We start from the raw sequence: 56836 nt of genomic DNA on the forward strand, positions 1-56836 counted from the left end.
GACCAGCACGCCGACGGCGCGGGAGAGGCAGAGCGCGACGTACAGGACGTCACCGGCGGCGGCGCCCTTGGCCGCCCCCGCGGTGAGGAACTCGGCCTCCCAGGCGGCCCCGGTGAGCGCCGTCCGCAGCGCCTCCGGGTAGACCGCCATGGTGGCCCGGAGCCTGGTGAGTTCGCCGCTCGGGTCGGCGAGGACCTGTCCGAGGGCGAGCTCCCCGGCGTAGCAGGGGGACCAGAAGCCGAGCGGGTGCCCGGCCTGGATGCCGACCTCGTAGCGGCCCTCCCGGCAGTCCGCCCAGACCCGCTCGACCCGGTCCAGGTCGCGCAGGATCCAGTCGACGGCGGTGCCGTCCACGGTGAGCCAGGCGCCGCCGTCGACCCACGGGCCCCAGTCACCGGGCCCGGCCACCTCGACGTCCGGTCCGGCCAGGGTGCGCAGGGCGGCGAGGTCGAGGCGGCCCCGGTAGTAGACGCCCAGGTCCCAGTCGGAGTCGGGCCGGTGCTCGCCACGGGCCCGGCTGCCGCCGAGCGCCACGCCGACCACGCCGGGGACCCGTACCAGCCGCTCGGCCATGTCCGCGATGATCGTCCGCATGCGGCCGAGTCTGGCACGGGCGGACGGCCGCCCGCCCGGAATTTCCGCCGCCCGCCGCCGCCCGCCGATGCCCCAACCGGCCGGGCCGCCAGGCCGGTTGGCGGCTCGACCGGAGACCCGGCCGTACGGGAGTCGCTGACACCCGGGCCCTGGCTGTTCTGCCCCGCCCCTGGCTGTTCTGCCCCGCGCCGTCGCCGACGGCGCGGGGCAGCGTCCTTCCGTCCAGCTCTGCCCTGTCAAGCGCCGGTTCGTCCAAGAGCGCGCCCGTGGCTGCCCGGCCGTTCGTTGTCGCCGGGGCGGGTGGCTCCGCAGACTGTGCGCACCGTCACGCACCGCATCGCCGGCGAAACCCACCCCGCCCTCGATTCATCCGTAAGCATGATGGATACTGCCCTTGTGAACGTGTTCACGTTCACAAGCGGACAAGCTTGCGTGGTTAGGCAGCGGTCTACGGCTATAGAGAAGTTTGTCCTGAATGTGCCCTGAAATGGGGCAGGTTGGAGAGAGGGCGACGTGGAACTGGCAATCGCTCACGAGACCATCGCGCGATGGCAATTCGGCATCACCACCGTCTACCACTTCCTCTTCGTTCCGCTCACCATCAGCCTGGCCGCGATCGTGGCCGGGCTGGAGACCGCCTGGGTGCGGACGAACAAGGAGAAGTACTTCCACGCCACCAAGTTCTGGGGGAAGCTCTTCCTGATCAACATCGCGATGGGCGTGGTCACCGGCATCGTCCAGGAATTCCAGTTCGGCATGAACTGGTCCGACTACTCCCGCTTCGTCGGTGACGTCTTCGGTGCCCCGCTCGCGATGGAGGCGCTGATCGCCTTCTTCTTCGAGTCCACCTTCATCGGCCTGTGGATCTTCGGCTGGGACAAGCTGCCGAAGAAGTTGCACTGCGCCTGCATATGGATGGTCGCCCTCGGCACCGTGCTCTCCGCCTACTTCATCCTGGCGGCCAACTCCTGGATGCAGCACCCGGTCGGCTACTCGATCGACCCGGCCACCGGCAAGGCCCAGCTCACCGACATCGCCAAGGTGCTGTTCCAGAACACCACCCTCACCGTCGTGGCGCACACCCTGACCGCCGCCTTCCTCACCGGCGCGGCCTTCATGGTCGGCATCGCCTCCTTCCACCTCTGGAAGGCCAAGCGCAGGCCGGAGAGCGCCGATCCCAAGAAGACCGCCGTGATGCGCACCTCGCTGCGGCTCGGCCTGGTGCTCGCCGTGATCTTCGGCGCCGGCACCGCGCTCAGCGGCGACTCGCTCGCCAAGGTGATGTTCGAGCAGCAGCCGATGAAGATGGCCGCCGCCGAGGCCCTGTGGGACACCCAGTCGCCGGCGCCGTTCTCGATCTTCGCGGTCGGCGACGTCAGCAAGGGCCACAACTCGGTCGAGCTGGAGATCCCCGGGATACTCTCCTTCCTCGCCCACAGCGACTTCAACTCCTCCGTCCCCGGCATCAACGACACCGCGGCCGCCGAGGCCGCCAAGTTCGGCGGGGACCCCAAGGACTACATCCCGAGCATCTTCGTCACCTACTGGGGCTTCCGCCTCATGATCGGCTTCGGGATGACCTCCTTCGTGGCAGGCCTGATCGGGCTCTGGACCACCCGGCGCAAGAAGTTCCTGCACCCCGAGTTCCGCACCGGCGAGACCGAGGTGCCCCGGCTGATGCTCACCCCCCGGCGGGAGATGGGCCCGTTCCTCACCAAGTGGAGCTGGCGGATCGGCATCCTGACCATGGGCTTCCCGCTGATCGCCAACAGCTTCGGCTGGATCTTCACCGAGATGGGCCGTCAACCCTGGGCCGTCTTCGGTCTGATGACCACCGCCAGCGCGGTCTCCCCCAACGTGAGTGTCGGCACCCAGATCGGCGCGCTGACCACCTTCACCCTGCTGTACGCGGTCCTCGCCGTCGTCGAGGTCCGGCTGCTGGTCAAGTACGCCAAGGCCGGTCCGGTGGTGACGGAGCAGCCGCCCGCCAAGGACCCGTCACTGCGCGGACCGTCCTCGGAGGACGACGCCGACAAGCCTCTCGCCTTCGCCTACTGAGGACCACAGGGGATCTGACATGCAACTCCACGACGTCTGGTTCGTACTGATCGCGGTCCTGTGGATCGGCTACTTCTTCCTGGAGGGCTTCGACTTCGGAATCGGCATCCTGACCAAGCCGCTCGCCCGCAACACCGCCGAGCGGCGGGTGCTGATCAACACCATCGGCCCGGTCTGGGACGGCAACGAGGTCTGGCTGCTGACCGCCGGCGGCGCCACCTTCGCGGCCTTCCCGGACTGGTACGCGACCCTGTTCAGCGGCTTCTACATCCCGCTGCTGATCATCCTGGTCTGCCTGATCGTGCGCGGCGTGGCCTTCGAGTACCGGGCCAAGCGCGACGGCGCGCGCTGGCAGCGCAACTGGGAGGAGGCCATCTTCTGGACCTCGCTGCTCCCGGCCTTCCTGTGGGGCGTGGCCTTCGCCAACATCGTGCGCGGCGTCGACATCGACGCGCAGAAGAACTACGTCGGCACCTTCTGGGACCTGCTCAACCCGTACGCGCTCCTCGGCGGCCTGGTGACGCTCGGCCTGTTCACCTTCCACGGCGCGGTGTTCGCGGCGCTCAAGACGGTCGGCGGGATCCGTGACCGGGCCCGGGCGACCGCCCTGCGGGTGGGCGTGGTGTCCGCGGTGCTGGTGCTGGCCTTCCTGCTCTGGACGCAGGCCGACAACGGCAACGGCCGCAGCCTGGCCGCCCTGGTCATCGCCGTGCTGGCCCTGGTCGGCGCGCTGGCGGCCAACCAGCTCGGCCGCGAGGGCTGGGCGTTCATCCTCTCCGGGGCGACCATCGTCGCCGCCGTCGCGATGCTCTTCCTGGCGCTCTTCCCGAACGTCATGCCGTCCACCCTCAACGAGGGCTGGAGCCTGACGGTGAGCAACGCGGCCTCCTCGCCGTACACGCTGAAGCTGATGACCATCGTGGCCGCGGTGTTCACCCCGCTCGTGCTGCTCTACCAGGGCTGGACGTACTGGGTGTTCCGCAAGCGCATCGGTGTCCAGCACATCCCCGGGCACGACCCGGCCGGCGCGCTCGACCAGGCCTGACGCCGTGAAGCCGGTCGACCCCCGACTCCTCGGGTACGCCCGCACCACCCGTGCCTTCCTCGCCGGATCGGTCCTGCTCGGCGGGGCGGGCGCGGCCCTGGTGGTCGCCCAGGCGAGTCTGATCGCCGAGATCGTCGTCCGCGCCTTCCAGCGCCAGGCGACCCTCGGCGAGCTGACCACGCCACTGCTGCTGCTCGCCCTGACGGCCGTCGGGCGCGGGCTGGTCGGCTGGCTCACCGAACTCACCGCGCACCGCTCCGTCGCCCGGGTGAAGTCCACCCTGCGGCGCCGGCTGCTCGACCACGCCACCGCGCTCGGCCCGGCCTACCTGGCGGGCCGGCGCACCGGCGAACTCACCACCCTCGCCACCCGCGGCGTCGACGCCCTCGACGACTACTTCGCCCGCTACCTGCCGCAGTTGGCGCTCGCCGTGGTCGTCCCGGTGATCGTGCTGCTGCGGATCGTCGGCGCCGACTTCACCTCGGCCGCGATCATCGCCGGGACGCTCCCGCTGATCCCGCTGTTCATGGTGCTGATCGGGATGGCCACCCAGTCCCGGATGGACCGGCAGTGGGACACCCTGTCCCGGCTCTCGCACCACTTCCTGGACGTGGTCGCCGGGCTGCCCACCCTCAAGGTGTTCAACCGGGCCCGCGCCCAGGCCGCCACCATCGCCCGGATCACCGCCGACTACCGCCGGGCCACCCTGCGCACCCTGCGGATCGCCTTCATCTCCTCCTTCGCGCTGGAGCTGCTCTCCACCCTGTCGGTCGCGCTGGTCGCGGTCACCGTCGGCTTCCGGCTGGTCGACGGCACGCTCGACCTGGAGACCGGGCTGCTGATCCTGGTCCTCGCCCCCGAGGTGTACTTCCCGATCCGCCAGGTCGGCGCGCTCTACCACTCCAGCGTGGAGGGGCTGACCGCCGCCGACGAGATCTTCCAGGTGCTGGAGACCCCGCTGCCCGCCGCCGGCACGGTGCCCGCGCCCGCCCTCGCCGGGGCGGCGGTCGCCGTCTCCGACCTGGTCGTGCGACACCCGGGGCGGACCGAACCCGCGCTGGACGGCGCCGCGCTGACCCTGCGCCCGGGTGCCACCACCGCCCTCACCGGCCCGAGCGGGGCCGGCAAGTCCACCCTGCTCGCCGTCCTGCTCGGGCTCACCGCCCCCGACGCCGGCACCGTCCGGATCACCGCCGCCGACGGGCGGGCGTACGACCTGGCCGAACTGGAGCCGGAGAGCTGGCGGCGGCAGATCGCCTGGGTGCCGCAGCACCCGCACCTGTTCGCCGGGACGGTCGCCGAGAACCTGCGGCTCTACCGCCCGCGGGCCACCGACGAGCAGCTGTGGACGGCGCTGCGGGCCGCGCACGCGCTCGACTTCGTCGACCGGCTGGACGCGCCGCTCGGCGAGGACGGTGCCGGGCTCTCGGCCGGCCAGCGGCAGCGGCTCGCGCTCGCTCGGGTCCTGCTCGCCGACGACCGGCCGCTGGTCCTGCTCGACGAGCCGACCGCGAGCCTGGACGGCGCCTCCGAGGCCGCCGTCGTGGCCGCCGTCCAGGCCCTCGCCGAGGACCCGGCGCGCACCGTGCTGATCGTCGCGCACCGGCCGGCGCTGCTGGCCGTCGCCGACCAGCGGGTCCGGCTGGCGGGCGCCGCCGCGCCGGCCGCCGCTCCCGTCGAGCGGCCCTCGCACAGCGGGCGGCCGACGCCCGCCCCCGCCGAGGCGCAGGACGAGTCCGCGGCCGCCGCCGCCACCCCCCGGCTGGCGCTGTCGGTCCTGCTCGGCGCGCTCGCCCTCGGCTGCGCCGTCGCGCTGATGGCCACCTCCGGCTACCTGATCTCCCGGGCCTCCGAGATGCCGCCGGTGCTCTACCTGATGATGGCCGTCACCTCGGTGCGGGCCTTCGGCATCGGCCGCAGCGTCTTCCGCTACGCCGAGCGGCTGGTCTCGCACGACGCCGTGCTGCGCACCCTCGGCACCCTGCGGGCCGCCGTCTACCGGCGGCTGACCGTGCTCGCCCCGGCCGGGCTGCCCGCCTTCCGGCGCGGCGACCTGCTCTCCCGGCTGGTCGCCGACGTCGACGCGATCCAGGACCACCACCTGCGCTGGCGGCTGCCGGCCGCCGTGGCGGGCGTGGTCTCGCTGGTCGCGACGGTCGCGCTGGGCGCCTTCCTGCCCGCCGCCGGGGTCGTGCTCGGGCTCGGGCTGCTGCTCGCGGGCGCGGTGGTGCCCGCGCTGGCCGCCCGCTGGTCGGCCGGCGCCGAACGGCGGCAGGCCCCGGCGCGCGGGCGGCTCGCCACCACCGTCGTGGACGCCTTCACCGGCACCGCCGAACTCACCGTGGCCGGCGCGCTGCCCGGCCGACTGGCCGCCATCCGCACCGCCGACGCCGCGCTCACCCGGCTGGCCGCCCGCTCGGCCGCCTCCACCGCGCTCGGCACCGGGTTGATCGCGCTGCTCACCGGGCTGACCGTGACCGCCGCGGCGGCCGTCGGCATCCAGGGGGTGCGCGGCGGGGCGCTGGCGCCGGTCTGCCTGGCGCTGGTCGTGCTCACGCCGCTGGCCGCCTTCGAGGCCGTCACGGGGATGCCGCTGGCCGTCCAGGCCCGCCAGCGCAGCCGGGCCGCGCAGGCCCGGCTCGACGAGGTGCTGGCTGCCGAAACCCTGGTGGCCGAGCCTTCGGATCCCGTGGCGCTGCCCGAGCGGCCGCTGCCGATCGCGGTGCGCGGACTGACCGTCCGGCACCCCGGGCAGGCCGTGGAGGCGCTGGCCGGGGTGGACCTCGACCTCGCCCCCGGCCGCCGGATCGCCGTGGTCGGCCCGTCCGGCTCCGGCAAGACCACCCTGGCCCAGGCGCTGCTGCGGTTCCTGGAGCCGGGCGCGGGCGACGTCACCTTCGCCGCAGACCGTCCACAGGCTGTGGACAGTCGCTCGCTCGCGGGTGAGGACGTCCGCCGGGTGATCGGGCTGTGCGCGCAGGACGCCCACGTCTTCGACAGCTCGCTGCGGGAGAACCTGCGCCTGGCCCGGCCGGGCGCCGCCGAGGACGAGCTGCGCGCCGCGCTCGCCGGGGCCCGGCTGCTGGACTGGACGCAGACCCTGCCGGACGGCCTGGACACCATGGTCGGCGAGCACGGCGCCCGGCTCTCCGGCGGCCAGCGGCAGCGGCTCGCGCTCGCCCGGGCGCTGCTCGCGGACTTCCCGGTGCTCGTCCTGGACGAGCCCGCCGAACACCTCGACCTGCCCACCGCCGACGCGCTCACCGCCGACCTGCTGGCCGCCACCGAGGGCCGCACCACGGTGCTGATCACCCACCGGCTGGCCGGACTGGACGACACCACGGTCGACGAGGTGCTGGTGCTGGACGGCGGCCGGGTCGCCGAGCGCGGTCGCTGGTCGGAGCTGGTCGCGGACGAGGACGGGCGGCTGCACGCCATGTGGCGGCGGGAGCGGGAGGCGGACGGGCTGCTGGAGCCGGACGGGTTGCTGGAGTCGGTGGGCGCGGGGCGGTAGCCGCTTGCTGCGCGCCGTCCGCCGTCCGCCGTCCGCCGTCCGCTGGTCGCTGGTCGCTGGTCGCGCCATCCTTCGGCTGAAAACCGTACAAACTAGGCTCTTCTTCATGGACCCCACGCCAGACCTCCCCTCCGCCCCCGAGCCGACACCCCACCGGGTGCCGGAGATCGCCTCGCTCGGGCTGGACACCCTGGTCACCGAGGTCGCGGAGCGCCTGCAGTCGGCCGCCGCGGTCACCGACCGGATGCAGCGGCTGCTGGAGGCGGTGGTCTCGATCGGCGCCGGGCTCGACCTGCACGCCACCCTGCACCGGATCGCCACCGGCGCCGCCGAACTGGTCGACGCCCGGTACGCGGCCCTCGGCGTGATCGCCCCCGGCGGCACCGGCCTGGCCGACTTCATCCACGTCGGCATCGACGACGAGACCGCCGCCGCGATCGGCGAGCTGCCCGCCGGGCGCGGCATCCTCGGCGCGCTCATCGACCGCCCCGAGCCGCTGCGGCTCGGCGACCTCGGCGCCGACCCGCGCTCCTCCGGATTCCCGCCGCACCACCCGGAGATGAAGACCTTCCTCGGCGAACCGATCCGGGTCCGCGACGAGGTCTTCGGCAACCTCTACCTCACCGAGAAGAAGGGCGGCGGCGCCTTCACCCCCGAGGACGAACAGGTGGTGCACGCGCTCGCCGCGGCGGCCGGCGTCGCGATCGAGAACTCCCGGCTGTACGAGGAGGGGCGGCGCCGGGAGCGCTGGATCGCCGGCGCCTCCGCCGTCACCACGGCACTGCTCTCCACCGACCAGGCCGAGACCGCGCTGACCGTCGCCGCCGAGCAGGTGCGGGAGCTGGCGGACGCCGCGCTCGGCATGATCCTGCTCCCGACCGAACCCTCGGAGGACGGCGGCGGGCAGATGCGGGTCGCCCACGCCTCCGGCGAGGCCGCCGAGTTCGTCCGGGGCGAACTGCTGCCCCAGGAGAGCTTCGCGGCCCGGCTGCTCTCGGGGGAGAGCGTCTACCTGGACGACATGTCCAGCGACCCGACCGTGATGATCCGCCTCGCCCGCGGCTTCGGCCCGTCCATGGCCGTCCCGATGGTCGCCGCCGGCCGGGTGCTCGGCGGGCTCTGCGTCTGGCGCCCGCGCGGCGCGCTGCCGTTCACCGACACCGAGAAGCAACTCGCCGAGACCTTCGCCTCACAGGCCGCGCTCGCCCTGCGGCTCGCCGAGGGCCAGCGCGACCAGCAGCGCCTGGCCGTCTTCCAGGACCGCGACCGGATCGCCCGCGACCTCCACGACCTGGTGATCCAGCGGCTGTTCGCCACCGGGATGATGCTGGAGAGCGCGGCCCGGCGGTCGGTGGTGCCCGAGGTGAAGGTCGGCATCGGCAAGGCGGTGGACGAACTGGACGCCACCATCCAGGAGGTCCGCACCACGATCTACGCCCTCCAGCACGACAACCACGGCGACGCGCCGGACACCCTGCGCACCCGGGTGCTGCGGGAGGCCAGTCAGGCCGCGGCGGCGCTCGGCTTCAAGCCGTCGGTGAGCTTCGTCGGCCCGGTGGAGAGCCTGGTCGGCGAGAACACCGGCCGTCAACTGCTCGCCGCACTACGGGAGATGCTCTCCAACACGGCCCGGCACGCGCGGGCCTCCCGGGTCGGCGTGGAGATCGACGCGACCGCCCACCTGGACGACGGCGGCCGGCCGGTCAGCGGCGACCCGGACTCGCTGGACCGGGGCGGGCGACCGGGCGTACTGCTGACGGTGACCGACGACGGCATCGGCATTCCGCCGGGCGGCCGGCGCAGCGGCCTGCTCAACCTGACCCGGCGGGCCGAGGCGCTCGGCGGCGACGCCTGGCACGAGGTCGGGCCGTACCGGAAGGGCACCATGGTCCGCTGGACGGCCCGGCTCTGAGCCCGGCCCCGATCGCCCTCTCGCAGCTGGCTGGTGAAAGTTAAACGAGGGAGAACTTCCCGACCAACAGCGCAAGTTGTGAACGTTCTGGGCTTTCGGCGGCTCAGTGTGCACACATAGCTTTGCTCCGGTCTCGGAGGGGTAACCGGACGGGGGAGCAGTGGACGCGTCTGGCCGCGGGAACACCGCAGCAGGGGTAAGGCGGGGCGGGTTCAGGACTGAGCGGGCCCCGGACGGGCGCTACCGCTGGCAGCTGAAGGCGCCGAACGGCCGAGTGGTGGCGATCACCCCGGCCATGTTCGAGACACCCGGCGAGGCCGAGCGCGGCTTCGACGGGTTACGCGTCGGGGCCGCCGAGCTCACCGCGCGGATCACCCACGTCCGCGACGGCATCGGCTGGATCTGGGTCATCCCGGGTTCGCGCAGCCTCCCTGAAGTGCGCTCCAGCCGCGCCTACGAGCGGTACGCGACCTGCCAGAACGCCTTCCGCCGCTTCGTCGTGCTGCTCGCCAAACAGCCCCCGCGGGAACTGCCCGAGAGGGCCGTGTCGTTGAGACGCACCGATGGCCGCTGAGCGGCGCGGCCCGCGGCTGCTGATCGTGCCCGCGGCCGACCGCTGCCTGGGCTGGGCCCTGCGCGCCGCCAACGGGCGGCCGCTCGGCGTCGGCGTGCGCACGTACCGGAGCGAGGACGAACTCGCCGAGGCGGTACGGGAACTGATCATCGAACGGGCCGCCCTGCGGTGTTCGACGGGGCAGTCCGAGGGCCGGCAGTGGGTCTGGTCCGCCTACCTGCCGGTGCGCAGCACCCGGCCGGGGGCGGCCGACGCCGTTCCGGTCGCGCGCAGCGCGCGCGGGTACCTGCGGCGCGACCAGTGCCAGGCGGGGATCGAGGGGTTTCTGGCCGGATTGCAGTGGGTGGGGCAGGAGTTGCGGCGCAACGGGCGGGACGTCCGCCGGCCGCTGTGAGGCGACCGGGGCGTTCGTGCTCTTCCGGTGAAGCGCAGGTTTCCGGCACCCCCCCGAGCCGCCTCCTGGAGAAGAACGTCGACCGGGTTCGGACACCGGGTTGTGCCCCTGTCACGTGCGCACTGACCAGTGCCTAAACCTCGTCGAACCGATGAGTCGACATTCCCGAGCCGGTCTCGACCACCCTTCCGGCGCGACCTGCCGGCCAGACAGGATCAGCACTGCCGGACCGGGCCGCAGCGGAGGCGGTCCCCCGGCCCCGGGCTCCCCATCAGGGCCCGGGTAACGCGATGCAGGTCTCTCCCACCGGAGGAACAAGAACATGCGTAAGACCGCTGCCAAGCTTCTCACCGCCGCCGCGCTGGCGACCTCCCTCGCCACCGTCGCCTCGGGCTCGGCCGTCGCCGACCCGGCCGCCGGTGTCACCCCGGCCGCCCAGGACATCGTGGGTGTCGGCTCGGACACCATCCAGGTTCTGCTGAACCAGTTCTCGGCCGACTACAACGCCTCCCTGGGTGCCGGTTCCACCGCGCCGCACCTGTACAGCTGGGACGCGACCGGCACCTCGCCGATCACCACCAAGACCGGTGCCACCTCGATCGCCCGCCCGAACGGCTCCGGCGCCGGCATCAAGGCCCTGGTCGCCAACACCAGCGCGACCGTGGACTTCGCCCGCTCCTCGCGCGGCCCGGCGGCGACCGACGCCCACGGCCTGGACTTCGTCGCGCTCGCCAAGGACGCCGTCACCTGGTCCGCCCCGAGCACCGGCAACGCCCCGGCGCAGCTGACCTCGGCGCAGCTGACCGCGATCTACAACTGCACCACCACCAACTGGACCCAGATCAACGCGAGCCTGCCGAACGCCACCATCAAGCCGTTCCTGCCGCAGGCCGACTCCGGCACGCGCTCCTTCTTCCTGGGCGCGATCGGCGTGACCACCCCCGGCGCCTGCGTCACCACCGGCCCGGAGGAGAACGAGGGCACCGACGCCAACCTGACCGACCCGAACGTCGTCTTCCCCTACTCCGTCGCCCACTACCTCGGCCAGACCGTCGGCGGCCACGGCACGGCGACCGACGCCCCCGGCAGCCTGACCCTGCGCAACATCGTGGTCAACGGCGCCACCCTGACCCCGATCACCAACAACGTGATCAACACCAAGTTCGCCAACTCCTCCTTCGGCCGCGTGGTCTACAACGTGGTCCGCGACACCGAGTGGACGGCGACCGACGCGCACGGCCAGGCGCTCCAGGCGATCTTCGGCTCCAACGGCTGGATCTGCACCGACCCGGTCGCCGCCGCCGACCTGGCGAGCTACGGCTTCCTGGCCACCCCGGCCTGCGGTGTCGCCACCCTCACCTGATTCACCCCGCACCATCCGGCGGCCACGGGCTTCGCGCCCGTGGCCGCCGGCCCACCGGCAGGGCGTCCCGAAGGGAACGGGCCGGCTGATGGATCAGCCGGCCCCCGACCACAACGCCCACCTGCTGCCGACCGCGGCCCGCGGTGTCGCCACCCGCACCTGAGACCACGGGGCACCCCGCGCCCCACCGTCGCCGCCGACCCGGCGGGACGCGGAATCTCGCGCTGCCCACCTGTGGCTCCGTACCGCACCCCTGAACCACGGATCCGGCTCCGGTCGGACCCGTCGGCCGGTCCTCGGACCGGTGCTCCACCCTCAGCGCGAAACCTTCCTCTCCCAAGGAGACCAGCATGTCCCGTACCACCGGTCGGTTCCTCGCCGGCGGCGTCGCGGTCGTCCTCGCCGTCACCGCCTTCAGCGGCGTGGCCGCGGCCGACGGCGCTCCCGCCCCCACCGGCAGCGCCGTGGTGACCGAGAACAACACCTTCCTCCAGGCCGCGGCGAACAACGGCGTGTTCATCGTCCCGCTGCCGAACGCCGGCGTTTCCTACAACACCACCGCGGGCCTGTCGACGAGCCTCCCGGTGACCGGCGGCAGCGTCAACCTGCGCGGCTACTACGGCAACGCGACGCTCGGTGGCAGCCTGCTGTTCGTCGACGTCTTCACCGGTAAGAGCGTGCTCTTCAAGCAGCTCGCGTTCAGCGCCGACGACTGGCGCCTCACCGGTGTGCCGGACGGCGCCACCGACCCGGTCCTGCTGTTCAAGCCGGCCGGCCTTCAGCGGACCGAGCAGAGCGGTACCACGCAGTCCCTGACCGCGTCCGCCCTCACCGTGGACGCCTCGGGCGCGCAGTTCCTCGACGGCAAGCTGAACACCGCCTTCTTCACGAACGGTCAGGCGGTCGGTTCCTTCACGCTGACCGTCAACGGCTGAGCATCGCCCACCGGTTGGTCCAGGCCCGTGCCGACAGGCACGGGCCTGTTTTCCCGTGGAGGCGTCAACTCTGCGACCGAGGTGCCGCGTTGTGGTCTCGTACACGCGCGCGACCGGACCCGGTCATCTGCGGCTGGCCGAATGGACGGGTACCGGAATCGTTGGCCGCTCGATGCCTGATCCCCTGCGCCGCGTCTCCCGGCGGCGCGCAATCGCACGGAGGTGCCCGCCATGAGAGTCCGACCGCCCGACCGGAGACCTTGGGGCAGGTGGCGCCGCCGACTGCCCGCTCTCGCGACGGTGTGGTCGTCGGTGGTCGCGATCGGCGTGCTGCCGATCGGCCTGGGGGCCCTGCCGCAGGCCGTGGCGGAGGGCTCCGCCGTCACGGTGCCGGGGCCCAAGGTGTGGCAGCCGAACGGCGGCGTGTACGGCCCCGAGGGGAGCGTGAGCGTCGCGCAGACCAAGAACCTGGTCAACCAGGTGGTCCACGTCAGTTGGAAGGGGTTCACCCCGACCTCGGACGCCAACGGCGATCCCTGGCTGAACGGGCCGGCACCGCGTAGCGAGCAGCCCTTCTACCAGGTGCGGGTGTACCAGTGCCGGGGCACCGACCCCAAGGTCACCGACTGCTACGACAGCACTCTGTACAACGCCGACGCGGCGGCGGGCTTCCAGCAGAAGACGCCCGCCCCGGGGACGACCTTCCCCGACTACCCGTCGAACATGGCCGTCTCGGTCACGGGCGCGGACGGTTCGGGCTTCGCGGACATCGAGCTCTACACGGCCGACCAGAGCCCCACCCTGGGCTGTGACGACAAGCACCCGTGTTCGCTGGTCGTCGAGCCCAACTACGGTGGCGACACCATCGCTTGGGCGGACAAGACCCGCAAGGGCGTCCTCGGCTGCGACAACCACAGCCTGGACCTGGACTTCGGCATGGCGTCCGACCTGAAGCTCAACGGCACCATCAACCGCTACACGAACATGAAGACGTCCGAGCAGTGCTCCTGGGAGCGCCGCGCGGTGGTGCCGTTGGAGTTCGCCCCCACGGCGGCGGCCTGTCCGGACCAGCACGCGGCCTTCCGGGTGGCCGGACTCGAACCGGCCAAGCGGGCGATGGCGCAGTGGCAGGCCGGGCTGTGCCAGGGCACCGAGCCGATGTCGCTCACGTACGGCTTCGCGAACGGCGACGCGCAGGCCCGCGCGGACTTCCTGTCGGGCAACGGCGACATGGCGCTGGCGTCCCGGCCGGACACCCAGGCGCCGCCACCGCGCCCGTACGTGTACGCGCCGATCGCGACCTCGGGAATCTCCGTGGTGTTCGTCGTGGACGACCCGAACACCGGTCGGCAGATCAGGAGCATGAAGCTCAACGCGCGGTTGCTGGCCAAGTTGCTCACGCAGTCCTACGCCTCGCCCGGCGCCGCGATCCCGTCGGTGAAGGGCAACCCGATCTGCATCTTCGACGACCCGGAGTTCCAGAAGCTGAACCCGCTGCCCTCGGACGGCACGGTCTCCTGGCCCACGGGCTGCCTCTCCAACAACACCACCCCGACGGTGTTCGGCGGGACGGCGGACATGACGTACCAGCTGACGTCGTGGATCGCCTCGGACCCCGACGCGGTGCGCTTCCTGGACGGCGAGTCCGACCCGTGGGGCATGCACGTGGACAGCTTCTACCTGCGCCCCGCCTTCTCCGGCTACCCGACCGACTCCCTCGTCCGGCAGGACTCCTCGGGGATCCCGGACGCGACGGAGGACGCCAAGCGCAACTGGAAGCAGTTCGAGTGGAACCCGATCTCGACCGGGCTGAACGACGTGGTGCGCAAGGTGCTGTGGAACCAGCCCAACTGCGTCAACGGGGACACGAAGTCGGACGGCTCGCACGACCTGTGCCCGCCGCTCAAGATCGGGAAGCGGACCCTGTTCGCGATCATGGACACCGGTGAGGCGAAGGCCTACTCGCTGCCCGAGGCCCAACTGCTCAACCCGGCCGGCGGGTTCGTCCCGCCGGACGGCCCGGGCTTCCAGGCGGCCGTCGCCGACATGACCGTCGACCAGGCCACCGGCGTACAGTCCCTGCCGTACGGCGCGTCCGACTCGGCCCTCTCGCGTGACCAGAAGGCCTACCCGCTGACCGCCGTGCAGTACGCGATGCTCCCGACCAAGGACGTCGCGGCCGGCAAGGTGGCCGCGATGACCACGTTCATGCGCGCGGTGACCACCACCGGCCAGGTCTACGGGTACGAGCCCGGCCACCTCGCCCCCGGCTTCCTCGCCCTGACCGCCGCCCAGCGGACCCAGACCGCGGACGCGATCGGCCACCTGGAGGCGCAGGACGCCAAGCTGCCCGGCAACCAGGCCGCGCCGCCGAACCCGCCCGCGACCGGCGGTGACGGTTCGACGTCGGCCTCCGGTACGGACGGTGGGCAGGGCGTCGCCTCGGTCGCCCAGGTCGGTGAGGGCGGGGCGTCCGGCGGGAGCGGGGCCGCGGCCTCCGGGGGGACCGGGGACCTGGCGTCCGGCGGGTCCGGCGGGTCCTCCACCGGTGGCCTGTCCGGCACCGGTGCGGGCGCCGCGACCGGCGGTGCGGGCACCGCGGCCGGCGGAGCGGGGGCGGCGGCGGGCGGCGCGGCGGCGGGTGCCGGTGCGGGTGCCAAGCCCGGTGCGGCGCCCAGCACGCCCGGCAAGTCGCTGTCCGCCGCGCCCGTCGCCGCCGGTACTCCGGCGTCCGACCGCTCCGGCGCCGCCCGGCTGCTGCTGCCCGTCGCGCTGATCGGCGGCCTGGTGCTGCTGGTCGGCGGTCCGGCGGCGCTCTTCCTGGGCGGGACGCCCGCCGGGGCGCGGGCGCTGGCGGAGGTGCGGAAGGGCTGGTCGCGGGTGCGCCGCCGTCCGTGACGGTCTGACGCGCCGACACAACGGAATCACCGAAGCACGACTCGGCGGGGCCGCCGTTTCGGCCCCGCCGAGTCGTTTTCGCATGGGTGGAGTCGCTTCGCATGGGTGAACTCGCTTGGAGTCAACGCGCGTTGCGTCTGGAACGGAATTGGCCAATGGTCCGACCGCGCGTGATCGAAGTCAAATGCCGCCCACACCAAAGGACTTGGGTGGGAAACGCCAGCACGGACACGTCATTCGCCGGTCCGGTCCGGCCCTTTGGAGTTCCCAACTCCGCTACGGAGTTGCCGCGTTGGGCCCTCGTACACACGCACGACCCGATCCGGCCACCTGTGGCTGGCCGAATGGGTACGCACCGGATCCGTCCCCCGCACCCGAGCACGGAGAGCAGACCATGACATCCGCCGCCGAGCCCGCGGCACCGTACGCCGGGGTGCCAGGCCAACCCGACCACGGGCCCGACCGGGACGTCCCGCGCGCCATCACCGCCCCCGCGACCCCGGGCGACCGGTTGTTCCGCGGGGTGCTGCGGGTTGCCGGGCTCTCGGTCTTCGCGATCATGGGGATGATCGCGTTCTTCCTGGTCCTGCGGGGCACGGACGCGCTGCGCGCGGTCGGCTGGTCCTTCCTGACCGAGCAGAAGTGGCAGACCGCCGCGCACAACTTCGGCATCGCGGCCGTCCTGCCGAACGGCCTGCTGATCGCCGTCATCGCCCTGGTGATCGCCGTCCCGGTCGCCCTCTTCACCGCGATCTTCATCTCCGAGTACGCGCCGGTCCGGTTGCGGGCGGCGCTGATCTCGCTGATCGACCTGATGGCGGCGATCCCCAGCATCATCTACGGCCTGTGGGGGCTGTTCTTCCTCCAGCCGCGCATCATCGGCTTCGTCCGCTGGCTGACCAACCACCTCGGCGACACGATCCCCTTCCTCAAGGTGCGCACCGGCGACATCGGCACCTCCTACACCTCCTCCACCTTCATCGCGGGCGTGGTCGTCGCGCTGATGATCATCCCGATCGTGACCTCGCTCAGCCGGGAGGTGTTCTCCCAGGCCCCGCAGGGCGAGCGGGAGGGCGCGTACGCGCTGGGCTCGACCCGTTGGGGGATGGTGCGCGCGGTGGTCCTGCCGTTCGGCAAGGGCGGCGTGATCGGCGCGATCATGCTGGGCTTCGGCCGGGCGATGGGGGAGACGATCGCGGTCGCGCTGATCATCTCGCCGAGCTTCAAGACCATCACGCACATCCTGGAGAACGGCGCCAACTCGATCTCGGCGCTCATCGCGCTGCGCTTCGGCGAGTCGGACGCGCTCTCGCTCTCCGCGCTGATGGCAGCCGGCCTGGTGCTGTTCGCGCTGACCCTGCTGGTCAACGTGGCGGCCGGCTTCGTGATCAACCGGTCCCGCTCCGGGGCCTCCACCGCGGACTGAGGCGGCGTACCGACATGACCCACCGCGTCGAAGGGACGACCCGATGACCACGCTCGACCTGCCACCGGTCGCCGCGTCCGAGCCCGGAGGTCCGACGCCCCCCGGCTCCGCCGAGATGCCCGCCGAGGCCGCGCCACCGCGCCCCCAGACCAAGGTGCGGCTCGGCGGTGTGACCCGCGAGGACGTGTTCACCGTGGCCGGCTCACTGGTCGGCTCGCTGGCGCTGAACTGGCTGCTGTACGAGCGGGTGCTGCCGTTCAGCGGCGCGTTCGGCTTCCTGGTCTGCTGGTACCTCCTGTTCCTGGCGGGCTACTTCGTGCTCGGCCGGCTCCAGTGGGGCAAGCTGATGGTGCGCGACCGGCTGGTGTCGGTGGCCTCCTGGAGCTCCGGGCTGCTGGTGGTCGCGCTGATCGTCGACCAGATCGGCTACGTGGCCAGCCGCGGCTACGAGGCGGCCCGGCACGTCAACTTCTTCACCGAGTCGATGGAGCAGACCGCCGCGCTCTCCCCGATCACCTCCGGCGGCGCGCTCAACGCGATCGTCGGCTCGCTCGAACAGCTGGGCCTGGCAACGCTGTTCGCGGTGCCACTGGGCATCGCGGCGGCGATCTTCATGTCCGAGGTCGGCGGCCGGCTGGCGCGCCCGGTGCGGACGCTGGTCGAGGCGATGACCGCGCTGCCCTCCATCGTGGCCGGCCTGTTCATCCTCGGCGTCTTCATCATCACCTTCGGCTTCGAGAAGAGCGGCTTCGCGGCCGCGCTGGCGCTGACCGTGATGATGATGCCGATCGTCACCAGGGCCGCCGAGGTGGTCATCCGGCTGGTGCCCGGCACCCTGCGGGAGGCCTCGTACGCGCTCGGCGGCAGCCAGTGGCGCACGGTGTGGAACGTGGTGCTTCCCACCGCCCGGCCCGGTCTGGTGACGGCGGTGGTGCTCGGCATGGCGCGCGGCGTCGGAGAGACCTCGCCGGTCCTGCTGACCTCGGGCTTCACCTCGCAGTTCAACGCCGACCCGTTCCACGAGCACCAGGTGTCGCTGCCGCTGTACATCTGGAACTACGTCAAGCAGCCCTACCCCGAGATGGTCGCCCGCGCCTTCGCGGCCGGACTGACCCTGATGGTCCTGGTGCTGATCCTCTTCGTCACCGCGCGCGTGCTCGGCGGCCGCAAGCCGGGCGAGCTGACCGGGCGTCAGAAGCGCCGGATCGACCGGGAGGCGCGGCGCGCCGAGGCCGCCGCACGAGCCGCCCGGCCGTCCGGCGCCGTCCGTCCGGCGATGGCGCGGACCGCGTCCGCCCAGGCGTCGGCCACCGCCGTCCCACTCCCCGGGAACAGCTGATGACCCACCCAACCACCCTCCGTCCCAGAGGAGTCCCCATGTCGTGGGAGGCTGCCGGCCGCCCCGTGGCCCGCGCGCTCGCCCTGCTGATGTCCCTGTTCCTGCTCGCGGCCGCGCCGATGCTGGGGCCGGGCTCCCGGGCCTTCGCGGCGAGCGTCGCGCTGAGCGCGGACGGCTCCAGCTGGGCCGGTCCGGCCATCGACCAGTGGCGCCAGGACGTCGGGCCGCAGGGCATCCAGATCAGCTTCAATCCGGTCGGCTCGGCGGCCGGCCGCAACTCCTGGACCCTCGGGCAGAACGACTTCACCGCCTCCGACGTGCCGTTCCGCACCACGCCCGACGCCGGCGTGAACGACGCGGGCCGCCGCAACGGCCAGGGCAGCGCGGAGCAGCCGACCTACGGCTTCTCGTACGTACCGATCACCGCCGGCGGCACCACCTTCATGTACAACCTGGTGGTCGGCGGCAAGCAGGTCCGCGACCTGCGGCTCTCGCCGCAGACCGTCGTCGACATCTTCACCAACAAGATCACCAACTGGAACGACCCGAAGATCACCGCCGACTACGGCAAGACGCTGCCCAACCTGCCGATCACCCCGGTGGTCCGCTCGGACGGCTCCGGCGCCACCGCGCAGTTCACCCGCTGGATGGAGCACACCCACAAGGACCAGTGGGACGCGTACTGCTCCTCCGTCAACGGAGTCTCCTGCGGTGACTACACCGAATTCTTCCCGCCGTCCGGCCGGATGGTCGCCCAGAACGGCTCGGACGTCGTCGCCGGCTACATCAAGGCCTCCTCCGGCCTCGGCACCATCGGCTACGACGAGTACGCCTTCGCCAAGCGCAGCAACTGGCCGGTCGTGAAGGTGCTCAACCAGGCCGGCTACTACTCGCTGCCGACCGCCTCCAACGTCGCCGTGGCGCTCACCGCGGCCAAGATCCGCGGCGTGGACGACAACACCCCGGCGAGCGACCCGAACTACCTGCAACAGAACCTCGACTCCGTCTACACCATGGACGACCCGCGCTCCTACCCGATCTCCAGCTACAGCTACGTGATCGTGCCGCGCTCCGGGGCCGCGCTGCCCCCGCCGCCCCGCTTCAACAACGACAAGGGCAGTGCCCTCAGCCGCTTCCTCGCCTACGTGCTGTGCGAGGGCCAGGGCGAGGCGGACGGCCTCGGCTACTCGCCGATCCCGCGCGGCCTGGTCAAGGGCGGCCTGCTGCAGACCAGGAGCATCCCCGGCAACGCCAGCCCGGTCGACCCGGACACCCTGTCCAACTGCGCCAACCCGACCTTCAACTCCGCCGGTGAGCTGACCGTCCTCAAGAACGCGCCGATGCCGAGCCCGTGCGACAAGCAGGGCGCTCCGCTGGACTGCACCGTGCAGGACGGCCAGGCGGTCAAGACCGGTTCGGGCGCCGGCGGTTCCAGCAGCGGCGGCAGTGGCGGCGGCGCGGCCGGCGGTACCGGTGGCACCGGCGGTACGGGTGGCACGGGCGGCGGCGGCAGCGGCGGTACGGGCCGGACCGGCAGCGGTACGAGCGGTGGTGCGGCCGGCGGTACGGGCGGTGCGGGCGGCTCCGGCTCCGGCACCGGCACCGGCGGTGCCGGGGACGCCGCCGCGGCGGCCGGTGGTGCGGCCGCCGCGGACCCGAACGCGGCCGACGCCGCGGCGGGCGACCCGGGTGCCGAGGACGTGGTCGACCCGCAGACCGGCCAGGTGGTCGCCCGCGGCCGTGGCAGCGGTTCCACCGAGGTCGCGGCGAACGTGGTCGAGGTGTCGGGCAAGCCCGAGGACTGGACGCTGAGCACGCTCACCGCCCTCGAACTGCTCGCCGTGGTACTCGTTCCGCCGCTGCTCGGCCGTCGGCTGCTGCGCCGGCGCAAGTCCTCGGACGGCGCCTCGTGACCGCCCCGGTGCTGGAGAAGCCGGCCGCCCCCGTGCGGCCGGCCGAGCCCCCGGCCCCCCGGGTCGGGACCCCCGCGGCCGGGCCCGCCGTCACCCCCGCGCGGCGCCGCTTCCTCCAGGGCGCCTGGGCGGTCAGCCTGCTGGCCGCGCTCGTGCTGGGCTTCGTCGGCTACCTGTTCACGCTCTCGCACGTCCAGGAGCGGCACTTCCAGTCCGCCGCGTACAAGACCTTCCGGGACCAGCTCGCCCGGGCCGTCGCCCCGACCGGTGCCGCCGCCGACGGCGACCCGGTGGCCCTGATCGACATCCCGGCGATCGGTCTGCACCAGGCCGTCGTGGTCGAGGGCACCACCGGCCGGGACCTCATGCGCGGGCCCGGCCACCGCCGGGACACCGCACTGCCCGGCCAGGGCGGCGTCGCGGTGGTGTTCGGCCGCGGCGCCACCTTCGGCGCGCCGTTCGCCGAGCTGCCCAAGCTCCGGGTCGGCGACAAGATCGAGGCCACCACCGGGCAGGGCAGGTTCACCTACACCGTCAACGTGTACGGCGACGGCGACCACCCGATCACCGACCCGGCCCGCGACCGCCTCGTCCTGGTCACCGGGGACTCCGACTGGATCCCCGGCTCGACCGTGATGGTCGGCGCCCGGCTGGAGGGCGACCCCGAGCAGAACCCCGGCGGCCGGCCCCGGACCGTCCCGTACGACAAGGCGCTGGCCGCCGACAAGGGCGCTCTGGCCACGTTGCAGCTGTGGTCGCTCGGCCTGCTGGGCGCGGTGCTCGGCGCGCTCCTGCTGGCCCGGTACTGGCGGACGTCGGCGGCCTACCTGAGCCTCGCGCCGGTGATCGGCGCGCTGCTCTGGGCGGTCTACGAGAACGCCGCCGCCCTGCTGCCCAACCTCTACTGAAGCGCGCCCGGAGGACCGTACCGATGACGGATGCACCGATGACCGACACACCCGCGACCGGCGTGGCGACGGCCGACGCCCCGGCGATCGACCCGGCCGCCGACACCCTCACCCTCCCGCCGCTGCCGCCCGGCGCGCACCCCGGCGGCGGGCCGCTGGCCGGGCTGGAGACCAGGGACGTCTCCGCCTGGTTCGGCACCCACAAGGTGCTGGAGCGGGTCTCGCTGGCGATGCCGGCCGGCGAGGTGACCGCGTTGATCGGCCCGTCCGGCTGCGGCAAGTCCACCTACCTGCGGATCCTCAACCGGATGCACGAGATGGTGCGCGGCGCCGCGCTCGCCGGCGAGGTGCTGCTGGAGGGCGACGACGTCTACCGGCCCGGGCGGCGTCCCGCCGAGGTGCGGCGCCGGATCGGCATGGTGTTCCAGCGGCCCAACCCGTTCCCCGCGATGTCCATCCAGGACAACGTCGCCAGCGGGCTCAAGCTGGCCGGGATCAAGGTCTCCAAGGACGAGCGCCAGGACCTGGTGGAGACCAGCCTGCGCCGGGCCGGGCTCTGGGACGAGGTCCACACCCGGCTGCACACCCCGGGCGGCGCTCTCTCCGGCGGGCAGCAGCAACGCCTGTGCATCGCACGGTCGTTGGCGGTCTCGCCGGACATCCTGCTGATGGACGAGCCGTGCTCCGCGCTCGACCCGACCTCCACCCGGCGGGTCGAGGAGACCATCGCCGAACTGCGTGGGCGGCTCACCATCGTGATCGTCACCCACAACATGCAGCAGGCCCAGCGCGTCTCGCAGACCTGCGCCTTCTTCCTGGCCACCCACGACACCCCGGGCCGGATCGTGGAGGCCGGGCCGACCGCGCAGATCTTCGGCAGCCCGCGCGACCAGCGGACCTCCGACTACGTGAACGGCCGCTTCGGCTAGGCCTGTTCGGGCCTCCCCGGCTGGGCTTTCAGGCCTTCTCGGGCGCCTGCCGCGGGAGCCGCAGCAGCTCCTCCAGCACCGCCGCGACGCCGTCCTGCTCGTTGCTCACGGTGTGCAGCGGCACCGCCGCCAGCACCTGCGGGTGCGCGTTGGCGACGGCGTACGCGGTGCCGGCCCAGTCCAGCATCTCCAGGTCGTTCGGCATGTCGCCGAAGGCGACCACCTCGCTCCGGTCGATCCCGTGCCCGGCGCACCAGCGGGCCAGCGTGCTGGCCTTGGTGACGCCGGGCGCGCTGATCTCCAGCAGCGGGATCGGCGCCGAGCGGGTGATCTCGGCCAGGTGCCCGGCCGCCTCCCGGGCCTCGCCCAGCAGCTTGTCCGGGTCGAGGTCCGGGTGCTTGGCCAGCAGCTTGAACAGGCCCCGCACCGGTCCGCCCGTCCCCAGCAGCTCCTCCGCCGGACCGACCGGGTGGTCCTCCTCCTCGCCCCACATCGGCACCTCGTACCCGGGCTCGCGGGCGAACCCGGCCGGGTACTCGAAGGCGAACGCGGTACCGGGCAGCTTGGCGCGCAGCACCTCGATCACCGCCAGCGCGGTCTCCGCCGGCAGCGGGAACGACTCCAGCAGCTCACCGCGCCGCACGTCCACCACCGCGCCGCCGTTCGAGCAGATCGCCACCCCGTGGCCGCCGGTGTGCGCGCTCACCTGCTGCATCCAGCGCGGCGGCCGCCCGGTCACGAACACCACCTGGACCCCGGCCGCCTCCGCGGCCGCCAGGGCCGCGGCGGTGCGTTCGCTGACGGTGCCGCCGGCGCACAGCAGGGTGCCGTCCAGGTCGGTGGCGATGAGGCGGGGGGCGGTACGGGCTTCGGTCACCGGTCCATCTTCGCCCATCGGTGCCGCGCCGGTCACCGGCGAGACAGGACCGCCTCGCCGACCCGTCGGACGCCCGGCTTTCGGCCCCCGAGGCGCCGTTTCCGGCCGATTCGCCCGCTGACCGGGGTGTCTCCCGGGTGCGGCGGGCAGGACTGTGCACGGTCACTCCGTCGGCAGGAAGAGCCATGCCCACTCGCCAGCTCCGAGACGAGCCTCCCCCGACCGCCCCGCCCGCCGCCCCCTCCCCGGACGCACCCCCGGACGCCTCCCGCGAGCCGGTCCTGCTCGGCGACGTCCTCTTCCACACCCTCGCCGAGATCGCCCGCCGCGCCCCCGCCCCCAGCCTCCCGGCCCAGCGCACCCGCCCGCACCCGTGAGGGCCCGGCCCCGCTTCCGCCGGCCGAGCAGCCGCCGCTAGCCCAGCTGCGCGAGGCCCTCGGTGGCGATCCGCTCGAACACCGCGAGGTCGTTCGCGAAGATCGAGTCCGGCACCGGCCAGTGGATCACCAGCTCGGTGATGCCCAGCTCCCGGTACGTCCCGGCCCAGTCGACGAAGGCGTCCAGCGACTCCAGCGGCGTCTCCGCCGTCGAGCCCTGCAGCAGCACCTTCTCCAGGGTCGCCACGTCGCGGCCCTTCGCCGCGCAGGTCGCCGTGAGCTTCCCGATCTGCTGCGCGATGACGCCGGGCGCCTGCTCGACCGGCACGTCCGCCGGGCCCTTCGGGTCCCCGTACGTCACCCAGCCCTGCCCGTACTCGGCCGCCAGCCGCAGCCCGCGCGGCCCGGTCGCGGCGACGTAGAACGGCACCCGGGGCGTCTGCACGCAGCCGGGGACGTTCCGCGCCTCGACCGCCGAGTAGTAGGCGCCCTCGTGGGTGGTGGTGTCATTGCGCAGCAGCTCGTCGAGCAGCGGCAGGAACTCGCCGAACCGGTCCGCCCGCTCCTTCGGCGACCACGCCTCCTGCCCCAGCGCCGTCGCGTCGAAGCCCGTCCCGCCGGCCCCGATCCCCAGCGTGACCCGCCCGCCGGACACGTCGTCCAGCGTGATCAGGTCCTTCGCCAGCGTCACCGGGTGCCGGAAGTTCGGCGAGGTCACCAGCGTGCCCAGCCGGATCCGCTCGGTCGCCGCGGCCGCCGCGGTCAGCGTCGGCACGGCCCCGAACCACGGCTCCTCCCGGAAGGACCGCCAGGACAGGTGGTCGTAGGTGTACGCGGCGTGGAACCCGAGGTCCTCGGCCCGCCGCCAGATCTTCTGCCCCTCGCTCCACCGGTGGATGGGGAGGATAACGGTACTCAAGCGCATGCGGCGACAATACGCGTGCACACCGGACGGGTTTCGGACCGCTCGCGAGACGTCACGGGCAGGTCGGCTAGCGTGGCGCCATGGGCACGTTGAGTAAACGGGAACTCGCCGCGTTGGTCGACGAGGCGACGGTCGATACCTACGACGAGTACGAGCAGATGACGGCTCTGTTCGCCGCCGTCGAGGAGAACCTGGCGGTGCCGTTCAGCACCGTGGTGCTGGGCGTCGAGGTGACCGTGCGCGGCGTCGACCTCTCGCGGGACGGCAGGATCGTCGCCCGGTGCACCCGCGAAGGATTCCGGCAGACGATCGGGCTACTGGACCTTCCACTGCCGGACCCGGCTCCGGACGGAGCGGAGTGGGTCGAGGCATATCGCTACTACTGGGCGCAGTGAGCGCCGGAACCTTCAGGGCCGGGAGGGCTCGCGTGGCTGTCGTTGTACAGAGCGGGGACGAGGCGTCGTTGCGAGGCCTGATCGAGCGGAGTTCCGAACTGAAGGGCGAACTCGTCGTCTTCGCCCAGGGCACGCGCTTCGACCGGTGGTTGACCCCCCTCCTGCTGGAGGCGGCGGGCCCCGAGCGGCGGCTGGACGAGGGTGAGGCGATCCGGATCACCGACAACTTCATCCTCCGGTACCGCCTGCCGGACGGTTCGACCGTGGTGGACCGGTTCGTCGCCGGGCGGCGGGACTTGAGCGAAGTGGACCGGGAGATGCTGCTCGGCTGGCGTGACCCGGTCGAGGGCATCTTCGAGGTCCGGCGCAAGGACGGGGACGCCGTCGTCCTGCTGAACCTGGTCGACGACCTCGAGTACCGCACCTACTCGAACGTCGGGCGGGCGGCCTTCCGCGGAGTGTCCAAGGGAGGATTCCTCCTCGCGTGCCTGGTACCCGTCCACTCTGCCGACGGGACATGGCTGATCTCAGGTGCGATGTCGTACTACCCGAAGTCCAGCGCCACCGAGATCGCCCGGGCGGCGCTCCAACTCGCCACCAGCCACCCCGAACTGGTCTTCCGCAACCCCGAGAAGATCGACCAGGGATGGGAGTCGATGCGGGAGGACCGGGCCGCGTTCGTCGAGTTCTGCGGCAACGACGAGCTGGTCCTTCCCCCTGCCGAAGTCGAGGACCGGCTCAACGCCTACTACCGGCACCGTCAGGAGGCCGCCGTCGCCGAGCATCCGGGCCGTGCCCGCGACGGGCGGCTCCCGGGCCTGGACTTCCCGGCCTTCGAACTGCCGCGAGAACTCGCGGACTCGGACACCGTCGGCGTCATCTACGACGAGGTCGACGGGCTCAACTTCTACGCCGACTACGGGATGCTGCGGGACCTCTTCGCCGACCCGGCCCTCGCGGGTCGCCGGCAGCACCTGGACGTGTTGCGCGCCTACCTGCGCGAGGAGTCGATCGCGCCGCTGCCGATCCGCCGGCTGGCCGCCGCCCACCCGGAAACCGTCGACGCAGTGTTCCGGAAGCTGCTGCGGAAGCCCGGGTTCACGTGGAGCGAGCACGGAGAAGCCCTGCTGCGCCGGCGCAAGCCCTGGTACTACGCGCAGGAGCCCCGCCCCGGAGTCTCTGTGATCGGCGAGCGCCTCGGCGAACTCGCCGCCGGCGGCCGCCGGCCGAAACTCTCCAGGGCGCGGCGCGTGCCGCGCCAGCCCGACCACCCGTAGGAGCGAATGCGACTCGCAGGGATGGATGCTCGCCCGCATCCACGGTTCCTGGGCAGCCCGCCAGCCCGCATGCCGCGGGCGGGTCGGGTCACTTCACCGTGAGCGACTCGGCGCCGTTGGCGCAGCCCGGCTGTTCACCGACCCCTAGGGGAGAGCCTCGGCAGCGTCATACCGCAGCAGCAGGCGGGCTCGTCATTCCAGCTCATGGCCCTTGCCCCGTAAGCCCGTTACGTTGAGCGGGTGTCCACAGCTGTCATCAAGACGGACGGCCTCACCAAGAGGTTCCCCCGGGTCACCGCCCTCGACCAGCTCACCGTCGAGGTGCAGCCCGGGGTGGTCGGGCTGGTCGGGTCCAACGGGGCGGGCAAGTCCACCCTCATCAAGATCCTGCTCGGCCTCGCCCCGGCGACGGCCGGCCGCGGCGAGGTCCTCGGCCTCGACGTCGCCACCAGGGGCCCGGAGATCCGTGAACGGGTCGGCTACATGCCCGAACACGACTGCCTGCCACCGGACGTCTCCGCCACCGAGTTCGTGGTGCACATGGCCCGGATGGCGGGGCTGCCCGCCACCGCCGCCCGCGAGCGCACCGCGGACACCCTGCGGCACGTCGGCCTGTACGAGGAGCGGTACCGGCCGATGGGCGGGTACTCGACCGGCATGAAGCAGCGGGTCAAGCTCGCCCAGGCGCTGGTGCACGACCCGAAGCTGGTGCTGCTGGACGAGCCGACCAACGGCCTCGACCCGGCCGGCCGGGACGAGATGCTGGGGCTGATCCGCCGGGTCCACTCCGACTTCGGGATCTCGGTGCTGGTCACCACCCACCTGCTCGGCGAGCTGGAGCGCACCTGCGACCACCTGGTCGTCATCGACGGCGGCAAGCTGCTGCGCTCCTCCTCCACCGCCTCCTTCACCGAGGCGACCGCCGTCCTCGCGGTCGAGGTCACCGACCACCCGGAGGACCTCGCGCTCGAACCCGGCGACGCGGTCCGCGAACGGCTGGCCGCCGCCGGGCTGTCCGTCCAGCCGGAGGGCTCGCACCTGCTGCTGGTCCGGCTGGCCGGCGACGACACCTACGACACCATCCGCGACACCGTCGCCGGACTGGGCCTCGGTCTGGTCCGGCTGGAGCAGCGCCGCCACCGGGTCGCCGAACTCTTCACCGACGAGAGCAGGGGAGGGACGGACGATGTCGCTGCCTCCTGACACCAGGTCCGCCGCCACCGGCGTCATCCACGACATCGGCTACCGCGGTTACACCGGCCCCCGGCTCGGCCGCGCCTACGCCACCCGCTCGCTGTTCACCCAGAGCCTGCGCGCCGCGTACGGGCTCGGGCGCTCCGGCAAGTCCAAGGTGCTGCCGATGCTCGTGCTCGGCGTGGTCTCCGTGCCCGCCGTGGTCATGGTGGCGATCGCCCTCGCCACCGACGCGAAGGCGCTGCCGCTGGACTACCCGCGCTACCTGTCGTCGTTCGCGCCGGTCGTCTCGATCTTCCTGGCCTCGCAGGCGCCGGTGCTGCTCTCCCGGGACCTCCGGTACCACACCGTCCCGCTGTACTTCTCCCGCCCGATCACCCGCGCCGACTACGTCCGGGCGAAGTTCGCCGCCATGGTCTGCGCCCAGTTCCTGCTGATGGCGGCGCCACTGGTGGTGCTCTACCTCGGCGCGGTGCTCGGCCGGCTGGACTTCGGGCACAACACCGAGCACTTCCTGATCGGCCTGGTCGCCGCCCTGCTGTACGCCCTGGTGCCGTCCTCGGTGGCGCTGGTGATCGCCGCCGCCACCCCGCGCCGCGGCTTCGGGGTGGCCGGGATCATGGGGTACCTGGCGATCAGCACGGTCGTGGTGGCGATCCTGACCCGGATCGGCACCGCCACCGAGCTCACCGTCCCGGACTCCGCCCAGTGGTTCGCGCTGCTGTCGCCGAACGACCTGGTGGAGAGCCTGACCAACCAGCTCTTCGACGTCGACGGCGCGGTCGGCCGGATGCACGCGCCCGGCGGGCTCGGCGCGGTCGTCTTCACCGCCGCCGTCCTCGCGATGGTGTCCGGCTCGTACGGGCTGCTGCTGCGCCGTTACCGCAGCGTCTGATGAACCGAGGAGTTTGAGAGGGCGTCATGGCCACCATCACCATCGACAAGGTCTCCCGCTGGTTCGGGAACGTGGTCGCCGTCAACGACATCAGTATGACGATCGGCCCCGGCATCACCGGCCTGCTCGGGCCGAACGGCGCGGGCAAGTCCACGCTCATCCACATGATGAGCGGCTTCCTCGCACCCTCCAGCGGGGCGGTGACCCTGGACGGCACGCCGATCTGGCGCAACCAGCAGGTGTACCGGCAGATCGGGCTGGTCCCCGAACGGGAGTCGATGTACGACTACCTGACCGGCTGGGAGTTCGTGCTCGCCAACGCCGAACTGCACGGGCTCGCCCACCCGGGCGCCGCGGCCCGGCGGGCCCTGGACCTGGTGGAGATGGCGTACGCCAAGGACCGCCGCACCGGGACGTACTCCAAGGGCATGAAGCAGCGCGTCAAGATGGCCTCCGCGCTGGTCCACGACCCGTCCGTGCTGCTGCTCGACGAGCCGTTCAACGGCATGGACCCGCGCCAGCGGCTCCAGCTGATGGACCTGCTGCGCCGGTTCGGCGCGGACGGCCGGACGGTGCTGTTCTCCTCCCACATCCTGGAGGAGGTCGAGCAACTGGCCCGGCACATCGAGGTGGTGGTGGCCGGGCGGCACGCCGCCTCGGGCGACTTCCGGAAGATCCGCCGGCTGATGACCGACCGGCCGCACCGCTACCTGGTCCGCTCCAGCGACGACCGCCGGCTGGCCGCCGCGCTGATCGCCGACGGTTCCACGACCGGCGTCGAGGTGGACGGGCGGGAGCGGGCGCTGCGGATCGAGGCGGTGAACTTCCAGGGCTTCACCACCCTGTTGCCCCGGGTCGCCCGGGACGCGGGCATCCGGCTGTACACCGTCTCGCCGGCCGACGAGTCGCTGGAGAGCGTCTTCTCCTACCTGGTCTCCGCGTGAGGCCGGGCGCCCGAGCCACCGAACTCCCGTACCGGACCCAGGAAAGGGCCGACCGACCATGAACCCGACCGTCGCCAGGCTGACCCTGCGCGGCCTGCTGGGCCGCCGCCGCGGCATCCTGCTGCTGGTGGTCCCCGCCCTGCTGCTGCTCGTCTCGGCCCTCGCGAGCGGCGCCGGCGGGGACGAGCACGACCTGACCGTCAAGATCCTCGGCCAGCTCGGCCTCGGCACCCTGGTGCCGATCCTCGGCCTGGTCGTCGGCACCGGTGTGATCGCCACCGAGATCGACGACGGCTCGATCGTCTACCTGTTGGCCAAGCCGCTGCCGCGGTGGCAGATCGTCACCACCAAGCTGGCCGTCGCGATCGGCACCACCTGGGTGTTCGCCGCCGTCCCGACGCTGCTCTCCGGCCTGCTGCTGTACGGCACCAGGGACGGCGTCGCCCTCGGCTACACCGTGGCCGTGCTGGTCGCCGGAGCCGCGTACAGCGCGCTGTTCCTGCTGCTCGGCGTGGTCACCCGGCACGCGGTGGTGGCCGGTCTGGCGTACGCGCTGATCTGGGAGTCGCTGATCGGCAACTTCGTGGCGGGCGCCCGGACACTGAGCGTCCAGCAGTGGGGCCGCTCGGTGGCCGAGGCGGTCGCGGGGGATGCCGCGATCGGCGCCGACGTCTCGTTCGGGGTGGCCGTCCCGCTGCTGCTGGCGGTCACCGTCGCGGCGACGGTGCTGGCCTCGGTGAAGCTGGCCGGGCTGACCCTGGCCGGCGACGAGTAGCCGCCCGGGCAGGGGCCGGCCAGGAGCCGCCCGGTCCGGTCAGCCGGACGACCGGCTCAGCCGAGCGTCCGGCTGCGGCCCGCGCCCCAGCCGGCCGCGCCGACCACGGTGACCAGCACCAGCATCAGCACCAGCGTGGCCGTCCAGCCGCCGGTGAGCTGGTGCAGCGCGCCGGCGCCGACCGGGCCGGCCGCCGCGACCAGGTAGCCGACCGCCTGCGACATCCCGCCCAGCTGGGCGGCGCCGGCCGCGCTGCCGGTGCGCAGCACGATGAAGGCCAGGCCCAGGCCCAGCGAACCGCCCTGGGCGACGCCCAGGATGGTCGCCGACACCCAGGCGCCGGAGACCGGCACGACCAGCAGCAGGGCGATGCCAAGGCCGTTCAGCCCGGCCATGGCGATCGCCAGCCCGCGCTGGCGGGTCATCCGGCCGGCCAGCAGCGGCACCAGGAAGGCGCCCGCCACCTGCACCAGGTTGGAGAAGGCGAAGACCAGGGCGGACTCGCCGCGGTCCATGCCGTGGTCGGCCAGGATGGTCGGCATCCAGGCGACCAGGGTGTACACGAGCAGCGACGAGATGCCCATGAAGAGGCTGATCTGCCAGGCCAGCGGCGAGCGCCAGATGCCCTCGATCGGCTTCTCCACCGGGCGGCCGGCCGGCGCCGCGGCCACCGCGGCCCGCTCCTGTCGGGAGCGCAGCACCTGCGGCAGCCAGGCCACCGCGGCGACCAGGGCGAGCAGCGACCAGGTGCCCAGCGAGGCCTGCCAGCCGCCGCCGAGGGCGTGCTCCAGCGGCACCGAGAGGCCGGCCGCCAGGGTCGCGCCGACCAGCATGGTGGTCGAGTAGACGCCGGTCATCGCCGCCGCGCGGTCCGGGAACTCGCGCTTCACCAGGCCCGGCATCGACACGTTCAGCACCGCGATGGCCACGCCGATCACCACGCAGCCCGCGTACAGCGCCACCACCGAGGGCAGCACCCGCAGCAGCACGCCCGCGCCCAGCACCAGGACGGCGCCCAGCACCACCCGCTCGGTGCCGAACCGCCGGGTCAGCAGGGGGGTGAGCGGGGCGCCGACGCCCTGGAACAGCACAGGCACGGTGGTGATCAGCCCGCCCGCGGTGGCGGAGAGGCCGAAGGTCCGCTGGATTTCGACGATCATCGGCGACACCGCCGCCAGGCAGGCGCGCATGTTCAGCGCGACCAGCACGATGCCGGTCAGCAGCAGGGCGGGGTGGGCCAGCCGGGTGCGGACGGGAAGCGGGAGGGAGGAGGCGGTGGTGGCGGTGGCAACCGACTGCCGGGCACGCGTGACGGCCATGGGTGTGCTGTTCTTTCGTGAATGTGCGAGGAGGGAGGGACGGCGGAAGGGGGCTCGCGCCGTCCTACTTCCGGGCCGCGATGGCCGCGAGGAGCTGCTCGACGGCCGCGGTCGGGCCGGCGAGCAGCGCACGACACGCGGCCTCGGCGCGGTCCGGGTCGCCGCTCTCGATCGCGTCGACCAGCGCCGCGTGGGTGGCCACGACCACCTCGGGCATGTCGTGGTCGCCGAAGGCCGTGGTCATCGACTCGCGCACCGAGGCGCCGAAGTAGCGGTACACCTCGGTGAGCGCCGGGTTGTGCGCGGCCTCGACGACGGCGGTGTGGAACTCCAGGTCGTGCTCGACGGTGGCCTCGCGGCCGGTCCGCTCGGGGTGCGAGGCGATCACCTCGGCCTCGCGGGCCAGCGCGGTCCGCATCCGGTCGACGTCCGCGGGGGTGTGCCGCAGCGCGGCCAGCCGGGCGGCCTCGGTCTCCAGCGCGGCCCGGACCTCCAGGACGTCCCGGATGCCCGAGCGCTGGACGCCGCGCAGGACGGCCGCCGGGTCGCTGGTGGAGCGGACGAAGGTGCCCTCGCCCTGTCGGGAGACCAGCATGCCGGCGTGCACCAGCACCCGGATCGCCTCCCGGACGGTGTTCCGGCCGACCTGCAGCCGCTCGGCGAGCTCGTGCTCGGTGGGGATCTGCGATCCCACCGGCCAGGCCCCGCCGGCCAGTTGCTCGCGCAGCTGGTCGATCGTGGTGTCCACCAGGGAGCGCCGCCCGGCCGCGTGCAGGCTACTGCCGTCGCCGGTCATGCCGGTACTCCCTCCGCTGCTGGTCACCGCCGGTCATCGGTCATCCTACAACCGCTTGCCCGGTCATCCTACAACCGGACGGGAACAGCCGCGGAACAGACCGGCGGACGGGAGTGGGGCCCGCTCCAGGGCCCGGCAGGATCGGCCGGACAGACCCTGGCCAGGGCCCGTCCCCAAGCCCCTAGGCGGTGCGGTAGAGGCGTTCCAGGACGACGGCGACGCCGTCCTCGTCGTTGGTCGCGGTGACCTCGTCGGCGACCGCGAGCAGCTCCTCGTGCGCGTTGGCCATCGCGACGCCGCGGGCCGCCCAGCCGAACATCGGCACGTCGTTGGGCATGTCGCCGAAGGCGATGGTGTCGGCTCCGCGGACGCCCAGCCGGCGGGCGGCCACGGCCAGCCCGGTGGCCTTGGACAGGCCCAGGGGCAGCAGTTCGACCACGCCGGCGCCGGCCATCACGACGCCGACCAGGTCCCCGGCGGCGCGGCGGGCGGCCTCGGCGAGCGCGTCGTCGGTCAGGCCGTGGTGCTGGATGTAGAGCTTGCTGACCGGGGAGTCGAGCAGCTGCTCCCGGTCGACCCGGACGACCGGGAGGTCGGAGCCGATCAGCAGCTCGTACCCGGGGCCGGCCAGCACCTGGCCGTCCAGGCCGTCCTGGTTGGCGGCGACGGCCAGCGGACCGGTCTCGGCCTCGATCTTGGCGATGGCGAGCGCGGCGAGCCGGCGGTCCAGGGTGAGCGAGGTGAGCAGCTTGTGCGCGCCGGCGTCGTACACCTGGGCGCCCTGACCGCAGACCGCTATCCCGGTGTAGCCGATCTCGTCGAAGACCGGGCGGGCCCAGACGGCCGAGCGGCCGGTCACGATGATGTGCAGCGCGCCCGCGCCGGTGGCCGCGGCCAGCGCGGCGCGGGTGCGCTCGGAGACGGCCTCCGTGCTGGTCAGCAGGGTGCCGTCGAGGTCGGTGGCGACCAGCCGGTAGGGCAGGCCGCCACCGTCGGGGGAGACGGGGCTGGGGCTGGTGGTGCTCATGGGCCGTGCGTCTCCCGGGAGTTGCGGGTGGTGCGGGTGGTGCGCTGCTACTTGACCGGTTCGAGGACGGTCCGGCCGCCGAGGAACGGCCGCAGCGCCTCGGGCACGACCACCGAGCCGTCGGCCTGCTGGTGGTTCTCCAGGATCGCCACGATGGTGCGCGGGACGGCGACCAGGGTGCCGTTCAGGGTGGCCAGCGGGCGGGTCTTGCCCTCCTCGCGCATCCGGATGGCGAGCCGGCGGGCCTGGTACTCGGTGGTGTTGGAGGTCGAGGTGACCTCGCGGTACTTGCCCTGGGTCGGGATCCAGGCCTCGATGTCGAACTTGCGCGCGGCCGAGGAACCGAGGTCGCCGGAGGCGACGTCGATCACCCGGTAGGGCAGCTCCAGCGCGTTGAGGAAGTCCTTCTCCCACTGGAGCAGGCGGCGGTGCTCGTTCTCGGCGTCCTCGGGCGTGGTGAAGACGAACATCTCCACCTTCTCGAACTGGTGGACGCGGATGATGCCGCGGGTGTCCTTGCCGTAGGTGCCGGCCTCGCGGCGGAAGCAGGACGAGTAGCCGGCGTAGCGCAGCGGCAGCTTCTCGGCGTCGAGGATCTCGTCCATGTGGTACGCGGCGAGCGGGACCTCGCTGGTGCCGACCAGGTACCGGTCGTCCTCGGCGAGGTGGTACACGTTCTCGGCGGCCTGGCCGAGGAAGCCGGTGCCGTCCATGGCGGCGGGCCGGACCAGGGTCGGGGTGATCATCGGGATGAAGCCGGCCGCGGTGGCCCGCGCGATGGCCATGTTGACCAGGGCGAGCTCCAGCAGCGCGCCGACGCCGGTCAGGTAGTAGGAGCGGGCGCCGGCGACCTTGGCGCCGCGCTCGGTGTCGATCGCGCCCAGGATCTGGCCGAGCTCGACGTGGTCGCGCGGCTCGAAGCCCTCGGCGGCGAAGTCGCGCGGGGTGCCGATCTCCTCCAGGGTGACGAAGTCCTCCTCGCCGCCGACCGGGGCGGCCGGGTCGATGAGGTTCGCCAGCGAGCGGAGCAGGCGGTCGGCCTCCTCCTTGGCGGCGGACTGCTCGGCGTCCGCGGCCTTGACCTCGGCGGCCAGCTCCTTGGTGCGCTGCAGCAGGGCGGTCTTCTCCTCGCCCTTGGCCTGGGCGACCTGCTTGCCGAGCGTCCGCTGCTCGTTGCGCAGTTCGTCGAAGCGACTGCCCGAGGACCGGCGCCGTTCGTCGGCGGAGAGGAGGGCGTCGACCAGGTCGACGTCCTCGCCACGGACGCGCTGCGAGGCGCGCACTCGGTCAGGGTCCTCACGAAGCAGGCGAAGGTCAATCACAGGCCCAAGCGTACCGGGCGGAGGCTCGTCCACCGGTACCGGTTTTCCCCTGGGGATAACTGCCCGGATCCTGTGGATAACTTCTGTGGGGAACTCGCCGCCGCCGGGTTATCCACAGGCTCGGGGCGGAACCTGTGGATCAAAGGGGAGGCGAGGCCTCCGATCGCCGGAACCAGAAAATCGAGGTTTCAAACCTCATTTGACCTTCTCGAGTGAGGGAATTGAACCACTCGGACGGGTGATTTGCTGGCACCCGGGTGACTCTGGTCCGATAAATCATCTCTGCGACGCAAACCGGCGATCCGACCGTTCTGCGCAATGGCTATACCGGTTTGTCGACTCATCCCCAGGCCTGTGGATAACTTTCGGCTGTGGACAGTGGGTGTCCCTGTGGACAGCGGGTTCCGGTGTCGGTGCCCCTGTGGATGGCTGGTGCGGTCACCCCTCCGACCTGATCGGCGCCGTCGGAAACGGTCGGAAAAGGTCAGAAAGACATCACGAAGACATCAGTCGGACGGAAGGCGTCGAGGAGCGGGCGGCCTTCGGGAAGCGTCGGGAGACGTCCGGGAAGCCGACGGGCACGGGTCAGGCGTCCGCGCGCCCGTCGAGGCACCGCGAGAGCCAGTCCGCCGCGGCCGTGAATTCGGCGTCCGAGGTCCCCGGCCGCCGGTGGGTGGACACCTGCCGGTCGGCGCGCGGATAGGAGCCGAGGAAACGCACCTGCGGGCAGATCCGCTTGAGCCCCATCACGGCCTCCGCCACCCGGCGCTCGGACAGGTGCCCCTCGCAGTCGATCAGGAAGCAGTAGTTGCCGATGCCCTCGCCGGTCGGCCGGGACTCGATCCGCATCAGGTTGACCCCGCGCACCGCGAACTCCTGCAGCAGTTCCAGCAGCGCACCCGGGTGGTCGTCCGGCAGCCAGACCACCATCGAGGTCTTGTCCGCGCCGGTCGGCGAGGAGACCCGGCCCGGGCGGCCGACCAGGACGAACCGGGTGGTCGCGGTCTGCGCGTCCGCGATGTCCTTGACCAGCGGGTCCAGCCCGTAGATCGGCGCCGCGAACTCGCCCGCGAACGCCCCGTCGTACCGGCCCTCGGCGACCAGCCGGGCGCCGTCCGCGTTGGAGGCGGCCGACTCCCACTGCGCGTCCGGCAGGTTGGCCGCCAGCCAGCGGCGCACCTGCGCCTGGGCCACCGGGTGGCTGGTCACCGTCTTGATCCCCGCCAGGTCGGTGCCCGGCCGCACCAGCAGCGCGAAGGAGATCGGCAGCAGCACCTCACGGTAGATCATCAGCGGTGCGCCGGCGGCCAGTTCGTCGTTGGTCGCGGTGACGGCGCCCTCGACCGAGTTCTCGATCGGGACGAACGCCCCGGAGGCGTCCCCGCCGCGCACGGCGTCCAGCACCAGCGGCACCGTGGCCAGCGGCACCAGCTCCCGGGTCGCCGCCTCGGGCAGGGTGCGCAGCGCCGCCTCGGTGAAGGTGCCGGCCGGACCGAGGTAGGTGTAGCGGGTGGCCGACATGACGCCTCCGTGGGGAACTGGGTGGAACCGGAGCAGGGGGTGGTGCCGAAGAGGTCACCATAACGACTTCGCCGGCCGGCCAGGAAAGCGTTCCAGTGGCCGGGACCGGGGCGTTCGACCGCCCAGACCGAGCGGCCCTCGTCGAGCGGCCCGATCGGGTGGCCCAGACCTGGCGACCCCGATCGGGCGACCCCGACTGAGCGACCCCGATCGGGTGGCTAGTCGAACAGCTGCTGGCCGAGGTAGCCGCCCGCCGGTACGCCCGGCGGCACCGCGTACAGGCCGCTGGCCTCGTGCCGCAGGAAGCGGGAGAGGCCGTCCCCCCGGGACAGCTTGCGCTGCACCGGGGTGAAGCCCTTGCGCGGGTCGGCCTGGAAGGCCAGGAAGAGCAGCCCGGCGTCCGGCGAGCCGTCGGGCAGCAGGCCGTCGTGGTACGAGAACCCGCGCCGCAGCATCGCCGCCCCGCCGTTGGCGGCCGGGGCGGCGACCCGCACGTGCGCGTCGGCGGGGATCGCCAGCGCGCCGTCCGGGCCCTGCGCGGCCAGGTCGACCGGGGTGCGCTCGCCGGCCCCGGCGGGCGCACCGAGCGGCGCGCCGTCCGACTTGCGCCGCCCGATCACCCGCTCCTGCCGCTCCAGCGGCAGCGCCTCCCAGTTGTCCAGCAGCATCCGGATCCGCCGGAACACCAGGTACGAGCCGCCGGCCAGCCAGGCCGGCTGCTCCGGACCGGCGGCGCAGAACACCTTGGCGGCGAAGCCGTCCTCGCCGGGAGCGGGGTTGTTGGTGCCGTCGATCTGGCCCATCAGGTTGCGGCCGGTCATCGGGCGCGCGGTGGCGCCGGGCGTCCGGGCGAAGCCGGCCGACTGCCAGCGCAGCGCCGCCGTGCCGGCCGCCTGCCGCTGCAGCACCCGCAGCGCGTGCACGGCCACCAGGGCGTCGTCGGCGCCGATCTGGACGAACAGGTCGCCGTCGCCGCGCGCCGGGTCGAGCGCGTCGGCGGGGAACGCCGGCAGCGGTTCGAGCGCCTGCGGGCGGCGGTCGGCCAGCCCGGCCTTGTCGAACAGGGCGACGCCGAAGCCGACGGTGAGGGTGAGCGAGCAGGGGCCGGCGTCCAGGGCCACCTGGGTGTCGGCCTCCTCGGCGGACTCCCCCGCGGTCAGCCGCTCGGCCGCCCTGGTCCAGCGCTGGAGCAGGGTGCGCAGCCCGTCCCGGCCGACGCCCTCGGCCAGGTCGAAGGCGGCCAGCTGGACCCGGGCCTGCTGGGGTTCGAGGATGCCGGCCTGGTGCTCGCCGTGGAACGGCACCCGGGCCGTGCCGAGCGTGCCGCCCGGTGCGGTGGCGGACGCCTCGCCGGGGCGGTCCAGGGCGACCGCCCCGGCGACGCCCGCGCCGGCCCCGACCAACAGCCCGGCGCCGGCGGTGCCGAGCAGGGCCCGCCGGGTGAAGCCGCTGCGGTCGGGCGATTGTGCGTGGTCCATCGCGGTCAGCCGATCTTGAGCTGCTGGGTCGGGGTGGTCTGGTCGATGTCGGAGGAGCGGATCTGCACCGACACCACCCAGTTGCCGGCCAGTGGCAGCTGCGCGGTGCCGTTCCAGCGGCCGGTGCCCTCCGGGGTGAGCGCCACCGGCAGCGGGCCGAGGTCGCGGTCCGGCAGGGTGAAGGCGAGCTGCACCTCGGGGACGTCCACCGGCTGTCCGTCCGCGCCGTCGAGGGCGAGGTGCACCTCGTTGGAGCCGGTCCGGGCCGGGTTGAGGGTGACGGTCGCGGTGCCCTTGGCGTTCGGCGTGCGGCCCTTGGTGTCGTACGGGAGCCTGAGCTCCAGGGTGCGGCCCGGCTCGGTCTGCGGGGCGGGCGCGTCCGCGGCCGAGCTCCCGGCGGCGGGCGCGGCGGCGCCGGCCTTGACCTCGCTCGCCACCCGCCCGGGCGGGGAGTTGGTGAGCATCGTGGTGACCACCAGCACCGCCACCGCGACCAGCGCCTCGACCAGCACCGAGCGGCGCAGCACGGCCCGGGTCGGGGTCAGCCCGCGCTCGCGTCCGGCGCTCTCCCGGGCCGCCTGCTGACGGGCCAGCTGGGCCCGGCGGACCGGGTCCTCGGAGTGCGCCGCGACACCGACCGGCTCCGGCGCCTCGGCCCGCTCGACCTCCGCCGCCTCGGCCGGGGCCGAGCGCAGCCGGGCCAGCCAGGAGCGGGAGACCCAGGCGACGCCGAGCATCACGACCACGCAGCCGGTCTTCACCAGCAGCAGCCGCCCGTACTCGGTGCCGGTCAGCGCGCCCCAGCTACCGAGGCCGCGCCAGGACTGGTAGACGCCGGTGGCGACCAGCACCGCGACCGAGCCGAAGGCGATCTTCGAGAAGCGGTCGACGACCTGCGCGCCGACGCCCTCGCGCAGTCCGGCCAGCAGCGCGGCCAGGCCGCCCAGCCAGAGCGCCATCGCGATCAGGTGCAGCATGCCGAGCGGCAGCGACAGCCAGACCTGGATGCCCACCGAGGCGTGGTCGGCACCGACCCAGGTCGCCGCCAGGGCGATCGACAGCACCAGCCCGGCGACGCCGAGGCCCAGCCGGGCCTCGCGCTGCGGCCGCTCGGCGGCGCGCTGCTCCAGCTCCCGCAGCTCGGCCTCCTCGGCGGCTTCCGCGGTCCCGGTTCCGGAGTCTGCGTCGCCGCCGGTCCGCGCCGCCGCCGGCCGGGCCGGCTGCCCCAACTGGCCGACGAGCAGCGACAGGAACACCCCGCCCGCCGCGAGCAGCAGCAGCCGGGCGGCCAGCGCGGTGCCGATCCGCTCGTCCAGCGTGGCGCGCACCAGCGACAGGTCGAAGGCCTTGCCGATCCCCGAGCCGCGCTCGTACGGGCCGCGCAGCATCAGCACCGCGACGGTGGAGGTCAGCAGCGCGGTCCAGCCGGTCATCAGCAGCCGCTGCATCCGGCGCCGGGCCGCGCCGTCCGGCCAGCAGATCAGGATGAACGCGGCCACGCCGGCGAGCAGCGCGAAGGCCGCGTACGCGACGGTGCGCCCGGTGCCGTAGAGGGCGGCGACCAGGCCGTCGGCCTTGGCGCCCTGCAGCGCGGTGGCGGACACCGAGGTGTCCGAGGGCGCGCCGATGGAGAAGGTGAACGCGCCGCCGATCGGGTGCGAGTCCTCCGAGACGGCCCGCCAGGCCACGGTGTACGTGCCGTTGGCGAGCCCGCTGTTCAGGCCGACCCGGGCGGTGTTCGCCTTGCCGTCGGCGTGCCCCGGGTTGCCGGTGTCCACCGCCTTGCCGGCCGGGTCGAGCACCCGCACCGAGTCGTCGGACAGCGACACGGACTCGCTGAAGGTCAGCGTGACCGCCTGCGGGGCGGCGGCGACCACCGCGTTCTGGTGCGGGTCGGTGGACTCCAGGGTGGCGTGCGCGGCGGCCGGTCCGGCGCCGGCGAGCATCAGCGCGAGCACCGCGCCGAGCACCCCGAGCAGTCCGGCGATCCGGCGGCGGGAGGCCTTCTCCATGGTGGCGGGTCCCCTAACTCTGGCTGGGGCGGTAGGTGAGCTCCTTGACCGGCACCTTGACCGAGAGGGTGCCGGACTTGGCGAAGGTCAGGTCGAGCTCCAGCTCGTCGCCGAGGGCGGGGGCCTTCTGCCACCCCATGATCATCAGGTGGGTGCCGCCGCGGGCGAACTGCAACGCGCCGTGCGCGGGCACGTCCAGGCTGGCGACCTCCTCCATGCTGGACGGGGTCGAGCGGTGCATGGTGACCGACTCGGCGCCCGGGCTGCTCACCTTGAGCAGCTGGTCCTGCCCGCCGTCGTTGCGGACGGTCAGGTAGCCGGCGGCCATCCCGCCGGCCGGGGGCAGCGGGATGTAGGAGTCGGCGACGCTCAGCTTCGCGGGCCCGCCGCCGGCACCGTCCTGACCGCCCGCCCCGCAGGCGACCAGGATGGCGCCGCCGCCCAGTGCCGTCGCCAGTACCGCGCCCGTGAGCGCCGTCCGACGGAAGCCGAGCGTCGTGCGGCCGGTCGCGCCCTTCACGCCGCGACCCCCTTGGCGAGCAGCGGGAGGTCGTGCTCGTAGGTCTTCTCCTCGGTGCCGCTCAGGTAGAGCACGTGCGCCTTGTCGTCCGAGGGGAGGAAGGCCAGCACCTGCGCGCCGTGGGTGGAGGTGACGGTGCCGTCGGCGTTGACCACCGGGTCCTCGATCATGATGCCGAGCGACCGGGCGGCGGTCTTCACCTTGGCCAGGTCGCCGGTGAGGCCTATGAAGTCGCTGCCCATCGAGTCCAGCCAGGTGCGCAGCACCTTGGGGGTGTCGCGCTGCGGGTCGGTGGAGACGAAGACGACGTTGACCTTCTGCCGGTCCTCGGGGGAGAGCGCCTTCATCGCGACGCCGATGTCGCCCATGGTGGTCGGGCAGACGTCCGGGCAGCTGGTGTAGCCGAAGAACAGCAGGGTGGTCTTGCCGTTGGTCTGCTGCCGCAGGTCGTACGGCTGGCCGGAGGTGTCGGTCAGCTGGAGGTCCGGCTTCTCGAAGTTCTTGGTGAGCACCGTGCCCTGGTACGGCGAGTCGGCCTTCTGCTGGGTGACCTTGGCGGGGGTCGAGCCGCCCCCGGAGGAGCCGCAGGCGGTCAGCGTCAGGGCGGCGGCGAGCGCGACGGCGGCCGCGCCGGCCAGGCGGGTGGTGCGGGTGGTGCGGGGCATGGGAGTTCCGATCGTGCGCGGTGGGACCGCCGGCGGGGCCGTACCCGGGGCGTGGGTACGGCCCCGCCGGCGGGTGGGTCAGGAGGCGGAGCCGCTGTTCCGGCGGCGCAGGCCGAGGACGCCGACGGCGGTGCCGATCACGCCGACCACGATGCCGACGACGCCGAGCACCCGGGCGGTGGAGTCGCTGGACTTGCCGCCGTCCGCGGCCGCGGCGTGGTCGGAGCTGTCACCGTGGGCGCCCGCGGAGGGGGAGGCGGTGACGCCGCTGTGGGCGTCGTCACCGGCGGCCTTGGTGAGCTTCAGGACGGGGGCCGGGTGGGCCGGCTCGGGCTGGCCGTCCTTGGACTCGTCGATCCAGCGGACGATGTCGCCGTTGTCGTAGCTCTGCAGGGTCTTGAAGACCATGCTGTCGGCGTCGGCCGGCAGCGGGCCGAGCGAGACCCGGAACTCCTGGAACTGGCCGGGGGCGATCTTGGTGCCGGCGTCGGCGGTCCAGGTGATCTTGGAGACGGCCTCGTTGACGTCGCTGCCGTGCACCTTGATCGGCTTGTCGAGCTTCGCCTTCTCGACGGTCGCCGTCCAGCCCGGCAGCGGCAGGGTCCGGACGGAGGCCAGCGGGTGGTCCAGCGGGAGGTTGACCTCCAGCTTCACCGTGCCGGCGGTGTCGCTCTCGTTCGGCACCCGGAAGTCGACGGCCGTGTAGCCGCCCTGCGGGGCCGCGCCCGGGTTCACGGTGACGTGCGCGAACGCGGGACTGGCCAGCGCCAGCACGGAGGCGGCGGCGGTGAGGGCGACGGCGGCGAGACGGCGGGTGGGAAGGGAACGCATGATGCGGGTCTCCGATCGGAGCTCGGCGGACCGGCCCGCGGCCGGGCGACGGAGGACCGTGCCTCGGCGGGGCCGCGCGTGGGGACGTGTGGGGGCGGAACCACGGGCCGTCGGCGTGTCGGGGACACGCGGGACCGACCCGGACGCTGCGCACGACCGGAACCCGGCACGAACGGAGGGCCAGGGGGGGTGGGTCAGTACGCGAGGGCCCCGCACGGCGGACCGCGCCGCACCACGCTGTGCCGCAGCACGGCACCCGCCGGAAGCGGACGCTCGCCGCCCCGGGTCCCGAACCGGCGGGCCGGCCCGGCCACGCCGAACAGGCCGCGCAGCAGCGCGGCCACCAGCACCAGTGCCGACCGCAGCGGCGCCGCCCAGTGCTCCCGGGCCGCCGTCGCGGTCACCCGCACCAGCCGCCACAGCGCCGCCTCGCCGCGCCGCAGCCACCAGCCCGCCACCAGCGCGGCGGCCAGGTGCCCGGCCAGCATCGACGGCGTCATCCCGAACACGCCGCCCTGCCACCACGGGGCGACGGCGTACGCGCTCGGGTCCAGGCCCGCCGAGGAGACCAGCTGCTCGGCGGTCGGGCTGCCGGGCAGGCCGGTCAGCGTGCCGGGGTGCGACTCGTTGCAGATCAGCCGGCCGGCCACGGCCGGCAGGGTCAGTGGGCCGGAACCGCCGTGGTGCATGCCGGCCATGCCACCGATCGCGGCGTGGCCGTTGAAGCTGTGGAACAGGCAGTGCAGCCCGAGCTGGGCAGCGCCCAGCGCACCGGCGATGGCCGCCAGCGAACGCTCCCGCCCGCCGCACGCCACCGCGAGCACCAGCACCGCGGCGAAGCCCGTCGCCAACGCGGCCGGCGGCACGTTCCCGCCACCGGTCAGGGCGTGCCCGGCGGCCGCTATCAAGGTGCAGACCAGCGCGAACGGGACGGCCCGGGCAAGCCGCAGATCCCAGGCGGCGGCCCCCACCGGCGCGTCCGGTGCGAGGGCGCCCGGGAGCGGGGCGGCGGGGAGGGCAGTCATGGCCGGGCCATCATCTCATCGCGTACCTCGCCGACGTGGGCAGGGTGGGAAATCCCTACGAATGCCCCGTTCGGCGGCGGCGCGCAGGGCGGCGAGTGCGCCACTCGGCACAATCCACGGCCCCAGTCCATCCGCCGAACGGGCGGCAGCGGGCCCCGCGCACGGTTCACCGCCGAATCGCCCGGAGATACCTAGTTGTATGTGGAGCCGCAGCCAGGAGGGACCTCCCGTGGACATCTGGTGGACTCTGCACCTCAAGCGCGACCCGGCCAGCGTTCCGCTGGCCCGGCGCATCCTGCTCGGTGCCATGGCGACGGCGGGCGTCGACCCGCAGATCGCCGACGACCTCGGCGTCGCCCTCAGCGAGGCCTGCGCCAACGCCGTCGAGCACGGCGCCGCCGGGCGGCCCGACGATGGCTTCCAGGTCACCGCCTCGATCTGCGGCGACCGGCTGCGGATCGAGGTCACCGACTCCGGCCCCGGCCTGCCCGCCCCCGCCGCGGCCCCCGCCCCGCAGCTCCGCCGCCGTCCGGTCACCCCGCCGCCGCCCCGCCCGGCCTCGCACCGCCGGCCCCGGCGCGGCCGCGCCACCGTCCCGGCCCGTGTCCTCACCGCCCACCGCCCCCGGTACGACGGCCGCCCCTACGACACCCACGTCCTGCCCACGCGGCCCCCGGCCCCCACCCTGCGCCCGGTCGACCTCGACGCCCTCCCCGACCTCACCGCCGAATCCGGCCGAGGCCTCTTCCTCATCCACGCCCTCACCGACCACGTCCAACTCCGCAACCACCCGCTGCGCGGCGCCATCGTGAGCTTCGACAAGATCCTCAAGTGGCAGGACGACGCCCTCCTGCGCGCGGCGTCGTAGCGCTGATGCCCAACAACCGAGGAATGCCGGGGGCCCGCCCAAGAGAAAACAGCAGAGCACCGACCAGGGAGTGGTCGGTGCTCTCGCCGGTTGGCAGCTCCAGGCGTCAGCTGTGGGCGCCGGCCTTGCGGCGTCGGAGGACGACCAAGGTGCCGGCGCCGGCCGCCAGGACGGCGGCGCCGCCGAGGGCGATCGGCAGGGTGCTGGAGTCGGCACCGGTCTCGGCCAGGTGCGGGCCCGCGGACGGCGAGGCGGAGGCCGGGGCGGGGACGGCGGCCGGGATGGTGGCCGGAGTGGTGGCCGGGGTGGTGGCCGCCCCGGCGTCAGTCACGGTGAAGTGGTCGTCGACGCGGTAGTCGGCGCCGTAGGACAGGCACCTGCCGTCGGCGGGGGTGCCGGGCACGTCCTTGGCCTCGAAGGTCTCCGAGGTGGCGCTCAGCTGGGCGAAGTAGCGGGCGCTCAGGGCCTTGTCGGTGGCCGCGAGGCGCACCTGGAGGGTGAGCTTCCCGCCCTTGGCGATCTGGTACTCGCCGAGGTCCACCTTCAGGTAGGACATGTCCCCCGTGACGGTGCTCGACGCGGGGGTCTTCCAGTCCCCGCCGGGCAGCTTCACCTGGATGTTGAAGGCTTCCTTGCCCCAGATGACCGGGTTGGTCACCGGCTCGGTCTCGACGATGTCGGTGAAGAAGAAGTAGGTGTCGACCTTCTTGAGGTCGACGGGGCTGGTGTTCTCGAAGGTCACCGTGGCGTCCTGGGCCGGACCGCCCTTGACCAGGACGGCCTTCGCGAGGCCGGTGCCGGTGGCCTTGATGTCCACGTGCAGGTAGCCGCGGCAGGGGCCGCCGGTGGGCGTCGGCACCGGCGGGGTCGGCAGGGTGGTCGGCTTGGCGGTGGCGGTGCCCGTCGGGGCCGGGGTGGTCGGCTTGGCGGTGGCGGTGCCCGTCGGGGCCGGGGTGCCCGGCGTGGTGGCGGTCGCCGGAGCACTCGGGGTGGTGGTGGCGGCGGTCGCGGTGCCGGTGGGAGCCGGGGAGGAGGTGATCCCGACGGCTCCGGCGGTGGCGGTGCCGACCGTGGCGCCGAGAGAGAGCGCCACCAGGGCGGACGCGGCCAGGAGACGGGAAGAGCGCACGATCAGTGCTCCAGCTTTAGGTGAATTGTGTCTGTTTTGGGGCGACTTGAGGCATCGGCGGAGGCCGCCTACGGCGGTCGCGTCCGCGAACCCTACCGGGTCGGAGTGGCTGGATATCGATCAGGGCTGGCCCTTTTTGATCGATGCGGCGGCGGGGCCCGGGTGTCCCCCGGTTGCCGGGGTGGGCGGGGGGCCGGACGATGGCGGCATGATGCACCAGATGCGAGCCGAGTACGGGGCCGGGGGTGCGACCGGCGGGGTGCGGTTGTGGCACATGGTCCGGGGGACGGAGAGCGTGGCGATGTGCGGCCGGGAGCTCGACCCGGGCGCGCAGGTGCGGGAGCCGGTGGACTGGGGGAAGACGCCGGAGCTGTGCTGCCACACCTGCGGGGCGTACTACCTGCGCGAGACGCCGTACCTGTCGGCCGAACACCCGTAGCGGGCCGGCGGGTGGTCTACCGTGATCGGCATGGAGCAACCCGTCGTCAGGCCACGGTCGTTGACCCGCGAGGCCGCCGAGCTGCGGTCCGGTGTGCCGGGACCGTCCGAGCACGTCGACCGGTTCTGCGCGCTGGTCGAGCGGGTGGATCCACTGATCCACGCGTTCGTCCCGGAGCCGGGGCGGCACGGACGGCTGCGCGCGCAGGCGCGGGCGCTGGCCGCGCGGCACCCGGAGCCGGCCGGGCGGCCGCCGCTGTACGGGGTGGCGGTGGGGGTCAAGGACATCGTGCACGTGGACGGGCTGCCCACGCACGCCGGTTCGGCGCTGCCGCCGGGGGTGCTGGCGGGGCCGCAGGCCGTGGTGGTCGACCGGCTGCGGGCGGCCGGGGCGCTGGTCGCGGGGAAGACGGTCACGGCGGAGTTCGCGGCGAGCGCGCCCGGGCCGACCCGTAACCCGCACCATCCCGGGCACACCCCGGGCGGCTCCAGCAGCGGGTCGGCGGCGGCCGTCGCGGCGGGGCTGGTGCCGCTGGCGATCGGTACCCAGACGGTGGGTTCGGTGATCCGGCCCGCCGCGTACTGCGGGGTGGTGGGTTTCCGGCCGACGTACGGGCGGATCCCGACGGCCGGGGTGATCCCGAACGCGCCGAGCCTCGACACCCTGGGGGTGTTCACGGCCGACCTGGCCGGGGCGGCGCTGGCGGCCTCGCTGCTCTGCGACGACTGGCGAGGTGACGACCGCCGGGGCGCGGCGGCGGGGGATCGGCCGGTGCTCGGGGTGCCGGACGGGACGTACCTGGAGCGGGCCGAGCCGTCGGCGCTGCGCGCCTTCGAGGAGTGGCTGGAGCGACTGGAGCAGGCCGGCCTGGCGGCGCGCCGGGTCCCGCTGTTCCCGGACTTCGCGGAGATCACCCGGCAGTTGCAGACGATCAACCGCTTCGAGCTGGCCCGCAGCCACGCCGACTGGTTCGCCCGGTTCGGCGGCCTGTACCGCCCGGAGACGGCGGCGGGCATCCGGGTCGGCCAGAGCGTCGCGGCCGAGGACCGGGCGGCCGCGCTGCAGGCCCGGGAGCGGTTGCGCGAGCGGGTCGCCGGGGCGACCGCCGGGGCCGGGGTGGACCTGTGGCTGGCGCCGTCCGCGACCGGTGGGGCGCCGGAGGGGCTGCACAGCACCGGGGACGCGGTGATGTCGCTGCCGTGGAGCTACCTCGGCCTGCCCGCGGTGAGCCTGCCGGCCGGGCGGACGGCGGACGGGCTGCCGCTGGGCCTGCAGGTGGTCGGCGTGGCGGGCGCCGACGAGCGGCTGCTGAGCCAGGCGGCTCACCTGGAACGGGCGTTGAAAGCGCTTTAGACCCTAGGCGAGCACCGGGTCGGCCGGGTCGGTGGCCTCGGCGCGCAGCAGGCGCAGCAGGAGGCGGCCGGCCCGCTGGTAGGGGATGTCCTCCTCGAACAGCACGGCCTGCGAGTTGGCCGTCTCCAGGACGGCGATCAGGGCGAAGGCGAGGTCGCCGAGGTCGGTGTCGGGCCGCAGGCCGCCGGTGGCACGGGCCTGGGCGAGGGCGTCGACGATCACCTCGCGCCACTCCCGGGCGCAGTCGGCGAGGGCGTCCCGGACGGCGCCGGGGCGGGCGTCGAACTCGGCGCTGACCCCGTAGAAGAAGCAGCCGCCGGGGAAGACCCTGGCCCGGGAGTAGGCGAGCCAGCTCGCGCAGAGGGCGCGGGCCCGGGCGAGGCCGGGCGGGGCGTCGGCGACCGGGGCGACGACGGCGTCGGCGAAGATCCGGCGGGCGGCGCGGACGGTGGCGAGCTGGAGCTCCTCCTTGGAGCCGAAGCCGGCGAACACGCCGCTCTTGCTGAGCCCGAGGTCGGTGGCGAGCCGGCCGATGGAGAGCGCGTCGAGGCCTTCGACGGAGGCGATCCCGACGGCGCGGTGCAGTACCGCCCGGCGGGTCTCCTCGCCGCGCAGGACCCGTCCGTCCGTGGTCGATCCGGCCATCGTCCACCTCAGTTCTCGTCGTCGGCGCCGTCGCGGGTACGTGCCGCCAGGGTAGCCGGGGCGGTCCGCCTTCATAAAACTGCACGAACGGTCGTGCTAATATCCGGGCCGAGCATGGCCCCCGCACTTCGGCACGCCCGTCCGCACCGACAGGGAGACCGCATGGACCCGGCCCTCGCACTGGTCGGCACCACCCTCAACACCGCCTCGCGCCTCGCACCCCGGCTGGCCGGCCGGGCCGCGTACGAGCTGTTCCGGCGCCCGCTGCGGCGCAGCGCCCTGCGCCCCGACGAGCGGGACGCGCACCGGCAGGCCGCCGTCGAGCGGATCACCGTGAACGGCGAGGAGGTCGTCGTCTACCGCTGGGGCGACGGCACCCGGCCGGTCCTGCTGATGCACGGCTGGCGCTCCCGCGCCTCCCGGTTCTCCCCCTACGTGCCACGGCTGCGCGCGCTCGGGCTGAGCCCGGTCGGCTTCGACGCGCCCGGTCACGGTGACTCCGGAGGCCGGGCCACCACGGTGCTGGACTACCGCGAGATCGCCGGGCAACTCCAGCGCAGATACGGCGAGTTCGAGGCGATCGTGGCGCACTCGCTGGGCGTGGCCGGGGCGTTCCTGGCGCTGCGCGAGGGCGTCCGGGCCGGGCGGCTGGTCGCCATCGCCGGGGTCAGCGATTTCGGCTACCTGCCGGGCGCGTTCTGCGCCGGACTCGGCCTCGGCCCGGTGATCGAGCGGGACCTGCGCCACCGGATCGAGCACCGGCTGTTCGCCGGCACCGAGGACCCGTGGCGCCGCTTCGACGCCGCCCACCGGCCCGAGCAGGTCCCGCCGCCGATCCTGGTGGCGCACGACGAGGGCGACGACGTGGTCGGAATATCGCACGCGCGGCGCCTGAAAGCCGCGTACGGTGACCGGCTGGAACTACTGGTCACCCGAGGGCTCGGCCACCGCCGGATCGTCGCCGAGCCCACCGTCATCGACAACGCGATCGGCTTCCTGGCGGCCGGTCAGGAGGTTGGCGCCGTATGAGCAGTACCGCAGGACTCGTCGAACTGCACGCCCGTTCGCTGGAGTTGGCCGCCGAGGTGGTGGCCGCCGTGCGGCCGGACCAGCTGGACCTGCCGACCCCGTGCGCGGGGTGGACGCTGCGCCGGCTGATGGAGCACATCGTCGGCCAGCACCAGGGCTTCGCCGCAGCCGCCCGGGGCGCCGGGCCCGATCCGGCCCTCTTCGCGGACGCCCCGGTCGGGGACGACCCGGCGGGCGCGTTCCGCCACACCGGAGCCGAACTCACCGCCGGGTTCCGGGAGGCGGTCGCGGCCGACCGGGCGCTCTGGCTCCCGGAGATCCGCGACGGCGGCCCCTTCCCGCTCGCTCAGGCGGTGGGCTTTCACCTGCTCGACACCCTGGTGCACGGCTGGGACGTCGCGGCCGCGCTGGGCACCCCGGGCGGCCTGGTGGCGGCGGTGGACGGTGACGACGCGCTGGCCTCCGCCCTGCTGGCGGTGACCGAGGCCGTCCCGAACACACCGGAGGCCCGGGCGCCCGGCCGTGCCTTCCGCCCGAGTCTGGAGCCGGGCACGGAGTCGGGCACGGAGTCGGGCCTGGAGTCCGACCTGGAGCCCGGCCCGGAATCGGGCGCGCGCCGACCGGGCGGCGCCGACGGCCGGTTCGACCGGGTCCTGGCGCTGTTGGGCCGCGACCCGGCCTGGAAGGCCTGACGTACGTCAGCGGCCGCCGCGCTGCTCGTCGGGGAAGCGCGGCCCGCCGATCAGGAAGAACAGAGCGGCGGTCGGAAAGCCGACCGACGCGGCCAGTAGCACGATGAACTGCCAGAACATCCTGTGCTCCTCGTCAGTCCGGGGCCGCCTGGACACCCGAAGGTGATCCCAAACCCGACAGGCCCTGATTGGCCGAATTGTCCAGTCGTTATCCGACGGTATGGCTGATTCGCCCCGGCTGCCACCGGACGGCAGGGGCCGGCCCGCGCCACACCGGCGCGGGGGTCTGGGCGGGGACCGGGGGCGGCGGCCACACTGTCGGGATGCAGCTACAGCTCGCAGGGGAAGCACGACGGCCGGACCGCGAGAGCGAGGACTTCGCGGCGGCCTCGCCGGAGGCGCTGGTACTGCTGGACGGTGCGAGTTCGCCGGCCGGCCTGGAGTCCGGGTGCCGGCACGGAACCGCCTGGTACGTCCGCCGGTTGGGAGTGCACCTGCTCGCCCGGCTCACCGACCGGGTGGACCGCTCGATCTCCGAGTGCCTGGCCGACGCCATCGTGGAGACGGCCGCGCTGCACGGCGGCCGCTGCGACCTCGGCCATCCCAACACCCCCGCCGCGATGGTGGTCGCGGCCCGGCGGCACGGCGAGTCGCTGGAGTACCTGGTGCTCGGCGACTCGCTGTTGGTGCTGGAGTACAAGGAGGGCCCGCCGAAGGTGATCGGGGACAACCAGCGCTTCCCCGGCGGAGAGGGGCTGCGCCGGCAGGTCTGGGCGACCGTCCCCGGCTCGGCCGAGCGGGCCGCGCTGCACCTGGAGTACGCGCTGGCCGTCCGGGCCGCCCGCAACCGGGGCAACGGCCCGTGGATCGCCGCGGCCAGCCCGAAGGCGGCCGGGCACGCCGAGACCGGCTTCGTCCGGCTGGACCGGCTGCGCGCGCTGGCCGCGCTCACCGACGGCGCCTCGCGCTACACCGAGCGCTTCGGGCTGGGGAGTTGGGCGGACGCGCTGCGGCTGCTCGCCGAGTCCGGGCCGCGTGCGCTGATCGCGCAGGTCCGCGAGGTCGAGCGGGCCGACGCCGCCTGCGAGCGCTGGCCGCGCGGGAAGGCGCACGACGACGCCTCGGCCGTCTACGCGCTGTTGTAGCGCGCCGTCGGCCGAGGCGGGGGTCGTCGGGTCAGCCGATCGGGTGGCCGAACCGGCCGGACCGGAAGTCCCGCACGGCCTGCTCCGGACTGCGGTGTGCCGTTGCCGCTGGAGAAGCGCAGCCACCCCTCGTAGGTGTGGGGCTCGGCGAACACGCCGACGCGCAGGTTGGGCGGCAGGTCGGGTTCGACCGCGAAGGTGATCTTCACGAGTCCGGTGTGCTTGGCGCGGGCGGCCCGGCCGGTGGGCGCCGGGCGGGGTGGGGGCTGCCCGGCGTTGCCAGGCTGCGGGCCGCCGGGGCGGGACGCCCGGCGCGGGATCGCGGTGGGACCAGGTGGCCCACACGTGGGAGCCGCCTTCCGGTTCGAGTGCGGATCACCGAGCGAGTCGGCGCACACCATGGCACTCACAGTGTTCATATATGCACTTAGTGTCATCAAATGGTATGGCGTGGGCCTGGTGATGATCGCGCCCGACTGGAACGGAGGCGGTATGGCAGGGATCAGACGCGGCCGGTCGCGCGGCGCTCTCGCCGCGGCGATCGGGCTGGCGGTGGTCGGGATGACGGCGGGTTGGGGAGGAGGTGCAGCCATGGCCTCCCCAGCGCGGGGGGCGACGTCCGTCAGTGCGTCCGCTTCGAAGGCGGGCGGTGCGGGCGAGCGGTCCGGGCCCCGGGCGCTGACCTGCCCGCCGGTGCCGATCTGGGCGAACAGCGGTGGCGGCGGCGACCAGCTGTACGAGTACAGCCCGACCGGTACGCAGCTGGCCGCCGTGCCGCTGGTGCGGGACTACGGGGACATCGCCTGGAGTGCGGACGGCACCACGCTGTACGGGGTGACCTGGCACGCCAGCCCGGCGATGCTGTACACGATCAACCCGGCCACCGGTGCGGAGACGGGGTCGGTGGCGATCACCGGTCCGGCCGCGGCTTTCGGGTCCGACTTCAACGCGCTGAGCGCCCGGCCCGACGGGACCCTGCTCGTCGGGTCGTTCTTCTCGAACCAGATCTGGACGCTCAACCCCACCACCGGGGCGAGCACGCTGTTCCCCGTCGCGTATCCGGCCGGGCTCGTCTCCTCGGGCGACTTCGTGACCCTGTCCGACGGCGATGTCCTCGGGGTCGCGTTCGATCCGATCGCCCAGAACCCGACCTTCTACTTCCGCATCCACCCCGACAACACGATCACCGAGATCGGCAGCACCCCGAACTCCATCTACGGCATGGCCCAGTCCGGCGGCACCGTCTACGTCTTCCGCGCGAACGGCACCATCGAGACCCTGAACTCGGTCCCGACCGCCTCCTCGACCGCGACCCTGCCCACCACGACGATCGCCAACACCGGGCACCGCTTCTACGGCGCCTCCGCCACCCAGGACAGCGGGAACTGCAACCTGCCGGCCGGCACCTCCTACACCGTCGCGAAGTCGGTGTCGCCGACCGGCCCGGTGAACCAGGGCGACGTCCTGACCTACACCGAGACGGTCGCCAACACCGGCACCAACCCGGCCACCTTCGCGGGTTTCAGTGACGACCTCTCGGCCGTGCTGACGGACGGCACGCTGGTGCCCGGCTCCGTCACCGCCAGCTCCGGAACGGCCGCCGTCACCGGGAACACCCTGACTTGGTCGGGCACGCTGACGGCGCCGCCCGCCGCCGGGTCCACCGTGACCGTGACGTACCAGATCAAGGTCAACAAGCCCGACACCGGCAACTTCGCGGTGACCAACAACGTCGCGCCGACCATCGCCGGCGGCACCTGCGCGACCGCGACGGGCTGCACCACCACCGTGCCGGTCACCGTCCCGGCCCCGACGATCACCAAGCAGGCGGCCGAGGCCTCGTTCGTCGCGGGGCAGACGGTGCACTACACGTACGTCGTCACCAACAACGCCCCGGTGCCGCTGACGAACGTCGCCGTCACCGACACCGGCCCCGGCACCCCGACGGTCACCTGCCCCACCGGCCCGCTCGCGCCCGGTGCCTCGGAGAACTGCACCGCCACCCACACCGCGACCGCCGCCGACGCGACGGCGGGCAAGATCACCGACACGGCGAGCCTCACCGGCACCGTCGGCACCCAGTCGGTGACCGCGACCAGTAACAAGGTCACCGTGCCGCTGCGGGCACTGACCCTCACGAAGTCGGCCGTCCAGCCGAACTTCCAGGCACCGGGCGAGACGCTCACCTACACCTACACCGTCACCAACACCGGCCAGGCCCCGCTGACCAACGTGACGGTGACCGATCTGACGCCCGGGGTCACCGTCTCCGGCTGCGGCACCAACCAGCTCGCACCCGGCCAGTCCACCACCTGCCAGGCCACCTACGTCACGACCGCGGCGGACGTCGCCGCCCAGAACGTCCCCGACCAGGGCCAGGTCGCCGGCACCGACCTGGGTGGCCAGACCATCACCACGACCAGCAACAAGGTGAACACCCCGCTGGTCGCGATCACGGTGGTCAAGAAGGCCGCCGAGGCGCAGTACACCGCCGCCGGGCAGACCATCCACTACACCTACACGGTCACCAACACGGGCGCCCAGCCGCTGACCGCCATCGCGGTGGTGGACAACGGCCCCGGCAGCCCGACCGTCACCTGCCCGACCGGCCCGCTCGCACCGGGCGCCTCGGAGAACTGCACCGCGGCCTACGTCACCACCGACGCCGACGTCGCCGCGGGCAAGGTCGTCGACACCGCCCAGGTGACCGGGACCGCCCCCGGAGGCCGGACCGTCACCTCGACCAGCAACAAGGTGACCGTGCCCTTCGCCGGCCTGAAGATCGTCAAGGCCGTCCAGGAGACCTCGTTCTCCGCCGCGGGCCAGGCCCTGCACTACACCTTCACCGTCACCAACACCGGTGACGTGGCGCTGAGTTCGCTCGCCGTGACGGACTCCGGTCCGGGCACGCCGACCGTCTCCTGCCCGGTGACCACCCTGGCCCCGGGCGCGTCCACGACCTGCACCGCGACCTACGCCACCGCCGAGGACGACGTGAAGGCCGGGAAGATCACCGACACCGCGACCGTCACCGGCACCACTCCCGACGGCACCAGGGTGACCGCCACCAGCAACACCGTGACCATCGTGGCCTGCACCCCCTGCGAGGACAACGACCACGGCGGCTGTGACGGCCACAACCCCGGCGGCCACGGCGGGTGGGACGACCACCACCCCGGCCCCGGCCAGTGGGACAACCACCCCGACGGCACCACCCCCGGTAACGCTCCGGCCGGCGAGCACCCGGCCGGCACCCACCCCGCGTCCGCCCCCGCGCACGGCACCGCCGCGCAGGCACCCGCACCGATGCTCGCGAGCGCCGGAGCCCCGGTCACCGCAGCCGGCCTCGCCGGCGGCGCGCTGCTGGGTCTCGGCTACGTCCTCGTCCGCCTCGCCGCGACCCGTCGACGCCGGAGCGGCGCGAGCGCATGACCGCATTCCGTCATCCGAGCGGGTCCTGGCTCCGCCCGCTGCGGGCGTAGCGACGACGGACGCGGGGACCGCACGACCGGGCGCGCCACCACTGGTGGCGCGCCCGGTCGTGCGTCACCGGCCCTGCCGGGGCGGGGAAGCCCCTATCCGAGAAGGGCCGCCACGGCGTCCGCCGGCGCCGTGCGCACCGCCTCGGGGGCGGTGAAGCGGCTCTGGTTCATCGCGCCGTGCCGCAGGATCAGGAGGGTGTCGGCCGCCCGGCCGGAGTCGGGGTGGCCGGCGGCGACGAGCAGAGGCCGGTCCGAGGCGGGTGAGACTTCGACGATCGCCCGTGACCTGCGGGTGAGCGACCGGTCGGTGGAGCGTTGGCGGCGGGCCCGGCGCGAGAGCGGTACCGAGGCCTTGCGTTCGTCTGGTCCTGCGAGGGTTCCGAAGCTGTCGGCAGCCCAGTTCTCCGAGCTGGAAGAGGAGTTGGGCAAGGGACCTGCCACTCACGGGTTCGAGGACCAGCGGGAGCCTGGCCGAGTAACAACCGCGCTCGCGTGAGCCCGTCTCGGGAAAAGACGGGCTCACGCGAGCGGTCCTGTTTCTGGAAGCGGTCAGCTGGCGTCGGCGGGGATGGTGCCGAGTCGGCCGGCCTGGAAGTCCTCCATGGCCTGCTGGAGTTCGCGGTGGCTGTTCATCACGAACGGGCCGTACCAGGCGACGGGTTCGCGGATCGGCAGGCCGCCGAGGAGGACCACCTCGAAGTTGGCGTTGCGCGAGTCCTGCTTCTCGTCGGCGCGGATGGTGAGGGAGTCGCCGTCGCCGAAGACGACCGCCTGGCCCATGTGGAACGGGCGGCGCTCCTGGCCGGCCGAGCCGCTGCCGGCCAGGCCGTAGGCGAGGGCGTTGAAGTCGGAGCGCCAGGGCAGGGTGACCTGGGCGCCGGGGCTGACGGACGCGTGGATCATGGTGATCGGGGTGTGGGTGGCGCCGGGGCCCTGGTGGCCGTCGATCTCGCCGGCGATCACCCGCAGCAGCGCGCCGCCGTCCTCGGAGCCGAGGAGCTTGACGCTGCCGCCGCGGATGTCCTGGTACTTGGGGGCGATCATCTTGTCCGTGGCGGGCAGGTTGACCCACAGCTGGAGGCCGTGGAACAGGCCGCCGGACATCACCAGAGACTCCGGCGGGGTCTCGATGTGCAGGAGGCCGGAGCCGGCCGTCATCCACTGGGTGTCGCCGTCGGTGATGACGCCGCCGCCGCCGTGGGAGTCCCGGTGGATGAACGTTCCGTCGATGATGTAGGTGACCGTCTCGAAGCCGCGGTGCGGGTGCCAGGGAGTTCCCTTCGGCTCCCCAGCCGCATAATCCACCTCGCCCATCTGGTCCATCATGATGAACGGGTCGAGGTACTTGGTGTTGATCTTGGCGAAGGCGCGGCGGACGGGGAAGCCCTCGCCCTCGAAGCCCTCGGGGGCGGTAGCCACGGTCAGGACCGGCCGGGCGGTCGAGGCGGCGGCGTCCGGGGTGGTGACGCGGGGCAGGGTCAGCGGGTTGTCGACGGTCACGGCGGGCATGTCGGCCTCCTTCGGGGGGTTCCTCTGGCCTACGTCCACGAGGTTAGTTCAATTCTCAACAACAAGCAAGTTGAAAATTGAACCATGTGGTGACGAAGGAGCGCGGAGCTCCTCCCCCAGGATGGGCTAGCCGTACATCCGGCGCATGGTGAAGTCGACCATCTGCTCGACGGCCTTGGCGTCGAACACCATCCGGTGCTCGCCCTCCATGTCCAGCGCGAAGCCGTAGCCGGTCGGCAGCAGGTCCAGGACCTCGGCGCCGGTGACGGTGAAGTGCTTGGAGTCCTTGCCGGCGTAGCGGCGCAGTTCCTTCAGCGAGCTGAACATCGGGATCACCGGGGTCGGCGTGTTGTGCAGCGCCAGGAAGCCGGGGCGCTCGCCGCGCGGGCAGTGCACCTTCGAGGTGATGAAGATGGCCTGGAAGTCCTCGACCGCCATCGAGCCGGTGGTGAAGGCCCGGACGGCGTCCGCCAGGGACGGCGGGGAGGGCTCGGGGTAGAGGGACTGCTGGGGCGTCTGCGACTGCGCGCCGTAGGCGTCGGGGCCGGGCATGCCGTTCATGCCCGGCTGCGGACCCGCCTGCTGCTGGTAGGGGTCGCCCGGGTATGCGTTCTGGTCATATCCGTACACACGGACAGGCTATCGGGAGCGCAGCCGCCTGTGGTGGCGTCGATCCTGACAAGGAGTGGTCGTCCCGGCTTGTGGGACGTGACCACGTTCATAGCGGATTCACCGCCGAGGGCTTGCCCAAGTTACCGCTGGGTAGCATCATGATGCCTACTGGTGGGTACGGGGCGCCCGAACGCGGCGGTCTCCCGGAAGCGACGAACCGGAGAAAACGGCCATGGGTCACTACAAGTCCAACCTGCGGGACGTGGAGTTCAACCTCTTCGAGGTGTTCGGTCGCGAGCAGGTCTACGGCACCGGACCGTTCGCGGACATGGACGTCGAGACCGCGAAGAACATCCTGAGCGAGATCTCGCGCCTGGCCGAGAACGACCTCGCCGCGTCCTTCGTCGACACCGACCGCAACCCGCCGGTCTTCGACCCCGAGACCAACACCGCGCCGATCCCGGCCACCTTCAAGAAGAGCTACCAGACCTACATGGACGCCGAGTGGTGGCGTCTGGGCATCCCGGAGGAGATCGGCGGCCAGGTCACCCCGTCCTCCCTCATCTGGGCCTACGCCGAGCAGGTCCTGGGCTCCAACCCGGCCATCTGGATGTACTCCTCCGGCCCCGCCTTCGCCGGCGTCGTCCACGACGAGGGCACCGAGGAGCAGAAGAAGGTCGCCCAGCGGATGACCGACCGCCTCTGGGGCGCCACCATGGTCCTCACCGAGCCGGACGCCGGTTCGGACGTGGGCGCCGGCCGCACCAAGGCGATCAAGCAGGAGGACGGCTCCTGGCACATCGAGGGTGTGAAGCGCTTCATCACCTCGGGCGAGCACGACATGTCCGAGAACATCATCCACCTGGTGCTGGCCCGCCCCGAGGGCGGCAAGCCCGGCACCAAGGGCCTCGGCCTGTACATCGTCCCCAAGTTCGACTTCGACTGGGAGACCGGCGAGCTGGGCGAGCGCAACGGCGCCTACGCCACCAACGTCGAGCACAAGATGGGCCTCAAGGCCTCCAACACCTGCGAGATGACCTTCGGCGCCAAGCACCCCGCCAAGGGCTGGCTGCTCGGCGAGAAGGTCGACGGCATCCGCCAGATGTTCAAGATCATCGAGTTCGCCCGGATGATGGTCGGCACGAAGGCCATCGCCACCCTCTCCACCGGCTACCTGAACGCCCTGGAGTACGCCAAGGAGCGCGTGCAGGGCGCCGACATCTCGCAGTTCCTGGACAAGACCGCCCCGCGCGTCACCATCACCCACCACCCGGACGTGCGCCGCTCGCTGCTGACCCAGAAGGCCTACGCCGAGGGCATGCGCGCGCTGGTCCTGTTCACCGCGTCCGTCCAGGACGACATGCTGGCCGCCGGCCTGCGCGGCGAGCGCGACGAGGCCGCCGAGCGCCTCAACGACCTGCTGCTGCCGATCGTCAAGGGCTACGGCTCGGAGAAGTCCTACGAGCAGCTCGCCCAGTCCCTGCAGACCTTCGGTGGCTCCGGCTACCTGCAGGAGTACCCGATCGAGCAGTACATCCGGGACGCCAAGATCGACACCCTCTACGAGGGCACCACCGCGATCCAGGGCCAGGACTTCTTCTTCCGCAAGATCGTCAAGGACGGCGGCCAGGCGCTCACCGCGCTGTCCGAGCAGATCCAGAAGTTCCTCGGCTCGGCCGCGGGCGGCGACGCCCTGGCCGCCGAGCGCGAGCTGCTCGCCAAGGCCGCCGGCGACCTGGAGGCCATCGTCGGCAAGCTGCTGGCCGACCTGACCTCGGTCGAGCAGGACGTCAAGAACATGTACAAGGTGGGCCTCAACACCACCCGCCTGCTGATGGTCTCCGGCGACGTCGTGGTCGGCTGGCTGCTGCTGCGCCAGGCCGCGGTGGCCCTGGCCAAGCTGGAGGCCGGCGCCTCGGAGAAGGACGTCCCGTTCTACCAGGGCAAGGTCGCGGC

At 73.0% G+C, this 56836-nt stretch carries 49 protein-coding genes (2 of these 49 cut by a window edge); 29 read left to right on the forward strand and 20 right to left on the reverse strand.

All coding sequences use genetic code 11. The features are described 5' to 3' along the window. Positions 1-594, reverse strand: partial view of a nucleotidyltransferase domain-containing protein gene (locus ACIO5E_RS08555; protein ID WP_400665011.1) — the 5' portion only. It extends 195 nt beyond the left edge of the window; the window shows 594 of its 789 coding nt (coding positions 1-594); the start codon lies at positions 592-594; the stop codon falls past the left edge of the window. 513 nt (positions 595-1107) lie between these two features. On the opposite strand from ACIO5E_RS08555, the gene ACIO5E_RS08560 reads away from it, so the two are divergent. The 14 genes from ACIO5E_RS08560 to ACIO5E_RS08625 all read left to right on the forward strand — a co-directional run bounded on the left by ACIO5E_RS08560 (position 1108) and on the right by ACIO5E_RS08625 (position 21802). Continuing rightward, the gene (locus ACIO5E_RS08560; protein ID WP_400665013.1) at positions 1108-2652 is read left to right on the forward strand and encodes a cytochrome ubiquinol oxidase subunit I; all 1545 of its coding nucleotides are present in this window, start codon (positions 1108-1110) and stop codon (positions 2650-2652) included. A gap of 19 nt (positions 2653-2671) precedes the next feature. After that, a complete protein-coding gene (cydB, locus tag ACIO5E_RS08565; protein ID WP_400665015.1) occupies positions 2672-3697 on the forward strand; it encodes a cytochrome d ubiquinol oxidase subunit II in 1026 nt (341 codons plus the stop codon). Between the two features lie 4 nt (positions 3698-3701). Beyond that, a complete protein-coding gene (gene cydD / locus ACIO5E_RS08570) occupies positions 3702-7211 on the forward strand; it encodes a thiol reductant ABC exporter subunit CydD (RefSeq protein ID WP_400665017.1) in 3510 nt (1169 codons plus the stop codon). A 106-nt stretch (positions 7212-7317) separates the two neighbouring features. Beyond that, positions 7318-9123: a GAF domain-containing protein gene (locus ACIO5E_RS08575; protein ID WP_400665019.1), complete on the forward strand. Its 1806-nt coding sequence runs from the start codon at positions 7318-7320 to the stop codon at positions 9121-9123. Positions 9124-9418: 295 nt separating this feature from the next. Beyond that, the gene (locus ACIO5E_RS08580) at positions 9419-9697 is read left to right on the forward strand and encodes a hypothetical protein (RefSeq protein WP_400665022.1); all 279 of its coding nucleotides are present in this window, start codon (positions 9419-9421) and stop codon (positions 9695-9697) included. Further along, a complete protein-coding gene (locus tag ACIO5E_RS08585; RefSeq protein ID WP_400665024.1) occupies positions 9687-10091 on the forward strand; it encodes a hypothetical protein in 405 nt (134 codons plus the stop codon). The genes ACIO5E_RS08580 and ACIO5E_RS08585 overlap by 11 nt, the downstream gene beginning before the upstream one ends. Before the next feature lie 322 nt (positions 10092-10413). Then, the gene (locus ACIO5E_RS08590; RefSeq protein WP_400665026.1) at positions 10414-11454 is read left to right on the forward strand and encodes a PstS family phosphate ABC transporter substrate-binding protein; all 1041 of its coding nucleotides are present in this window, start codon (positions 10414-10416) and stop codon (positions 11452-11454) included. A 350-nt stretch (positions 11455-11804) separates the two neighbouring features. Then, positions 11805-12389 carry a hypothetical protein gene (locus ACIO5E_RS08595; RefSeq protein ID WP_400665028.1) on the forward strand — a complete coding sequence of 195 codons (585 nt, stop codon included), beginning with the start codon at positions 11805-11807 and terminating at the stop codon, positions 12387-12389. 231 nt (positions 12390-12620) lie between these two features. Next, on the forward strand, positions 12621-15287 hold the full coding sequence (locus ACIO5E_RS08600; protein ID WP_400665030.1) for a hypothetical protein: 2667 nt from the start codon (positions 12621-12623) through the stop codon (positions 15285-15287). Positions 15288-15681: 394 nt separating this feature from the next. After that, on the forward strand, positions 15682-16713 hold the full coding sequence (pstC, locus tag ACIO5E_RS08605) for a phosphate ABC transporter permease subunit PstC (RefSeq protein WP_400665033.1): 1032 nt from the start codon (positions 15682-15684) through the stop codon (positions 16711-16713). Between the two features lie 43 nt (positions 16714-16756). Further along, positions 16757-18052, forward strand: a complete 1296-nt coding sequence (pstA, locus tag ACIO5E_RS08610) for a phosphate ABC transporter permease PstA (protein WP_400665036.1) — start codon at positions 16757-16759, stop codon at positions 18050-18052. Between the two features lie 38 nt (positions 18053-18090). Beyond that, positions 18091-19965, forward strand: a complete 1875-nt coding sequence (locus ACIO5E_RS08615) for a substrate-binding domain-containing protein (RefSeq protein ID WP_400665039.1) — start codon at positions 18091-18093, stop codon at positions 19963-19965. After that, positions 19962-20873 (forward strand): class E sortase, encoded by a 912-nt coding sequence (locus ACIO5E_RS08620; RefSeq protein WP_400665042.1) that lies wholly within the window; start codon positions 19962-19964, stop codon positions 20871-20873. The genes ACIO5E_RS08615 and ACIO5E_RS08620 overlap by 4 nt, the downstream gene beginning before the upstream one ends. A 38-nt stretch (positions 20874-20911) precedes the next feature. Then, positions 20912-21802, forward strand: a complete 891-nt coding sequence (locus ACIO5E_RS08625; RefSeq protein ID WP_400665045.1) for a phosphate ABC transporter ATP-binding protein — start codon at positions 20912-20914, stop codon at positions 21800-21802. A 28-nt stretch (positions 21803-21830) separates the two neighbouring features. Here the strand turns inward: ACIO5E_RS08625 and ACIO5E_RS08630 are convergent, their stop codons facing one another. Further along, positions 21831-22697 carry an HAD family hydrolase gene (locus ACIO5E_RS08630; protein WP_400665048.1) on the reverse strand — a complete coding sequence of 289 codons (867 nt, stop codon included), beginning with the start codon at positions 22695-22697 and terminating at the stop codon, positions 21831-21833. A 167-nt stretch (positions 22698-22864) separates the two neighbouring features. Here ACIO5E_RS08630 and ACIO5E_RS08635 point away from each other — a divergent pair, with 167 nt between their 5' ends. Further along, the gene (locus ACIO5E_RS08635; protein WP_400665051.1) at positions 22865-23056 is read left to right on the forward strand and encodes a hypothetical protein; all 192 of its coding nucleotides are present in this window, start codon (positions 22865-22867) and stop codon (positions 23054-23056) included. A gap of 37 nt (positions 23057-23093) precedes the next feature. Here ACIO5E_RS08635 and ACIO5E_RS08640 read toward each other — a convergent pair whose 3' ends face one another. After that, positions 23094-23981 (reverse strand): LLM class flavin-dependent oxidoreductase, encoded by an 888-nt coding sequence (locus ACIO5E_RS08640; RefSeq protein WP_400665054.1) that lies wholly within the window; start codon positions 23979-23981, stop codon positions 23094-23096. A gap of 80 nt (positions 23982-24061) precedes the next feature. Here ACIO5E_RS08640 and ACIO5E_RS08645 point away from each other — a divergent pair, with 80 nt between their 5' ends. The 6 genes from ACIO5E_RS08645 (at position 24062) to ACIO5E_RS08670 (ending at position 29461) form a co-directional block, all read left to right on the forward strand. Beyond that, positions 24062-24376 carry a hypothetical protein gene (locus ACIO5E_RS08645; RefSeq protein ID WP_400665057.1) on the forward strand — a complete coding sequence of 105 codons (315 nt, stop codon included), beginning with the start codon at positions 24062-24064 and terminating at the stop codon, positions 24374-24376. Between the two features lie 32 nt (positions 24377-24408). Then, entirely contained in the window at positions 24409-25653 is a 1245-nt protein-coding gene (locus ACIO5E_RS08650) for a hypothetical protein (RefSeq protein WP_400665060.1), read from the forward strand. 240 nt (positions 25654-25893) lie between these two features. Next, positions 25894-26856 (forward strand): ABC transporter ATP-binding protein, encoded by a 963-nt coding sequence (locus ACIO5E_RS08655; RefSeq protein WP_280673996.1) that lies wholly within the window; start codon positions 25894-25896, stop codon positions 26854-26856. After that, positions 26840-27742 (forward strand): ABC transporter permease, encoded by a 903-nt coding sequence (locus ACIO5E_RS08660; protein ID WP_400665064.1) that lies wholly within the window; start codon positions 26840-26842, stop codon positions 27740-27742. Before ACIO5E_RS08655 ends, ACIO5E_RS08660 begins: the two co-directional genes overlap by 17 nt. A gap of 26 nt (positions 27743-27768) precedes the next feature. Then, positions 27769-28686 (forward strand): ABC transporter ATP-binding protein, encoded by a 918-nt coding sequence (locus tag ACIO5E_RS08665; RefSeq protein WP_400665067.1) that lies wholly within the window; start codon positions 27769-27771, stop codon positions 28684-28686. 58 nt (positions 28687-28744) lie between these two features. Further along, entirely contained in the window at positions 28745-29461 is a 717-nt protein-coding gene (locus tag ACIO5E_RS08670; protein ID WP_400665070.1) for an ABC transporter permease, read from the forward strand. A 56-nt stretch (positions 29462-29517) separates the two neighbouring features. Here the strand turns inward: ACIO5E_RS08670 and ACIO5E_RS08675 are convergent, their stop codons facing one another. From ACIO5E_RS08675 to ACIO5E_RS08725, 11 genes are all read right to left on the reverse strand, one after another. Further along, positions 29518-30780: a CynX/NimT family MFS transporter gene (locus ACIO5E_RS08675; RefSeq protein ID WP_400665073.1), complete on the reverse strand. Its 1263-nt coding sequence runs from the start codon at positions 30778-30780 to the stop codon at positions 29518-29520. A 64-nt stretch (positions 30781-30844) separates the two neighbouring features. After that, positions 30845-31576: a FadR/GntR family transcriptional regulator gene (locus ACIO5E_RS08680; RefSeq protein WP_400665076.1), complete on the reverse strand. Its 732-nt coding sequence runs from the start codon at positions 31574-31576 to the stop codon at positions 30845-30847. A 181-nt stretch (positions 31577-31757) separates the two neighbouring features. After that, complete coding sequence (locus tag ACIO5E_RS08685) at positions 31758-32603, reverse strand: HAD family hydrolase (RefSeq protein ID WP_400665079.1); 846 nt, start codon at positions 32601-32603, stop codon at positions 31758-31760. A 47-nt stretch (positions 32604-32650) separates the two neighbouring features. Continuing rightward, positions 32651-33925 (reverse strand): serine--tRNA ligase, encoded by a 1275-nt coding sequence (gene serS / locus ACIO5E_RS08690; protein WP_400665082.1) that lies wholly within the window; start codon positions 33923-33925, stop codon positions 32651-32653. A 585-nt stretch (positions 33926-34510) separates the two neighbouring features. Then, complete coding sequence (pheA, locus tag ACIO5E_RS08695) at positions 34511-35446, reverse strand: prephenate dehydratase (RefSeq protein ID WP_400665085.1); 936 nt, start codon at positions 35444-35446, stop codon at positions 34511-34513. A gap of 218 nt (positions 35447-35664) precedes the next feature. Next, on the reverse strand, positions 35665-36924 hold the full coding sequence (gene efeB / locus ACIO5E_RS08700; RefSeq protein WP_400665088.1) for an iron uptake transporter deferrochelatase/peroxidase subunit: 1260 nt from the start codon (positions 36922-36924) through the stop codon (positions 35665-35667). A gap of 5 nt (positions 36925-36929) precedes the next feature. Next, positions 36930-38936: a FixH family protein gene (locus ACIO5E_RS08705; protein WP_400665091.1), complete on the reverse strand. Its 2007-nt coding sequence runs from the start codon at positions 38934-38936 to the stop codon at positions 36930-36932. 13 nt (positions 38937-38949) lie between these two features. After that, complete coding sequence (locus tag ACIO5E_RS08710; protein WP_280674007.1) at positions 38950-39456, reverse strand: copper chaperone PCu(A)C; 507 nt, start codon at positions 39454-39456, stop codon at positions 38950-38952. Continuing rightward, positions 39453-40121, reverse strand: coding sequence for an SCO family protein (locus ACIO5E_RS08715; RefSeq protein ID WP_400665095.1), 669 nt, complete (start codon positions 40119-40121; stop codon positions 39453-39455). The genes ACIO5E_RS08710 and ACIO5E_RS08715 overlap by 4 nt, the downstream gene beginning before the upstream one ends. A 78-nt stretch (positions 40122-40199) precedes the next feature. Next, positions 40200-40952: a YcnI family protein gene (locus tag ACIO5E_RS08720; RefSeq protein ID WP_400665098.1), complete on the reverse strand. Its 753-nt coding sequence runs from the start codon at positions 40950-40952 to the stop codon at positions 40200-40202. A 194-nt stretch (positions 40953-41146) separates the two neighbouring features. Next, the gene (locus ACIO5E_RS08725; RefSeq protein WP_400665101.1) at positions 41147-41977 is read right to left on the reverse strand and encodes a hypothetical protein; all 831 of its coding nucleotides are present in this window, start codon (positions 41975-41977) and stop codon (positions 41147-41149) included. Between the two features lie 229 nt (positions 41978-42206). On the opposite strand from ACIO5E_RS08725, the gene ACIO5E_RS08730 reads away from it, so the two are divergent. Then, positions 42207-42845, forward strand: a complete 639-nt coding sequence (locus tag ACIO5E_RS08730; RefSeq protein WP_400665104.1) for an ATP-binding protein — start codon at positions 42207-42209, stop codon at positions 42843-42845. A 106-nt stretch (positions 42846-42951) separates the two neighbouring features. Here ACIO5E_RS08730 and ACIO5E_RS08735 read toward each other — a convergent pair whose 3' ends face one another. Continuing rightward, complete coding sequence (locus ACIO5E_RS08735; protein WP_400665107.1) at positions 42952-43974, reverse strand: LAETG motif-containing sortase-dependent surface protein; 1023 nt, start codon at positions 43972-43974, stop codon at positions 42952-42954. A 220-nt stretch (positions 43975-44194) separates the two neighbouring features. Here ACIO5E_RS08735 and ACIO5E_RS08740 point away from each other — a divergent pair, with 220 nt between their 5' ends. After that, the gene (locus ACIO5E_RS08740) at positions 44195-44413 is read left to right on the forward strand and encodes a hypothetical protein (RefSeq protein WP_400665110.1); all 219 of its coding nucleotides are present in this window, start codon (positions 44195-44197) and stop codon (positions 44411-44413) included. A gap of 30 nt (positions 44414-44443) precedes the next feature. Further along, on the forward strand, positions 44444-45766 hold the full coding sequence (locus tag ACIO5E_RS08745; protein ID WP_400665113.1) for an amidase: 1323 nt from the start codon (positions 44444-44446) through the stop codon (positions 45764-45766). Between the two features lie 3 nt (positions 45767-45769). On the opposite strand, the gene ACIO5E_RS08750 is transcribed toward ACIO5E_RS08745, so the two are convergent. Next, positions 45770-46411, reverse strand: a complete 642-nt coding sequence (locus tag ACIO5E_RS08750) for a TetR/AcrR family transcriptional regulator (protein ID WP_400665116.1) — start codon at positions 46409-46411, stop codon at positions 45770-45772. A gap of 162 nt (positions 46412-46573) precedes the next feature. On the opposite strand from ACIO5E_RS08750, the gene ACIO5E_RS08755 reads away from it, so the two are divergent. The 3 genes from ACIO5E_RS08755 to ACIO5E_RS08765 all read left to right on the forward strand — a co-directional run bounded on the left by ACIO5E_RS08755 (position 46574) and on the right by ACIO5E_RS08765 (position 49277). After that, positions 46574-47440, forward strand: a complete 867-nt coding sequence (locus ACIO5E_RS08755; RefSeq protein ID WP_400665118.1) for an alpha/beta hydrolase — start codon at positions 46574-46576, stop codon at positions 47438-47440. Further along, positions 47437-48132 carry a TIGR03086 family metal-binding protein gene (locus tag ACIO5E_RS08760; protein ID WP_400665121.1) on the forward strand — a complete coding sequence of 232 codons (696 nt, stop codon included), beginning with the start codon at positions 47437-47439 and terminating at the stop codon, positions 48130-48132. The genes ACIO5E_RS08755 and ACIO5E_RS08760 overlap by 4 nt, the downstream gene beginning before the upstream one ends. A gap of 323 nt (positions 48133-48455) precedes the next feature. Then, positions 48456-49277 (forward strand): integrase, encoded by an 822-nt coding sequence (locus tag ACIO5E_RS08765; protein WP_400665124.1) that lies wholly within the window; start codon positions 48456-48458, stop codon positions 49275-49277. On the opposite strand, the gene ACIO5E_RS08770 is transcribed toward ACIO5E_RS08765, so the two are convergent. Then, positions 49262-49696, reverse strand: coding sequence for a hypothetical protein (locus tag ACIO5E_RS08770; RefSeq protein WP_400665127.1), 435 nt, complete (start codon positions 49694-49696; stop codon positions 49262-49264). The genes ACIO5E_RS08765 and ACIO5E_RS08770 overlap by 16 nt on opposite strands. A 172-nt stretch (positions 49697-49868) precedes the next feature. On the opposite strand from ACIO5E_RS08770, the gene ACIO5E_RS08775 reads away from it, so the two are divergent. Beyond that, complete coding sequence (locus ACIO5E_RS08775) at positions 49869-52709, forward strand: CARDB domain-containing protein (RefSeq protein ID WP_400665130.1); 2841 nt, start codon at positions 49869-49871, stop codon at positions 52707-52709. A 143-nt stretch (positions 52710-52852) separates the two neighbouring features. On the opposite strand, the gene ACIO5E_RS08780 is transcribed toward ACIO5E_RS08775, so the two are convergent. From ACIO5E_RS08780 to ACIO5E_RS08790, 3 genes are all read right to left on the reverse strand, one after another. Beyond that, entirely contained in the window at positions 52853-53188 is a 336-nt protein-coding gene (locus tag ACIO5E_RS08780) for a hypothetical protein (RefSeq protein WP_400665133.1), read from the reverse strand. A 120-nt stretch (positions 53189-53308) separates the two neighbouring features. Then, positions 53309-54268, reverse strand: a complete 960-nt coding sequence (locus ACIO5E_RS08785; protein ID WP_400665137.1) for a pirin family protein — start codon at positions 54266-54268, stop codon at positions 53309-53311. Positions 54269-54394: 126 nt separating this feature from the next. Further along, entirely contained in the window at positions 54395-54898 is a 504-nt protein-coding gene (locus ACIO5E_RS08790; RefSeq protein ID WP_400665140.1) for an SseB family protein, read from the reverse strand. Between the two features lie 214 nt (positions 54899-55112). Between ACIO5E_RS08790 and ACIO5E_RS08795 the strand changes: the two genes are divergently transcribed. Further along, positions 55113-56836, forward strand: partial view of an acyl-CoA dehydrogenase gene (locus ACIO5E_RS08795; protein ID WP_400665143.1) — the 5' portion only. Its footprint extends 106 nt past the window's final position; 1724 of the gene's 1830 nt are visible here — the first part of the coding sequence; the start codon lies at positions 55113-55115; its stop codon lies beyond the right edge, outside the window.

Origin of the sequence: Kitasatospora sp. NPDC087314 (assembly GCF_044744365.1) — a bacterium.
Taxonomy (GTDB): Bacteria; Actinomycetota; Actinomycetes; order Streptomycetales; family Streptomycetaceae; genus Kitasatospora.

What these genes read in the sequence shown, in the direction of transcription:
- ACIO5E_RS08600 (WP_400665030.1), top strand. Translation starts at nt 12,621, where the DNA reads ATGAGAGTCCGACCGCCCGACCGGAGACCTTGGGGCAGGTGGCGCCGC.
- pheA (WP_400665085.1), bottom strand. Translation starts at nt 35,446, where the DNA reads ATGTCGGCCACCCGCTACACCTACCTCGGTCCGGCCGGCACCTTCACC.
- ACIO5E_RS08585 (WP_400665024.1), top strand. Translation starts at nt 9,687, where the DNA reads ATGGCCGCTGAGCGGCGCGGCCCGCGGCTGCTGATCGTGCCCGCGGCC.
- pstC (WP_400665033.1), top strand. Translation starts at nt 15,682, where the DNA reads ATGACATCCGCCGCCGAGCCCGCGGCACCGTACGCCGGGGTGCCAGGC.
- ACIO5E_RS08640 (WP_400665054.1), bottom strand. Translation starts at nt 23,981, where the DNA reads ATGCGCTTGAGTACCGTTATCCTCCCCATCCACCGGTGGAGCGAGGGG.
- ACIO5E_RS08785 (WP_400665137.1), bottom strand. Translation starts at nt 54,268, where the DNA reads ATGCCCGCCGTGACCGTCGACAACCCGCTGACCCTGCCCCGCGTCACC.
- cydB (WP_400665015.1), top strand. Translation starts at nt 2,672, where the DNA reads ATGCAACTCCACGACGTCTGGTTCGTACTGATCGCGGTCCTGTGGATC.
- ACIO5E_RS08580 (WP_400665022.1), top strand. Translation starts at nt 9,419, where the DNA reads ATGTTCGAGACACCCGGCGAGGCCGAGCGCGGCTTCGACGGGTTACGC.
- ACIO5E_RS08665 (WP_400665067.1), top strand. Translation starts at nt 27,769, where the DNA reads ATGGCCACCATCACCATCGACAAGGTCTCCCGCTGGTTCGGGAACGTG.
- ACIO5E_RS08760 (WP_400665121.1), top strand. Translation starts at nt 47,437, where the DNA reads ATGAGCAGTACCGCAGGACTCGTCGAACTGCACGCCCGTTCGCTGGAG.
- ACIO5E_RS08590 (WP_400665026.1), top strand. Translation starts at nt 10,414, where the DNA reads ATGCGTAAGACCGCTGCCAAGCTTCTCACCGCCGCCGCGCTGGCGACC.
- ACIO5E_RS08770 (WP_400665127.1), bottom strand. Translation starts at nt 49,696, where the DNA reads ATGAACACTGTGAGTGCCATGGTGTGCGCCGACTCGCTCGGTGATCCG.
- efeB (WP_400665088.1), bottom strand. Translation starts at nt 36,924, where the DNA reads ATGGACCACGCACAATCGCCCGACCGCAGCGGCTTCACCCGGCGGGCC.
- ACIO5E_RS08595 (WP_400665028.1), top strand. Translation starts at nt 11,805, where the DNA reads ATGTCCCGTACCACCGGTCGGTTCCTCGCCGGCGGCGTCGCGGTCGTC.
- ACIO5E_RS08685 (WP_400665079.1), bottom strand. Translation starts at nt 32,603, where the DNA reads ATGAGCACCACCAGCCCCAGCCCCGTCTCCCCCGACGGTGGCGGCCTG.
- ACIO5E_RS08705 (WP_400665091.1), bottom strand. Translation starts at nt 38,936, where the DNA reads ATGGAGAAGGCCTCCCGCCGCCGGATCGCCGGACTGCTCGGGGTGCTC.
- ACIO5E_RS08775 (WP_400665130.1), top strand. Translation starts at nt 49,869, where the DNA reads ATGGCCTCCCCAGCGCGGGGGGCGACGTCCGTCAGTGCGTCCGCTTCG.
- ACIO5E_RS08625 (WP_400665045.1), top strand. Translation starts at nt 20,912, where the DNA reads ATGACCGACACACCCGCGACCGGCGTGGCGACGGCCGACGCCCCGGCG.
- ACIO5E_RS08720 (WP_400665098.1), bottom strand. Translation starts at nt 40,952, where the DNA reads ATGCGTTCCCTTCCCACCCGCCGTCTCGCCGCCGTCGCCCTCACCGCC.
- ACIO5E_RS08745 (WP_400665113.1), top strand. Translation starts at nt 44,444, where the DNA reads ATGGAGCAACCCGTCGTCAGGCCACGGTCGTTGACCCGCGAGGCCGCC.
- ACIO5E_RS08740 (WP_400665110.1), top strand. Translation starts at nt 44,195, where the DNA reads ATGCGAGCCGAGTACGGGGCCGGGGGTGCGACCGGCGGGGTGCGGTTG.
- ACIO5E_RS08575 (WP_400665019.1), top strand. Translation starts at nt 7,318, where the DNA reads ATGGACCCCACGCCAGACCTCCCCTCCGCCCCCGAGCCGACACCCCAC.
- ACIO5E_RS08765 (WP_400665124.1), top strand. Translation starts at nt 48,456, where the DNA reads ATGCAGCTACAGCTCGCAGGGGAAGCACGACGGCCGGACCGCGAGAGC.
- ACIO5E_RS08630 (WP_400665048.1), bottom strand. Translation starts at nt 22,697, where the DNA reads ATGGGCGAAGATGGACCGGTGACCGAAGCCCGTACCGCCCCCCGCCTC.
- ACIO5E_RS08755 (WP_400665118.1), top strand. Translation starts at nt 46,574, where the DNA reads ATGGACCCGGCCCTCGCACTGGTCGGCACCACCCTCAACACCGCCTCG.
- ACIO5E_RS08635 (WP_400665051.1), top strand. Translation starts at nt 22,865, where the DNA reads ATGCCCACTCGCCAGCTCCGAGACGAGCCTCCCCCGACCGCCCCGCCC.
- ACIO5E_RS08750 (WP_400665116.1), bottom strand. Translation starts at nt 46,411, where the DNA reads ATGGCCGGATCGACCACGGACGGACGGGTCCTGCGCGGCGAGGAGACC.
- ACIO5E_RS08680 (WP_400665076.1), bottom strand. Translation starts at nt 31,576, where the DNA reads ATGACCGGCGACGGCAGTAGCCTGCACGCGGCCGGGCGGCGCTCCCTG.
- ACIO5E_RS08660 (WP_400665064.1), top strand. Translation starts at nt 26,840, where the DNA reads ATGTCGCTGCCTCCTGACACCAGGTCCGCCGCCACCGGCGTCATCCAC.
- pstA (WP_400665036.1), top strand. Translation starts at nt 16,757, where the DNA reads ATGACCACGCTCGACCTGCCACCGGTCGCCGCGTCCGAGCCCGGAGGT.
- ACIO5E_RS08715 (WP_400665095.1), bottom strand. Translation starts at nt 40,121, where the DNA reads ATGCCCCGCACCACCCGCACCACCCGCCTGGCCGGCGCGGCCGCCGTC.
- ACIO5E_RS08670 (WP_400665070.1), top strand. Translation starts at nt 28,745, where the DNA reads ATGAACCCGACCGTCGCCAGGCTGACCCTGCGCGGCCTGCTGGGCCGC.
- ACIO5E_RS08615 (WP_400665039.1), top strand. Translation starts at nt 18,091, where the DNA reads ATGTCGTGGGAGGCTGCCGGCCGCCCCGTGGCCCGCGCGCTCGCCCTG.
- ACIO5E_RS08645 (WP_400665057.1), top strand. Translation starts at nt 24,062, where the DNA reads ATGGGCACGTTGAGTAAACGGGAACTCGCCGCGTTGGTCGACGAGGCG.
- ACIO5E_RS08725 (WP_400665101.1), bottom strand. Translation starts at nt 41,977, where the DNA reads ATGACTGCCCTCCCCGCCGCCCCGCTCCCGGGCGCCCTCGCACCGGAC.
- ACIO5E_RS08675 (WP_400665073.1), bottom strand. Translation starts at nt 30,780, where the DNA reads ATGGCCGTCACGCGTGCCCGGCAGTCGGTTGCCACCGCCACCACCGCC.